We start from the raw sequence: 55,372 nt of genomic DNA on the forward strand, positions 1-55,372 counted from the left end.
CGAGCTCGCCAAGAAGAAGAAGGAAGTCCAGAGCAAGCTGGGCTCCGCGCAGAAGCTCCTCAACTCGCTGACGGCGCAGGAGAAGGCGGCCCTGGCCACGCAGGAGCAGGAGCGGGCCACTCGCGCCAGCGAGCGCGTCGACCTCGGCAACAGCAAGGGATCGGGTCGCGCCGGTGCCGCGTTCGCGGCCGCCCAGAGCGTGATCGGGGCACCGTACGTGTACACCCACGCCGGTCCCAGCTCGTTCGACTGCTCGGGCCTCACATCCTGGGCCTACGCCCAGGCCGACGTGACCATACCCCGGACCTCGGAGGCCCAGGCCAACGCCGGCACGCGCATCTACTCGCAGAGCGATCTGCAGATCGGTGACCTGGTCATCTTCTACGGCGACCAGCACCACGTCGGCCTCTACGCGGGCAACGGCCAGGTGCTGCACGCCCCGCACAGCGGCGCGGTCGTCCGCTACGAGTCGATCGCCAACATGCCCTACCAGTTCGGCGTCCGGATCTGATCCGTGCCTCGGGCCGGGGCAGCGGTGCGGTCGTGACGACGGCCACGCCTGCCGTCGCACACCATTGCCGCATCACTGGCGGGTCTCAACTACCTGGCTGTGCCTGGCCTCGAGCGTCTGGGAGCGGTCGCCGCCCGCGTCGTGGATGTCCCTCCCGTGCGGCGTGGAGCCCGTGACGGCAGGGTGAGTTGGGGTTCAAGCGACGGATGTCCGACGGACTCCGCGTCCCAGGTCCCGACCCTGCATCAGTGCTGTGGCCGGGCCGGTGCTCTTCACGTCGTCATGCCCAGCATGCCTCCCACAGCGAGGCGCCCGGCGCAGCCTTCCCGGCGATGCTGGGGCCGGGGCAGGCCGGAAGCCGGGGCCACTTCCAGCTAGCCGCGCCCTATCGCAAGATCTGCTCGTGCCGCTGAGTGGAGAACGTTCAGGGCTGTGACCAGTGGGACATCTTGGAGGATGTCCTCCCCGTTGGCGGGATTGCGTGTGAGTCGGAGCAGATCCCAGGCTCGCTGATTGACGGCGTGGGCAGCGTTGGCGGCAGCTTCGTCGCTCAGCAGGATGAAGCTCTCAAAAAGGATCGATCGTTTGGCCTCGATCGCCTCCATCTCCGCCAGCGCACTGGTTGTGTCCTCGCCCCGGTCACGAGCCCGCAGTGCTTCCCTGGCGGCTCTCATGATCTCTTTGACGCACGAGATGTACTCGATGTAGGTATCGAGCTTCCTCTCATCCCAACGGGTAGTCATCGTGCGTCGGAACTTTGCCCGCTCGGCTATCGCCGTTGCCAGGTAGGACGTCAGGGCGCCGATGAGGACGCCGACCAAGGTGACAATCTGGGTGGCCATGCCGATCAAGCTACTGGTCGCCGAAGCCGTGTGAGGCCGTTCCCGCCGGGATCTCCTGTGTACCTCAGCTACTCACCAGGAGTCTCCCACTGCCCCCTGGCCACCCCGTCCACGTCCGGTACGACGGCGCACCAGTCGCCCAGCGCCGCGTCGGCCAGCATGAGGGTGAAACCGTCGTCCGTGACCTCGGCGAGTGTGTCGGCCCCGCCGGGATAGGTGCGGTGGGTCAGTTCGCCGTGCGGCAGCGGGGCCACGAAGGCGGTGAAGCCGTCGTGCAGCAGTTCCGCTCGGGGCTTCAGTTCCGGCTCGGCGGCCACGCACACCAGCGAGCGCGGCCGCAGGAGTCGGGCCACTTCGGCTGTGCTCTCCGGCGTCACCCGGAACCATCTGCACCCGTGAGTGCCGTACGCCCAGCGCTCGCAGACCAGGGTCAGGTGCTCGGACGCCTCCGCCACCCTCGCCCAGAATCCCGCGTCCGCGACGGCGTCGACGGGGTCCGAGACCTCTAGGAGTTCAGGAGCCGCGTCTTGCCACCGGAACGTCACGCTCTCACCGTGGAATCCCGCCAGATCGGCGGCCACCGCTGGTGTGGTGAACAGGTGTAGCGCTCCGTCCCATCCCGACTCGATCTGCAATCTCCCGGGTGCGGTGAGCTGGCAGTACGGCCCGCGCCCGGCTGCCATTCCCACTGCGAGATCCATCGCTTGCGGCGGCCGGACCTCCGCACCGTTGCGCAGGCCGCGGTGCTCTGCGGGGAGGGGCTCGCTCACCAGCAGCCCGCCCACCTCCAGGACGTCTGCTCCGCTCTTCTCGATCGCGGCTGTGAGCACCTCGCGAAGGTCTGCCGCGTACGCGCTCCAGTCGACGGCTTCCGCCAACTGCTCACACACGCGCTCGCTGCGGGGGCTGATGATCAGCTCTTTGCTCATTTCGCCAGCCACTTGAGTCCTCGCAGCTCTTCGTTCGGCCCGATATGTCATCGTACGTTTCGTCTGCGGCCGGGCCCCCCCGACGACGGCCCGGCAGCGAAGACGAGGTCCATAGAACGCCACCTGTACGCAGCCAAGTGCACGTTCTCCAGCTGTGACGGTGAGGTCCGAGGCTTCGAACGAGGCTGTTCGCCTGTGTTCATGGATTGCTGGTCGTGAGAGCGGCTATCGGCTTCGTCCCGGCCGGCCCGATGGCGGCGAACCCGGGTGCCCGTCCGCCGGGTTGGATGAGCAGGACAGCCTCGCCGTCTTCCGGATCCGTCCCGCCGGTCTCGTAGTCGCCGTAAGACAGGAAGAGATACGCCAAGCGCCGCTCCTCACCCGGTTCCCTCGGTATGGGGAACTGTCCGATGAAGTCCAGCGGCTCTGCGGAACCGGGGTGCACCGGCCAGCAGGGCTCATCCAGCCATACAGGCTCACCGCCCAGTTTGCCGATGGGTTCGACGGCGGGCTCCTCGACAGGGCGGAACGTCATCTCCAACCGGGGAAGGTACGCGGCGTCGTACGGGCCTGCGACCCCCTCGACCGGGCGTGGTAGCAGCATGCCCGGACTGTAGTCGGACGGCGGGCGCTGCCATGCGAGGCGGGAACTCCGCCGTGGCCGCACCGCACAGTGATGCCTACGGTCACAGCAGTTCCTCCGGCGGGGGATCGGCCGGCAACGGCATGGAGGGGACACCGTTCCCGGCCGCGGGCACATCCTGGCGAGCGTCGGAGGCTCCCGTCCCGTCCGCCGTCGCCCCAGGCAGAGCCGAGGAGTCGCGGTCCAGGTCGTTCGTGCAGTGGCGCGCTCCACCTGGACGCCAGTAACCACGCTCGCTCCAGGGTGTGTGGGTCGGCGGCCGACGGGATGGGATCGGGGGGTGTGGTGGGTTGGGTACAGGTGGAAGCGCGCACCGCTGCTCCATCTCGAAGCCGACGTCCATCGCGGGGGTCTCGGCGGCTACGATCTCGCCCACACCAAGGGGGAGGAAGATCATCGTGGCTATGGGACTCGCAGGGCTGCCCGGCAGAGAGTGGATGATCAAAGACGCCAAGGGCAGGAAGTACAGCTACGACTCGCAAGAGGAAGCGTTCGGAGAACTCCACGAGTACGGGGAAGGTGCCACCGTGTGGACCCGCGAGGTCCATCGCGTTCTGTTCATGACCAAGTCGATCGACGGCTGGAAGCAGGTCCCCAACCCCCAGGGCTAGGGCCAGTTGTGAAAGTCCCCGTCGCGTGGGGTCCGGCGTCCGTCAGGGGTGTCGTTGTCAGTGGTGCTGTGCATGATCGGTGCGTCAGCTCTTCGCGGAGGTAGGAAGTGCCATGCCGATCACAAACCAGCAGGTAGCGGGACACGCGTTCCTGCGGCCGATGTACGACGACTCGTACTTCCCTGATCACGTAGTCGGTCAGGGAAAGGTGATCCTGCTGCGGCTGTGTGAACGCGTCGAGGCCGAGCGGCCGGCAGATCTGGAGAGCTTGTACGCATTTACTCAGGCTGCGACGGCTGGACAGGGAGTTCATGGCGGGCGGGAACGGGATCGAGACGGTGGCACGGGAGTGGATCTGCGACGACTTCCGCTTCGTCGCGTCGGCATACGGGTTCACGGACGCGGATGCGGAGGAGCTGACCGCTGGCCGGGACTGGTGAACGAGGACGGGAGCCCGCCACGCCCGGGGTCCTGTCCACCAGCCTCGCGCCGCTGCCCTCTCCGGTCCGAGTCGCCGTCGTGCACTGCCTGGTCGTAGAGGTACTGGAACGGCTGGAGGCAGGCGCACACCTCTACGCCGAGCTCCGTTTGCGCCGCCTCCGCCCGTGCCCTCGCCGTCGCATGGATGATGGCCGGGTCACGTTCGTGAAGATCGTGACTCGGTCGTCCGGCAGGGCCACGGATCTGTGCTCCTGCCCAACGACGGGGAGCTGTTACGTGTTCGGGTTGTCGACATAGGCACCCTTGAAGCAGGTGTCGGTGCCTGCGTCGTCGACACAGGCGATCACGCGGACTCCGTTGATGTTGTTCGAGGCTTCCCAATAACGCCCGTTACGGGTGATGGTGCTGTTGTATCCCTGGTCGTCTCGCAATGTCGCGATGTCGAGCCCGTCCGGGTTGTAGCTGTCGTACACCCGGAGGAAGGTGTAGACCGCGTGGCTGTCGCCCTTTGTGTCGGACACGGTCTGGCTGATGTTGTTGATGGTGCAGCAGCCGCTCCACGACCAGGAAGCGCTGGCTGACACCCCGGTGCCCGATGCGGAACCCGAGGCGGCGAATGCCATTGAGTTCGAACCGAGAACCAGAGCGGCAGCACTGCCGATGACGCCCACGATGTACGAGATCCGCTTTGCACGCATGTGTGTTGTTTTTCCTCTCGCGGGAAGTTGCACAGAGCATGGCTGGCGGAAGTTGAACCGTTCAAGCTTGAATCCGGTCTTGGGCAAGGCCGAAACAAGCGTTCCTGAAAGTGTTGGCGATCGAGTACGCAGAGGGGCTGTGACTCCAGATCCAGCGCCACCCCGATCTCGTCGACGGCCTTCTCACCGAAACCGGCCTGGCCATCAACCCCGGCTCCCGAAGTTGATCCGGCAAGGTCGGTAAGCGGCGGGGGAGCCGCTCCCCACGGTTGCGCGGCCCTGCTGAGAGCGTTTGTTCCGGCAGGTCGCAACACCGGGTGCGGCACTAACCTGCGGTGGTGACCGGAACCGAGCTGGATGAGTTGATCGTTGCTGACAGTGCGGCGCTGCGCGCGTGGCTGCTGGACAACCACACCGTCTCTCCTGGCGTGTGGCTCGCCCTGACCAGGAAGGGCGGCTCCGTCACCACGCTGACCTGGCAGCAAGCGGTCGACCAGGCGCTGTGCTTCGGCTGGATCGACGGGCAGGCCCGCAAGCGCGACGAGGGGAGTTCCTGGAGGCGGTTCACCCCGCGTCGGCCCCGCAGCGTCTGGTCCCAGCGCAACGTCGCCAATGTGGCCCGGTTGGAGGCGGCCGGCCTGATGCGCGCCGCCGGACGCGCCGCGGTGGACGCCGCGAAGGCCGACGGGCGGTGGACGGCCGCCTATGCGCCGTCATCGGAAGCGGAGGTGCCGGCCGACCTGCGAGCCGCGATCGCCGCCGACCCAGCGGCGCAGGCGATGTTCGAGGTGCTCACCAAGACCAACCTCTTCGCCCTCATCCACCGGGTCAATGCCGTCAAGCGGGCCGAGACGCGCACCCGGAAGATCGCCGAGTGCGTGGCGATGCTGGCCCGGCACGAGACGGTCCACCCGCAGCGAGCCAAGCCGGCAATTCCGCCGACGTCGTGACCGGGCGCCGGCCGGAACGGACAAACCCACGCGGGTAGAGGTCGTATTCACCTGATCCGCATCGCCACAGGTGTCACAGGATCGCACTCACGCCTCTTGCGTATAGGGGTCGACTGCGGCGCGACGAGGAGAACAGTCGACGGGCTCGCGTCGTGGTGGCCCCCCGCTTCAGTGCGAGTCTCGTCACCGGACCCCGCGTGGAGGGTCCAGCGTTTGATCTCGCCGGCGCTGGACGGGGAGCTGCCCCAGCTTCCCCGCCCGGACGGCTGCGGCGCGCGGAACGTTCGTCCCGACTCGACGGCTTCCTTGTTCCGGGCGAATTCCCGTTCAGCGGCGGCAGTGTTCCACTGCGGGGGCGCGGACTGCTGCTTTCCGGCGCCGGCGTGCTGAGCCTGCTTCAGGTAGGAGGCGTGACAGGTCTTGCCCGTCTTCGCCACCGCTGTGCCCGTCGGGAAAGTTGCCGGTGGCAGGGAAGAGGACCACCCTCTACCGACGGGCACGGGCGTCGGAACTACACGTGACCGTCTCCGAGTTTCCACTCACGGTTCAACGCGCCCAGCGGAATGGCGTGTTGGAACACGGGCGTGCCGAAGACGGACAGTTGCATCCGCAGGGTGCCGGTCAGATCGACACCGCCGTAGAGAGCCCAGGCGCCCGTGGCGGTGGCCTCCGTCTTCACCGCGGATCCCGTCGTGGTCGTGGTGCCGGCCGAGCCCGTGGCCTCGCCCCGCAGGTAGGGGGCCAGGTCGGCGGTGACGCCGACAGCGCCGTAGAGGCCGACACTGGCCTCCGCGCCGAGGGCCGCCTTCACCCGTCCGGCCGCACTGACGGAGGTTCGCACCGGACTGCTCGTCATGTGCGACTCGTCGACCGGCGTCCACCCCCGGGCGGGACCGAAGGCACCTCCGGCCTTGAAGTCACCCTTGAGGTGCTGTTCCACGTCGAGCGTGACGACTCCGTCGGCGCCGATCTGGAAGTAGCAGGTCAGATCGAGGTTCACTACGACGGGGATCGGGCCGACCTGGAGGACGGGGTCGGCGTGCAGCTTCGCGAACGGCACCCGCCGGGGCTGCGCGGAGGCGGCGGCGCGCCCCCTCACCGCCCACTGTGCGTCCCAGTCGCCGGAGACACCGAGGAAGGCGGTGCCGGGCCCCGAGTCGCCCGCGCCACCGCCGTAGGAGAAGTCGACATCCGGCGCGACCTGTACGAATCCGGAGACGGACGCCGACGCCGAGGCAGGCGCCCCGGGAGCCGTGGCGACCTTGGCGCCGACGTCGATGCGCAGGCTGCCGAGCGGAACCTTCGCCCCCTCGGGGCCGACGTGGACGTCTCCGGCCTTCGCCCACGAGACCTGCACGTCCGGCAGCAGTTTCTCGATGTCGAAGGAGGCCGGGTCGACGGGGACGGAGCCCTTGGCGTCGTCGCCACCGAGCAGCGTGTCCAGGGTCGTCGGCGCGGTCTGCACCTCGGTACCCTCACGGCTCTCGCCGATCACGTCGGTCACCCGGGCGAGGAGGCCGTCGGGGGCGCCGGGCGCCGGGGCACTGGCGATGACGTCGCCGACGGCCGTGCCGTGCGGCTCGGCCGAGGCCCCGGCGGACGGGGACGGGGGTTGCGTCTCCTGTCCGTCCGAACCGCCGTGGCCCACAGGGGATATGACGGCTCTTCTGGTTTTGCTGTCGTACGACGTCACCTTGAGGGCGGCCCGGTGTGCCCGGCCGCCCGGCTCACCCGGACGAGCGACGGCGGTCGAGGTGGCCGCCGCCTCGGGGGCCGCGGCGACGGCGAGCGGCCGCCCGGCGTCCTGGACGGCGGAGGCCGAGGCCGAGGCCGCCGCGGGACGTGCTCGGTCGGCACGGGAGGACGGCTCCGAGGGACTGGCGGAGCAGCCGGCGGCGAGGAAGAGGGCGGATGCGGCGAGCGCGGGCACGACGGCCCGCGAGGCCCGCTTGCGGATACGCAAGTTCAGTCCTTGAGGGGGGTGGGGGGTGACACGGGATTACCGACGGGTAACCAGAGGTGAGGGTGTCATGAACCCGTGAAGCCCCGCCCCGCGTTTCGGCACCCGCCGGGGTGATGTGTGCCACGCCCGCCCGGAACGCCCCGAAGAGTCGTCGACCGCTCAACCAACCTGCCTGCAAACAGACATGACGTGGCATCAGTGGACGCGGATAGGGCGAACAGACCGGCCCCGGGCCGTGCTGCCTTGTCGTCCCCAGCGGCCAGCCACCCGGCCGGTTCGTGGATTGGTGACCGCCTGGATGCAGTAGTCGTCATGGCGGTGCAACCGGAGACCCGCTTCGGCGCTGTTCAGCACCGCGGTCCGCCACTCATGGCGCAGCGTCACACGCACTCCGTCCGCCCATCCCGTGCGGATGCCGGACAGCGGATCGCCATGCCACAAGGAGAGCGCCTCGTCGTACAGGCGTAGCGCTTGTACATCCTCATCCCGGGAGACGGCTTCCCGGGCCTGCCGGACGAGAGCACGGAAGCGACAGGCGTCGACGCTCGCCGCGTCGATCACCAGGACGTAGCCTCCTCGCCGCCGGATCACCTCACCCGCCTCCTCACCGGTGCCTGGCATGCGGAGGGCTTTTCGCAGTCGGGTCACCGATGTGTAGAGCGCGTTGAGGGGGTAGGTCGGCGGCGCATCCTGCCAGACGCGCTCGATGACGTCCTCGTCGGACACGAAGGTGTTGGGCGACGACGCCAGCGCGGCCAGCAAGGCTCCGACCGTGGGAGAGACCGGGACCAGGTTCCCCTGGTCGGTGCGCAGCTCGATACAGCCGAGGAGTTGAACGTTCACGCAGATCCCCCGATGGTGTGTGCCGGTCATGTGCCCACTGTGCGGGAGCGGCGCTCGGATGCTGCATGGATCGTGCATGGCTGTCGGTGTGGACGTGCGGGCCTGGCCGGCCGGCGACGGGATCCAGCAGAACGGCGAGTATTTGTCCCGAATCTGTGAGATTCCCAGTAGCCGGACGACTTCCGAGCCCCACTTCCTGTCGTTCTCGGCACGCGCGCCCTGGCCTGGGCCGTGTGGGGCGTCCCCATCGACGCTCCAGGCTGGTACGACGCGCCCTTCGGCGTGCAGCTGATCTTGGGCGTCGCGCCGGTCACCTGCGCCCACAGGCGCCGCCGGGGGACCTCATGACTTTTGAGAACCGACGGGGATGATGCCGAGGGGTTGGGTGGTGGGCTGGTGGGAGCCACCGGCCGGTTCGACGGTGATGCCGACGGCCACCGTCCGGCCGAGCGGCCTGTCGAGGACGCGGGCGGAGTGGTCTCCGGTGCCCGGCAGGAGGCCGGCTGGGCGGAGGTCGCCGGAGGGGGCCGCGTACCAGAGTTCGTAGACCTTGTCGGCGCCGAGCGCGGGCAGGTCCGTGGCTACGAAGGCGGCTCGATCGGCGGCGCGGGAGACGATGACGGCGGCGGAGGCGCCGTTGGCCAGTTTCGTTGCGTGCAGCGTGGCATCGGGCGCGGTCAGAACGCTGGACAGTGCGTTCTTTGCCTTCTGCAGGGCGGTCGCCTGGTCGCGGGCGTCGTCGGCCCGGATGGACTGCCAGGCGGCGATTCCGCCGAACGTGGCAGCAGCCGCGAGGCTCGCGGCCAGGGCCCAGGACATGAGATGCCTCTTGCGTCGGCCGGTGGGCGGGCCGATGGGTGCGCGCTCCTGCGGGGTCTGGCTGATGTCGTCCAGAACGCGGCCGAGGAGGTCGACCGGTAGGGCGGCGGCGTCGACGGGGGCGGGCGCGAGGCGGGCTGCCGCCTCGGCGAGTTCGGCCACCTCGCGCCGACAGGCGTGGCAGTCGTCCAGGTGGCGTTCGAAGGCGGCTTCCTCGTTCGGGGGGAGAGCGTGCAGGACGTAGGCGCCGACCGGCTGGTGCGGGTCTTCCTCGGCTGTCATCACCGGGCCTCCAGACAGTCGCGCAGCAGGCGCAGGCCGGTGCGCATCCGGGACTTGACGGTGCCGGCCGGAGCGGACAGGGCGGCCGCCACTTCGACGTAGGTCAGCCCCTGGTAGTAGGCCAGTACGAGGGGGACCCGGTACATACGGGCGAGGCGGGCCATGCATTCCTGGGCACGCCTGCGTTCGTCGTCGTCCTCCACGGCCTCGGCCACCTCGTCATGCTCGCGGCCCGCGAGCACCACACCCGCACGGCGCTCACGCTGCGCTGCCGCTTGTGCGTGACGGACCCGGTCCACCGCCCGCCGATGGGCGAGGGTGAGCACCCAGCCCTTGGCACTCCCGCGTTCGGGCCGGTAGCGGCGGGCCGTGCGCCAGACCTCGACCATCACCTCCTGCGTGACCTCCTCCGCCTGCGCCGGGTCGCGCAGGATGCGGCAGGCCAGCCCCATGACCGGGCGCGCCAAGGCCTGGTACACGCCCGTGAACGCGTCCTTGTCGCCGTCAGCGGCCCGGACCAGCAGTGCCTCGACGCTGTGGGCGTCCCCTACTGCAGGCGGCTCGGGTGGCTCCTCGCGAGCTGTTCCGGGCATGGTTCTCACGTTCCGTCGACGTGCTGGTCCTCGGCCGATCGTGCGCCCTGCGGGGTGGGCCCGCAGCCCGGAGGTGTCATCCGGCTCAGGGCGCTCACCCGGCGAGGTCATGGGGTGCTTCACCGCCGAGGTCGAGAGTGGCCTCGACCGCCTTGCCCCACGGTGCCGGGGTGACGCTGAGCCGGGCTCCCATGCCGCACAGCAGAGCCAGACCACGCCCGCCGTCCTCGTTCGCGGCCGGATTTGACCGCATGCTCGGGATCCGGGTGCTGGTGTCGGTGACGGTGATGCCCACCGTGGTGGCGTGCACGGTGAGCGTGAGGGTGCAGGTGCCACTCGTGTGACGCAGCGTATTGGTGACCAGTTCCGAGACGACGAGCAGCACGTCGGACGCCGGGCCGGGCGGCACACCGCGTGCGGACAGCCATCGCGCTGCGATCCTGCGGGCGACCTCAGGAGCATGCCGGCTGCGGGCCAGCGTGACACGGTGACCGGTACCGGTGCTGTGGACGAGCGGTGTGGCGAGAGTGGTCATGACCGGCCCCTAGAGCGATGGGCAGTGACGCGGCTTCGACAGGGATTCGATGCCGCCCGGGCCGTGGATGACTCCGGTGAAGTTCCATGCTGCGTTTCCTGATGAGGGTTCGTTTTCTCGAGTGGTGAGTCATACGCGGGCCCGCCCGCCTCGAACCCCTTGTGCCAATGCAATCGACCTCGAAGGATGAGGTGAGCCTCCATGGCTGCATCCACGCGAGTCCGCCGTCTGCTGGCCGGGGCCACTGCCACCGGGCTGCTCTACGTCCAGGGGCACTGGCACCACTACTGGGTGAAGGGCTACTGGGACTGCCGCCACATGTGACCTCACGGCCCGGGAATCTCTGCGGTGCGTACCAGGCAACCGGTACGCACCGCAGAACGTCGGCCACAACCCGACGGGCTGTCCGGAGCCCACATCGCACCGCCGCCTGTCCCCGCCACGTCAAAGGGGGATCCGGGCGTGGAACACCAGGACGAACCACCATGGCAGTGCCTGCGCGCCCGCCTGGCGGAGGCGGTGAAGCAGGTGAGGGCCTTGGCCGCTCCCGAGGCGATCCAGGCACGCGGACGGCATGGCCGTGCATCGAAGCGACCCCGCCTGCGTGCCGCGAAGAAGTGCACGCCCACCTGGCCGGCCGCGCCGGTGGAACGGCATCGGGGTGCTGTTCTTCACGTGATCACCAGTCTTTACACTGCCTCCACAAACCCGAGGCCCGCCCATGCGGACGGGCCCACTCCTTTTGGGGGCTTCTTTGCGCACCATCGCTTTTGGCGCCGCGCTGGGCGGCGCGCTGGCACTGACTGCCCTCAGCGTGCCCGCCGCGCAGGCGGACACCGTCGTAGGTGACACCAACGTCTCGAACATCGTGGTGAACGGCGGCAAGGACGTCGTCATCGGCACGACCAACAAGGTGACCTTCAAGGTCACCTTCACCGCCTCGGACCCCTCCGGCATCGAGGACGGGGAAAGCTACCTGTACAAGGGCACCTGGAGTGACTCGATCGCTTTCTGGTCCGACGACAGGGACGAGGACACCACCTGCGCCACAGGCGCCAAGGTCACCTGCACCACGACGTACACCATCATTCCCGAGTACGACATGTACGGGGACGTCAGCGCCGGTGCCTGGCGCGCGGGCGCCTTCGCCAAGGCGACCGACGGCAACTCGGCCAGGAAGACCAACCTGGGAGGCTTCTCCCTCAAGCGCTACGCGAAGCTGACCGTCAACGCCTCACCGGAACCGGTCACCAAGGGCAAGGCGATCACTGTCACCGGCAAGCTCACCCGTGCCAGCTGGAACGACCACGCCTACCACGGCTACGCCGGTCAGTCCGTGAAACTGCAGTTCCGCAAGGCGGGCAGCAGCACCTACAGCACGGTCAAGACGATCTCCACCAACAGCACCGGCAATCTCAAGACCACCGTCACGGCCTCCACGGACGGCTACTGGCGGTACTACTTCCCGGGAAGCGGCACCACCGCCTCTGCCGCAGCGACCGGTGACTTCGTCGACGTGAAGTAGCCGACGCGCAGGGTGCCAGACCTGCGTTGGTGGCCTCGGTAGGTACCACGAAAGCGCCCGTGACGCCGCAGGCTTACCACCGCATGATCAGCCCAAGCGGTCTGCATCGGGTGGTCGTCGCCGCGCTGCACCGTTCGCGCGGCCGGCCGCAACGAGCCCGCCCCGGTGCCCGACCGGCACGCTCGCCGACGTGACGGCGGGGCGGGTGACGCCGCCCGCGGACGCGGACGCGGTCGCGGCCACGCTGGAACGGCTCGTCGACGGCCGCTGGTGTTCGCGCCGTTCGTCCTGGGAGTGCTGGACCTCGCCGTCGGCAGGTTCGTCTACGACGAGACTGTCCGTGCGGGCCGACTCCACGTGGTCGAGGGCTTCATGCACGACTTGAGCCGGCACGGCTGACGAGCCGTCCGATCCGGCGCAACTCCTCGCGACTGCGTTCGAACGCCGCCGAGTCCGGGTGATTCGGCCCGGATCTGTTGAAAGCGGAACCCTCGCAAGCGCTTGCTGACGTCATGATGTGATCGCCGCGTGGGGAGACGCGGCAGGCTTTTTTGGGGGGGGCACATGGAGTCTTTGCGCGCGCTGGGGGCGGGGGATCCGGATCAGGTCGGTCCGTACCGCGTGGTGGGCCGGCTGGGTGCCGGCGGCATGGGACGGGTCTACCTGGCCCGCTCCAAGGGCGGCCGGGCCGTCGCCGTGAAGGTCGTGCGGCCCGAACTCGCGGAGGACCGCGAGTTCCGGCAGCGGTTCGCGCGGGAGGTCGCCGCGGCCCGGAGGGTCAACGGCGTCTTCACGGCGGGCGTGGTGGACGCCGACCCGGACGCGGACCCGCCGTGGCTGGCCACCGCCTATGTGCCCGGCATCTCGCTGGACACCGCCGTCGCCCGGCACGGCGCCTGGCAGGCCGGCCCGGTGACCACGCTGGCCGCCGGGCTCGCCGAGGCGCTGGAGGCGATCCACGCCGCGGGGCTCGTCCACCGTGACCTCAAGCCGTCCAACGTGCTGCTCGCCGCCGACGGTCCGCGCGTCATCGACTTCGGCATCTCGACGGCGACCGAGGCGAGCGCGATCACCCGCACCGGGGTGGTGATCGGGACGCCGGGCTTCATGTCTCCGGAACAGCTCACGGGGGAGCCCGTCGGCCCGGCGAGCGACGTGTTCGCGCTGGGCGCGGTCCTCGCGTTCACCGCGTCGGGCTCCGGCCCCTTCGGCACGGGATCGGCCCAGGGGCTGATGTACCGCATCGTCCACGGCGACCCCGATCTCGACGCGGTGCCCGGGCCGATCCGCGGACTGGTCGGACGCTGTCTGGCCAAGCGGCCAGGCGACCGGCCGACGGTGGACGCGCTGCTGTCGGAACTGATCGACGCGGCGGGCGCGCCTCGCACGGCGCTCCTGTTCACGAACGCGACGTGGCTCCCCCCGATGGTGGCCGCGGAGGTGCGCGGCGCCCGGGACGGAGGCCCCGAGGCGACGGTGCCCGAGACGCCGCCCGGGGGAGGCCGTCCGCAGGGCGGCACGCCGCCGGCCCCGGACCCCGCCGGAAGGAATCACCAGGCGCCCACCGTGACCGGGCCGGTGCCGCCGACCCCGCCGCCCGCCTACACGCCGACCGCCGTGCTGCCGACCCCCGTTCCGCGGCCGCCCGGGACACCCTCCCGGGCGTCCACCGGCAGACGGCGAGCGGCCGTGATCGGCTCCGTTCTCGCCGGGGTGGTCGCGATCGGGCTCGTGGCGTGGCAGGCCGACGCCGTGCTCGGCGGCGGGTCCGGCTCGGGGGCCTCCTCGCCGGGGTCCTCGCCCTACGGCAGCCCGACGCCTCTGGACGGTCCCACCTCGCCCGCCGCCACGCCGACGCCGCTGGACAGCCCGTACACTCCGGCCGGCACGCCCGATGACACCCCGACCCCGCCTGCGAGCACCCCGCCCGAGGACAGCCCGTCCGCACCCGCCTCCGACGTCACCGACCTCTCCGGTCGGTGGAACGGGAGCTACGTCTGCAACCAGGGGATCACCGGGCTGGTGCTCACCATCGAGGACCACGGTGACGGCACCGTGGACGCCGTGTTCGCGTTCTACCCCGCGCCGTCCAACCCGCAGGTGCCGCGCGGCTCCTTCGCCATGGCGGGCACCCTCCAGAGCGGCGTGCTGACGCTGCGGGCCACACGGTGGATCCAGCAGCCGCCGAACTTCCTGGCCGTCAACCTTCAGGGCTCGTACGACACCCAGACACCGGATCACCTGGACGGCCGGGTCTACGGCCCCAACTGCACGACGTTCTCGGCGGACCGTTCCTGACCCGCCGTGCCGGTCCACCGGGGCGAGCCCGCGGGGGAGCCCGGTGGCCTGCGAAAGCCGTGGGCCGGCCGCCCGTGTCTACGCGCGCAACTCCCCTTGTGCATAGGAGGATTGACGAGCGGCTCGTGCGACTGCTTCACTGGTTCGGCAGTGGCTGAGCCACTCAACCACCGGCCGTTGTACCGGAGTTCACCGTCGTCATTGATGTGTCATGAGCACGGCAAGCAATGCGGCGGCTCGCGGTGATCCGACCCCGATCACGTCGAGCACCCGGACACGGACCGAAGTACTGCATCGGCGACATCTGACGCGGCGACACCGACCGACGGAGAAGACGATGAGCAGAGCAAGCAGCAGACGCAGAGCACTGGTCGGCGCGATCGTGTGCGCGGCAGTCCTGGGAATCGCCCAGCCCGCCGCCGCCTCCACGGCGGCCGACGGTGGCCGACGGCATACGGCCGCCCCGCACTCCTCGGTCCACGGCGTCGAGAAGGCGGTCGCACGCTCTCTCGCCTCGTCGCTGGCACGGTCCGACTGGCGAGCGAGGGTACGGGCGGCCACGCTCGCCACCGAGGACGCCGACCTGCAGGCGCTGACCGACAAGGCCAGAGGCCTCGCGGGCAGGACTCTGCCCGCGTCCGTGGCCGGCGCGAACCGCCGGGTTGCCGCGCTGAAGGGGCTGCCCGCCTCGACCGGTTCACTGCTTCGCGTGCGCCTTGGCGCGGCCTCCATGCGTGCCCGTCTGACCCCGGACATGACCCCCTGGGTCGCGGTCGCCGCCTCCGACGAGCACGCGAAGACGATCACGGCGTACGACAGCCGGGGCCGCGGCCACACCGTGGACGCGACACATGTACCCGAATTCCCCCTGTACGTCCTGGACATCGACGCGGCCAAGGCGCACAAGGCCGGACTCCGAGTGCTCCGCGAGCAACTCGCCGACAACGGCGTCAGCACACCCGCGCCCCAGGGCGCGCACGCCGCGGACACGGCGGGCTGGTGGGCCACCAAGGTCACCGCGGTTGAGGTGAACGACGACCAGGAACCCTGGTTCAAGGGCGCGGCCGAGATGTTCTCGCTGGTGACCGGCTTCGGACAGGACGGCAAGGCGCGCGTCGACTCGGTCGACATGCCCTACCTCGACCACGACGGGACGGTGTACTACCCCAACCAGATCCTGGTCAACTGGTCCAATTACAAGTACAACCTGGCCGACGTCGTCATGATGGAGGACGACGACGGCACCAACTACAAGTCGCTCGCCCAGGCCCTCACCACGGCCCTGCTGACCGTCACCGACCAGGGCACCTACATCCCGCTGGTGAACGCGGTGCTGTCGGCGATGCCCGACTCCTGGTTCACCGACGACCCCGACTACGTGGAGTCCTGGTACACCCTGGCCAGGAACTCCACGGGCCGGCTCAACGGAGCCTCCGGCAACGGCTGGATGACCGTCGAACCGTACTTCGTCGAGCAGTTCTGACCCTCGGGCCAGGGTTCACCCGAGGCCGACGAGCGGGGCGGACGGCTGCCAGGCGACGGGCATGACGACGTCGACGGCGTCACGACGGGCCAGCGGCAGCAGCCGGTCCGTCGTGACGCCGAGGTCGTCCATGACGTAGGGCATGGGCCGCAGGGGCCGGTGGAGGCCGAGGAAGAAGTCGTCCCAGTGCACGAGGACGACACGGCGGGCCCCGGTCGTGACCACGACCTCGTCCCAGTAGGCACGTACGAACCCGGCCGGTCGCCTGCCCAGGTCGCCGATACCCAGATAGACGACGTCGGCGTCCACACCACGCAGCGCGCCGGGCCGGAAGTTGGCACTGGCGTGCAGCAGCACACGGCCCCTGGGATGGGAGAGGACCACACTGTAGGCGGTGCCGGTCCGCCAGGCGCCCGCGCGGGCCGGTGGGACGAGGGGCTCGTCGACGGTGCCGGGGAAGCGGTCGCCGGGGCTGTGCACGGAGTCCAGGAAGGTCAGCCCGAAACGCCCGTACGACACCGTGTCCCCGTCCGCGACCACGCGCAGGGACGACTCCGGCACGCCCGAGCCCCGGCCGATGTTCGCGGTGGACCGTGAGCCGATCAGGTCCGCGCCGGTCTCCAGCGCCCACACCGGGGCGTCCAGGGCGTGGTCGTAGTGGGAGTGAGCGCAGAACACCGCCGCGAGGTCCCGCGCCCGGAGCCGGTCGATCGCGGCGCGTACGAGCGCGCGGTCGGGCGAGATCCTGCCCGCCGCCACCCGCAACAGCCCCGGCCGGCTGACGAATCCGTCGCTGAGCACCGAGGTCTCCCCGTCGGAGAACAGCACGGAACTGGTGCCCAGGAAGTACGCGACCACCCCGTCGTGGCCGGGCGCGGCGGGCTGCTTGTACGGAAGGAAGGGGCGCAGACTCGGACGGCCGAAGGGCGTTCTCATACGGGCATCCTGGCCCATCGCGACCCCGCCCGGGGGAGTGCGGCGTGACGTGAGGACCGGACGGCTCGCCTGGGAGCAGGAGAGGGTGGAGCGGCGCCGTGGACCGGCCGGGTCCACGGCGTCGGTGTCCTGTCATGTCCCTCAGACGGTGGAGTGCGCGCCCGGGAGTGCCTCTCCGAAGTCGATCTCGGTGTACTCGCGTGTGAGACCGGCGCCTGTTCCGCTGATCGTCGTCGATCCGCTGGTCACCGGTCCGGCGGCGGATCCGCGGGCCGTCCACAGCAGGCCGTCCAGGTTCTCGCCAGGGGCGCCCACGATCACCTCGGCCTTGCCGTCCTTGGTGACGTCGACCAGGTGCGTCGAAGTGGCGAACAGGTCGCCGCTCTCGGCTGTTCCGGGCACGCCGCTGGTGTCCTGTGTGTAGGCGAGCGAGCCGGTGGCGGTGAGCCCGGTGGCCGATCCGCGCAGCAGGGTCGCCTGTCCGGCGCCCTTGACGGATCCCAGGGCCTCCCAGGGTGCTCCTACCAGGACGTCGGCGAACTTGTCGCCGTTGGTGTCGCCGACGGCCAGCGACATGCCGAACTGGTCGCCGTTCTCTCCGCTGCCGGGTACACCGGGCGTGTCCTGGTGGATGATCTGCGGCTTCTGGCCGGGGGCGATGCCTTGGGCGCTTCCGTAGAGAACCTGGATCTCGCCGCCGCGGTGGGTGGAGGGGGACGAGCCGAGGGACGCGTCGTAGGGCGCTCCGGTGACGAGGTCGCCGTATCCGTCGCGGTTGATGTCGCCGATCTGGCCGGACAGTCCGTCGGCGAGGGGCAGTTCGGTGTACCTGCCGTCGTGTCCTTCTGCGTAGACGGGGCCGCTCTCGTCTCCGTCGGTCGGGCCCGGCAGCCAGAAGCGTTCGGCTCTCCCGTCGCCGTCGACGTCGCCCACGACGACTCCGCGGTTGGTGCCGAGGTCGTTGACGAAGTTCCGTGCCGCCGGGGTGCCGGTGCGGGTGAAGGGTCCGGTGTAGGTGGTGGCGCCGCACTCTCCCGTGACGGAGACGTCGGGGGCTCCGTCACCGCTGACGTCGCCGACGGCGAGACCGGCCGCGAAGCGACAACCTTCGTCCAGGCCGGTCGGCGTCGGGACGGAAGCTCCGCCCTTGAGGCCGGACGGGCCTCCCCACACCACGGTGAGCGAACCGATGCCCCCCCATCGTGCCCACGGACTCGTCGGGGGTGCCGACGAGCAGGTCGGCGTAGCCGTCGCGGTCGATGTCGGCGGAGGTGACGGCGGTGCCGAACCGGTCCCATTCCTCCGGTGTTCCGGGGATGCCGGAGGTGGCTTGCGTGATCACGGTGCGGTGGGAGGCGGCGAGACCGTTTGCCGAGCCGTACAGCACGACGACCGCGCCCGCCGCGTCGACGGAGCCGTTGGCGGCTCCGGGCGCGCCGACGGCCACGTCGCGGTATCCGTCGCCGTTGAAGTCGTCCTGGACCGCGGCGGTGTTGGCGCCCCGGTAGGGCGCGTCCGCGACGGCTGTGGCCGGCAGTGCGACGGCGGTCAGGGTGGCGGCGGTGCTGACGGCGATGGCGGAGGCCAGGATTCGGGAGGTGAAGGCGCCCGGGACGCGGACGCGGCCGGCGGTGCGGGAGGACATGGGGGCTCCGGGATCGAGGAAAGGTGGGAGGGAGCGGAGCGACGTCATGGGCCGGTCACCACGTTGCCGAGGTGCGCGCCACCGGCCGAGCCGAGGCCGGTACCTCCGGCGCCGGCGCTGACGGCTCCGGTCGCGGTGACGGAGGAGGCCGAGCCCCGCAGCCACCACACGGCACCCGCCCCGCCGTCCTCTCCGGGAGCGCCGATGACGAGGTCCGCGTAGCCGTCCTTGTTCAGGTCGACGACCCGTACGCCCGTACCGAAGGCGTCGCCCGTCTCCGAACCGCCGGGGACTCCGGTGCTGTTCTGTGTCCAGGTGACGGCGTGGGCCGTGTCGAGGAGGGTCGCGGTGCCGCGTATGACGGTGACCGCGCCGCTGCCTCCGTTCTCGCCCGGGGCGCCGATCACGAGGTCGGCGCGCCCGTCCTTGTCGGTGTCACCGATGGCGAGGGAGGCGCCGAAGCGGTCCTTCGCCTATCCGGATCCCGGCACGCCCGGGGTGTCCTGGGTGATGGTCTGGACCCGGTTCGGGGAGCCGGAGTATCCGGCGTCGTAGTAGATGGTCACCCGGCCGCCGAGCGAGGTGTCCGGGCTCTGCGTGGGGTCTTCGGGGTTGCCGATGACGAGATCGGGTGAGCCGTTGCCGTTCAGATCGCCCACGGCCGACGTGGTGCCGGCGGGCAGGTCGGCGCCCTCGAAGCCGGCCGGGTCGGCGAACGCGGTACGCGGGTCGTCGCCTGTGCCGTCGTAGCCCCAGCCTCCGTCACCCGTGCCCCGGCCGTGGACGATCAGACGGTCGTCGTCGGTGCCGGGAACGTCGATCGGCGTCAGCGCGACGATGCCGTGGGCCGGGTTGAACGCGAAGCCGCTGCCCGAGGTGTTGGACTGCGCGGACAAGTCAGCCGGTACGAAGGTGACTTCGGCGTCGTTGGCGCCGACGGCGATCGACAGCTTGCCGTCGTTGACCGGGTTCAGACCGTTGTAGGTTCCCACGGCGAGCGTGCGTCCGTATGCGTCGTGCGAGGCCGGCCACGGGTCCTGGACCGTCTTCGCTCTCGTCAGACCCGACGCGGTGCCGTAGACGACGGTGACCGAGCCGCCGCCGTCGTCTCCCGCGACGTCCTCGCCGGGGGCTCCCACGACCAGGTCGCTGTACCCGTCGCCGTTGAGGTCGTGCACAACGACGGCCGCGCCGAAGCGGTCACCGCCTTCCGCCGTTCCTGGGACACCGGTCGAGTTCTGGGTCAGCACGGTGCGTCTGGAGGGATCGATGCCGTGCGAGGTGCCGTACAGGACGACCACGGCACCGGCCTTGGCGTGACCGGCCACCGTGGCGTCGGGGGCGGACACGACGACATCGCGATAGCCGTCCTTGTTCACGTCGCCCGGCGTGCCACCGGCGGCCTCGGCGCTCACCACGATCAGAGGGGTGAGGCCGGAGGCCAGCAGCGTGGCGGACATCAGCAGGGTGCGTTTACGCACGGGTCCTCCAGAGAGGGGAACTCGGAACGGACGGCGGTGTACCGGCACACCCGGGCTGCGCCCGACATGACCCGGTCAAGATCGACGCACACAAGACTCCCGAAGGGGCACGACGGTTGCATGAGACCGGCGACTTTTTCATCCGGCCGCAAGGTCCCTTGCTGCCGACGAGCGCGAAGCCGCCGCGGGTCGTGTGCCCTGTGGCCGCGAGGGCGGCCGTGCCACTGCCGTTCATCAGGGGCAGCAGGGCCCCGATGACGAGGGGGCTGAGGAGGGTGGGGAGGAGGACGAGTCCCACCATCGTCGGCTGGTCGCCGTCGCCCGTACTCGTCCAGGCCGTCCCCCGGCGGCGACCGGCATGGCCACGATGAGGATCATGGCGGTGATCAGCCAGCAGAGCACCAGGGCCAGCAGGACGGAAGCGGGGGCAGCGGTACTTGCAGCACGGGGCCGAGCGGCACGCGGTGGGTGCACCGCAGCCATAGCCCCGGGGCGGGGAGCAGTGCCGCGGCTGCATAGGAAAGAACCACCGCCCGGTTCAGCCGGTGCTTCAGCCAGGCGCCGGCACGCTCATTCGGTGGGTGGGCTGGGGGGCGTGTTGTGCTCAAGGGGGCCTTCGTCCGTTGTATCGGCTGGTGAGGGACGGACGGCCGGTATGCGGCGGTGGTTCGAGCCATGGTTCATGGGGGCCATGCTGCTTCGAAGCGACCGGCGTGCGTGGTGCCGCGCGGTGGTCAGGATGTGTTCAGGTTCCTGGCGGCACGGTCGAGCACCATGACCTTTGAAAGCTCTGAGACGGCCGGGTTCCCAGTGGCGACTCCGCTTGCGGTTCCGCAGTTCGGCCCTCGGCAGGGCTGGAACAAAGTCCCCGAAGTCACGGTCTACTTCTGGACCATAAAGATCCTTTGCGCGACGGTCGGCGACACCGCGGCCGATCTGCTGAACCGGAAGGCCGGTCTCGGCCTGACCGGGGTGTCAGTGCTGATGAGTACGTTGCTGGCCGTCGTGCTGGCCGCCCAGTTCCGCAGCGCGCAGTACCGGGCGGGTCTGTACTGGCCGGTCGTCGCCCTGGTCAGCATCGTCGGCACCCTGGCCAGCGACATCCTCGTCGATGCCACGGGCGCCCCGCTCGAGATGACCACCACGGTCTTCGCGATCGGCCTCGCGATCGTGTTCGTGGTCTGGTACCGGCGCGAGCGCACCCTGTCGATCCACAGCATCGACGCAACCAGCCGCGAGTCCTTCTACTGGGTGGCCGTCCTGTTCGCCTTCGCCCTCGGCACCGCCGCCGGCGACCTTGTCTCGGAGCGGCTTCACCTCGGCTACTGGCTGTCCGCGGTGCTGTTCGGCCTCGCCATCGCCGCTGTGGGCCTGGCACACTTCCAGCTCGACCTGGACGCGGTGTGGAGCTTCTGGCTCGCCTACATCCTGACCCGTCCGCTCGGCGCCTCCATCGGGGACTACCTCTCCCGGCCGAGCGGGGACGGTGGTCTGGAGCTGGGTACGGTCGTGACCAGCGCACTGTTCCTGATGGTGGTAGTCGGACTGGTCGTGTACCTGGCCGCAACGCGTGTGGACGTCACCGACCCGGAGCGCAGCAGTCAGGACGTGGCTTGAGCGGCCCGGACGAAATGAAAAACATGAGTCGCGCGTGGCGGCCGAGACGCCGGCCGCCGGTCGCCGAGACGCCGGGCGCTGAACCGGATGGGGCCAGGCGCTGTGCCGCGCGACCGGACTTTCTGCCTGATATTCCGACAAGGTGTGAGCTTGCAAACAATTCCTGCTCTTCCACTACACCCTGTAGGGGCAGAGGGTACCGTGAGCCCCCATCGGGGCCACGGCGGCGTTCCGTCGAAGGCGGGGGCCTTCTCGGTCGCCTCGACTCGAGATGCGGGAGCCCCTCCCGGTGAGCGGTTAGAGTTCCTGATGACGTCTACAGGGCTGTAGTCATTCAGGCGTCTGATCTGCGCTCGTCGTTCCGAGGTGAACGGTGCGCGTAAGCACGGCAGCTCGCCGGGATCAGGACCGTCCATCCGGGCCGGAAGGGGACGCCGTCACGAGTCCCACGGGAGGCAAGCGTGGCGACCGCGAAGCACGAAGCATGAAGCATCCGGCTGGACGACCTAGGGGCAGCGCGTGGCTTTCATCATGGTGTGTGAGGATGACGCGGCAGTCCGCGACGTCCTCAAGCGCGCCCTCGAGCACGACGGTCACAGGATCGCCGTGACTCCCACGGCGGACAGCCTGCTGAGCAACCTCGAGCCGACCCCGAACCTGATCGTTCTGGACCTGGGGCTCCCCGACGCCGACGGCCGCGATGTCTGCCTGGCGCTGCGGGCACGTGGCGTCGATGCTCCGGTCCTGATGCTCACCGCGCTCGATGGCATGCACCACAAGGTGGGCGGCTTCGAGGCGGGAGCCGACGACTACATGACGAAACCGTTCGACATCCCGGAGCTCCTGGTGAGGGTCCGCGCCCTGCTCCGCAGAACAACCGCGGCGACCCCGCAGAGTGGCGTCGTTCTCGACCCGGCGAAGCACGTCGTGATCCACGGTTCGACGAGCGAGAGCCTGACGCCGACCGAATTCCGCTTGCTGGGCAGGCTGGTCGCTTCGCAGGGCGACGCAGTGCGCCGCCACGCCCTCGTTGCCGCCGGCTGGCCGCACGGCGCGCAGGTCAGCGACAACACCCTTGACTCCTTTGTCCGGCGGCTACGGACCAAACTCGGTGCGCTGGGCGTCGCCGAGCGCCTGGCGACGGTCCGCGGAGTGGGCTACCGATGGGAGTGACAGGCTTCCGTGGGCGAGTTGTCGCGCTCGCGGTTCTGATCGCAACTGCGGTGGTCGCCGTCCTGGTGGTGGTCTCACACGTGCTGCTGAGCCAGGTGACCGACGCCGACGCGAACACCCTGGCGCACACCCGTGCAGAGGCGGTGGCGCCGAACGTAGTCGTACGCGATCGCCACGTCGTGCTGATCGAGGGCGGCAACGAAGCGCTGGACACGGTCTCGTGGGTCTACGCCGATGGGCACCTCATCGACGGGATCGTGCCGGACAGTGTCGCCGACCGCGTCGACGGGCTGGTTCGTTCCGGGCGGTCCCAAACCACCACGGTCGGCAGTCACCTTCTTTACGCCCGGCCGATCAGACTCGAGGGCCACCACGTCATGGCGGTCGTGCGGGTCGACCTGACACCGTATGAGACGTCGGAGCAGCGCAGCCTGATGATGTCGCTCATGCTGGGCGGCATCGTGATCCTTCTCGCGGGCGTCGTCGCACACGTCGTGGTGGGTCGTGCGTTGCGGGTGGTCCGCGTCATGGCCGCTCTCGCCGACGACTGGGGCGATCACGAACCCGGGCGCCGATTCGACCTCGGCGTTCCGCGCGACGAGTTCGGGGAACTTGGGCGAACCCTCGATCGCCTGCTCGACCGTGTGGACAACGCGCTCGCCGACGAGCGCCGGCTCACCGATGAGATCGCCCACGAACTGCGGACCCCGTTGACGGCGCTGCGGGGTGAGGCCCAGCTGGCCCAGCTCTCCGGTCATCATCTGGCACCGGAGTCCGTGCTGACCGAGGTCGACCGTCTGAACGCGGCGATTGCGACGATTCTGGGCTCCGCCCGGTCACGGATCGACGGCGGTACCAGCTGCGATCTCACGGCAGCGGCGCGACAGGCGATCGCTGGTCGTGCCATTGATCTCGCCGTCCCGGCCGACGTCGATGTCGCCGTGGCCACGGAATTCGTCGTCGCTGTGCTGTCACCCCTGTTGGAGAACGGCCTGCGGCACGCAAAGTCGCGCGTTTGGGTCACGGGGCGCGTGCAGCCGCAGGGGATCGTGATCGATGTCCTCGACGACGGTCCGGGGTTCGATCCGGCGGAGGTCGACAGGGTCTTCGAAGCGGGTGTGACCAGTGGCGACGGGCACGGGCTGGGGCTGGCCGTGGTGAAGCGCCTTGCCGCGTCCGCGGGCGTGGCGGTTCGCGCGATCGCCGACGGTCATGGTCGCGTCGAGGTCATCTTCCCCACACCGGAGGCGATCGCGTAGTCAGGTTGAGTGCAGGTTGGCCGAGCCAGCCTTGCCGCATGACGACGACAAACGAAGTGGGCACCGGCCACCGCAGAGGGCGGCTGATGCTGAACAAGGTTCCCGAGGTCACCATCTGGTTCTGGGTGATCAAGGTCCTGTGCACGACCGTCGGTGAGAGCTTCGCCGACTGGATCAACATGAAGCTGGGCGTCGGCCTGGTGAACACGGCGTGGATCTTCACCGCGGTGTTCGTGTTGGTCCTGGGCGTCCAGCTGCGGCTGAAGCGGTACGTCCCGTTCCCGTACTGGCTGACCGTGGTCGTCGTCAGCGTCACGGGAACGCTCTACACCGACATCCTGACCGACCAGCTCAACGTGCCGCTGTGGATCAGCACCACGGTGTTCTCGGTCCTGCTCGCCGTGGTCTTCGGTGTGTGGTGGCTGCGCGAGCGCACCCTCTCCATCCATTCGGTCAACACGCTGCCGCGTGAGTCCTTCTACTGGCTCACCGTTCTCGTCACCTTCGCGCTCGGCACCGCGACCGGCGACTGGACCCTCGAGCTCACCGGCTGGAGCCCGGGAGTCTCGGTCCTCCTGCCTCTCGGCCTCATCGCGGCGATCACACTGCTGTGGAAGTTCGGCGCGAACCCGGTGCTGTCCTTCTGGCTCGCCTACATCCTGACCCGCCCCCTGGGCGCCAACATCGGCGACTGGCTCGCCTCCCCCAAGGTCGCTCAGCCCGGCGAGCCGACCGGTCTCGCGCTGGGCACCTTCACCACCAGCCTGATCTTCCTCGGTCTGATCCTGGCGACCGTCGTCTACCTGACGGTGACGCGCTCCGACGTGACCGAGACCTACGACGCCACGCACATCCCGCTGGTCGCCGCCGATCCGCGACGGGAGCGTGTCGCGCTGGCCGGCTTCGGCCTCCTCGCGGTCGCCACGGGGGCACTGCTGGGCTGGGCGCACAGCCAGCCGCACGTCGGACCGGCGCCGGAGGAAGACGCCACCTCCACCGTTCACCTCGCCCCCGGCCAGGCCGTGAAGAAGTTCCCGGCAGCGAAGGTCGACGCGCTGAAGGCACTGGCCTCGACCTCGCTCAAGGACGCGCGGACGGGGAACGCATCCGGTGCCCACAAGGCCGCCCAGTCCCTGCGAGATCTCTGGGATGCCGATCAGGCCACGTTGCAGCCGCTGGACAACACCGGCTGGACGTTTCTCGACGCCCAGATGGACCAGGTGCTGAAGACCTTCGGCATCGACCACTCGAACCCGCCGATGTCACCGGCACAGCAGGAGGCTGAGCTCAACACCCTGCTCACAGATATGCGCTGATGGACGTGATCGGCGGCGACTTCCCTGAAGCCACCGCCGATCACACTTCCCCGCGGTCCCCGCGCTATCTGGTACGACCTCTTCGTCCTGAACTCTTGGTAGGAGGGGCACCAACACCCGTCGTGTGCGACCGCGCTCAAGGGCGGTTGCATCCAGCCCCCGGTCCAGCCCTGGGGCCGCCCGCTGCACCGCCGGCATCGGCCGCGGTACCGCCAGCGGGCGCGACGACCTGATCGTCAACGAGGTCCAGGCCGACACCGGCCCCCGCACCCAGGAGCAGGCTGGGGGTATTGCCGCCGCAGCCGCCTCAGCAGTCGAACACGGACCAGCAGATGTCGTTGCGCAGTCGCTGGTCGTCAAGGACGAGCTCGCGAATCGCCTCCGGGAGCTGGTCGCGCTGCCATCGGCACTCGAGTCGCCCCGCGGCCTCACTCTCGTCTCTTGATGCGGCGGAGCGTGCGGCCTTGATCGCATAGGCAGCCGCACCGAGCTCGTGCGCGGCGACGTGTGCGACGACCGCGGCCTGGCCGGCGGCGTAAGCGGCGTGCCGTGCTGCCCCGCGCAGGTCCCGGGCCGCGCCCATGGCATGGCCGCCCGCCGCGCGGGCCTGCATCATCTTGACCTCGCCACGCACCCAGGCGCGGGCATGTTCGATGGCCTGGCGGGGTCGTGGGTCTGCGGGCTGGGCCGACTCGAAGAGGTCAAGGACGTGCTCCGCGCAGTCCGCCGCCCAGAGGGCGAGGAGATGGTGGTCCGCATCAGTGAGGGTCCCACCGCGGCGGATCGTCACGAAGCGAGGATCTCTGACCTTCGGGAGGATCATGGTTGGCCTTCCTTCGTGCTGGCGTCCGCACCACATCCGAGGATGCACAGCCGCGACCGTACTCGGCGCGAAGCCCGCGAACCCGGTGGCCGATCCGAACGAGGACCGCCTCGGAGCGTGCCCACCGGCTGTCGCTGTACCTGCGCTTGGCGACCTTGCTCCTGCCGTCCGCGTCGAGAGCGGCACGGGTTCCCGTGGTTCCTCGCTCGGTGGGCCCCCGAGAGGCGCGGCCGTGACGGTGGGCCGTCAGGCGGTGTGCGCCCCGGCCTCGAAGGGGGCGCTTACTCCCTGCCAGGGGGAGTTACTTCCTCGGGGCTCCGCCGGGCGGGGGTGCTGGGGGCGGTTCGGGTATCCCCGGTGCACGACCGATCACCGGGCGCTCCCGCCAGAGAGTGAGCCCGACGTCGACAAGCAGCACCCGGTCCAGTGCGGGTATCTGCTTCAACGGATGCCAGGCCGCCATGTCGGTGGAGCCGTTTGCTTCGTGGCGCAGTTCGCCGCCGGTGACTTTGGCCTCGTAGACGATCCGCAGGCTCTGGAAGTCGGCGGTGGCGCCGAGACGGCGCGGATAGGTGTGCCGTTGCGAGTCGACACCGAGCAGCACCGTCGGTTCGATCGCGAACCCGGTCTCCTCCTCGACCTCTCTGATCACGGTGTCGTACGGGTCCTCGCCGTGGTCGATTCCTCCACCGGGCAGCGTCCAGCGTTTGCTGCCGTCCCTCAACGTCAGGCGCGCGAGGAGGATCGCCTCGTCTCGTACACACACGGCGTAGGCCGCCACCCTCAACTCCTGCTTCATGCAACGACGTTAGAACAACGGCTCCCACCGCTGTGCGCCGGCTACCGCCGATCCGGTCGCGTTGTGCACCGATTACCAGCACGAACGCGACGATGTGGCCGAGGCTGTGGAGTCGGAGATCGGAGTCCGTGCATCGGTCACCGGCCCGCCGGCCCCGGTGTTCGCGGCGGGGGCCGCGACGGTCGGGATCGCGTCGGGTGTCTTCGCACTCGGCGCGCCGGGACTGCACGGCGCCGCTCGAGCCGTCGGCGGCGACTCCGTGGTCTCCAACCGGACCCTGGCCCAGGACGCCCTCGGCGCGCCGCCGTTCGGTGGCGCCCTCAAGGGCATCTCACGGGTCGTCGCGGCCGGCCGCGACGCGGACGCGGCCGCCAACTTCGGCCTGGTGGACACGGTCGCCGCCTTGATCGCGGACCCGACCGTCCTGGGATACCTCGCTCCCAAGAACGGCCGGCAGACCGTCGAGGCGGCGCCGCCGGGCGGCGATCTGCTCGTGGCGTTCGAGAACGCCTGGGAGACCGGCAGCGAGAAGGACAGAGCAGCCAGGCAGGGGAAGTGAGCCGCACCATGAAAGACCCGGAGATACTGTCCCGCTTCGACGGGCGAGGCCGGGCCGAGTTCCTGCTCGGCGGTCTCGAGGGCAGGCACTCCGACAGGATCACGGCGATCGGCTTCGAGTTCGGCTACGACCTCCAGGCGACCGAGATGCCGAGCAAGAGCACCATCCGCCTGGTCTTCGTCCGGAACGATTCACCGCCGGTTCGACAGCGTGCCCGGCAGACTCAGGAACGGCTGCGCGCCGGGGGCCCGCTTCTGCCGATGTGGGACGCTCCCACCGCGCGGCCGGGCACGACCCCGTCTGTCACGGCCGAAGAGCCGGCATCGGCGCGTCGGGGTGTCACCACCTACGAGGCGAACGGAGCGAAGAAGTTCGCCCTCTTCGCCGCGCTGCTCAGCGTCGGGTGCTTCGCCGTCGCGGGGGTGCTGCGGGACCGGCCGGGCGCGGCGCTCGCCGTGCTGGTGGTGTTCGCCGTCCCGTTGGCGGTGACCGCGGTGTTGATCCCTCGGTGGATGAAGCGCTGGTACGAGAAGAACCGACGGCTGGTGGAACTCCACGACCAGCAGCGGACCGGCCAGGGCGGACCCCCGCCGTCACCGCCGCCCGGGTCCCCCGACGGACACCCCCACGCCGGGGACGGACAGTGATGCGGGTCGACTTCTCGGCACCCGCCGAGTAAGCGAGTGCCCCACCCGTTCAGCCCGTGCGATCCCGTCGGTGCACGACACCAGTACGCCGCTGCGGTGCACTTAGCGGTCGACCGGGCTGTCCGTACGGAGCTCGTGCGAGGCTTCCGCCACCTGCGCCGCTGTGCCCCTATCGCTTCACTGACTGCGGTTTCCGCTGCGGCCTGGCCGCGTCCTCCTGGATGAATGGCCACGACAAGATCGTGGTTGAGAAAGGCAGATGGCCGCCTCGTACAACCGTCCGGTGGCCAAAGGGGTCTGATGTTCGGGGATCACCGTTCCCCTGTCGTTCGTCTGTACTTGTCCGCCGATTCGTTTCGAGGGATCCCCCCCACATGCACCGGACCTCTTTCCACCGTCGCCCGTCACGCAGGATCGCGGCCACGCTGACCTCAGCCGCGGTCGGTGTCGTCGGCCTGATCGGCCTCGCCTCCGTGCCCGCTTCCGCCGACGGGTCTTCGGCCGGGCTGGCGCTCGCCCCGCTGGCCTCCGTCGACGGGGTGAAGCCCGGCGGAAGCTTCCAGGTGCCCGGTACGTTCGCGAACAAGGGCACCACTGATCTCGACAAGGTCTACCTGTCCTACACCGTCAGTCGTGGCCTGGCCCCCCGGGATCTGCCGTCCAACTGCACCCGCTACGAGATCGGCTCCTTCGACGAAAACCCCAGCCACTCCACCGCGGTCTGCGAGTTCGACCAGACGGTGAAGGCCGGTTCGGTGTACGCGCCCGAGAAGGCACTGAAGGTGGACGTCCTCGACCACGCGCTGTACGAAACCCTCCGCATGACGGTGGCCACGCAGGACTCCGGCGGCGAGGACGGTACCGAGGAGACCGTCCGGGGCACCGGGCCCGCGGTGAAGCTGACCGAGCTGCCCTCGACCACGCCGGTGGGCGACGACGACGTGAACCACCCGGACTGGGACTCCGTCAGCCTGCCGGTCACCGCGGCGAACACGGCCGACTTCCAGGTGCCGGTCACCCGGTTGAAGGGCCGCGTCGGGGACACGGTCTCCCTGAACGCCAAGTTCACCAACGCGGGGCCGGGCTGGGTGCTGTCCGCCACGGGCCACCCCGTCGCCAAGGTCCTGATCAAGATGCCCGCCGGCACGACGGTGACCGAGCCGTCCGGCGCCTGCTCGAAGGTGGCCGCCGGGAGTTACAGCTGCGGCCTCGCCAACTACTGGATCGAGGAGAAGGGCTCCGTCACCTACTACTTCAAGCTTCGGATCGACAAGGTCGTCCCCGGGGCCGAGGGTTCGGTGAGGCTGGGCGTCGAGGAGCGCCCGTACGACAAGAACAAGAAGAACGACTCGGCCCCGATCCTGCTCGACGTGGACGGCGCCGGCGGTTCGACGGGCGGGTCCGGCTCCACGGGCGGCAACGGCTCCACGGGCGGCGGCTCGACCGGCGGGTCCGGCTCGACGTCCTCCACGGGCAACTCCGGTTCCAGCAGCGGCTCGACGGCGACCGGGGCCTCGGGCTCGTCGACGACCGGCGGCGGGATGGCGGACACCGGCTCCGGTGACGTCCTGCCCCTGACGGGCGCGGCCGCCGCGATCCTCGCCGTCGGCGCGGGAGCGGTCGTCGTCGTACGCCGTCGCGCGGCCCGGAACTGACGACAGGACCGGACCGGGCCGTCCGGACGGAACAACGGCCCGCGGGGGCGACGGGTACGACGTCACCGGCCTTGGGGCCTTGGTCGCGGCCCGGCCCTGGACGTGGTCGGGCGCTGCGCGAGCCTCGTCGTCGGTGGCAAGGAGGCCACCACAGCGGGTGGCCTGAATCGGTCCAGCGCTGGCATCAGTTCGGCCCGTCGGCTCCCATGTCGGGTGTCGTCGCCCCCAGCCGTTCGGCGAGGAAGGCGATGATCTCGTCACGGGCGCGCGCCGTGGGGTGACCCTGCTCGTCGACGAGATGGGCCGTGGTGACGCTGTGGGCGCAGCCGACGACGTCACGGAAGAAGGGCGGCGGGTTCGAGTTCGCCACTTCGTCCGTGAGCACCCGGCCGTCGAACGCGTCGCCGAGCAGAGTGCGGTAGGCCGCGAACCGTTGGCCGGTGCACCACCTGTCGTTCTCGAAGCGGTAGGCGAGCACCTTGAGGCCGTCGCGTCGGATGCGCTCGGCCACGCGGGCGGCGTCATCGGCTGCGAGCTCCAGGCCCCCTGGGTCGTCGAGGGGGAGTGAGGGATGGTTGACGACGGGGGCGACGACGGCGGGTTCGAGGGTCATGGTCAGGGCGAAGTTGCCGGTGAAGCACAGCCCGACCGCACCGACGCCCGGGCCGCCGCACTCCGCGTGCGCCACGCGTGCGAGTCCGCGCAGCCACGCCACGACGGGGCTGGTGCCGCCACCGGCGAATGCACGGAACTCGGCGCTGACGCAGGCACGCCGGACGACGGCTTGGCCCGCGTCGGCGGTCGGGTAGGCGCCGTCGACGCCGAACAAGGAGGGCAGATACACGCGGAAGCCGGCATCGCGCAGCCAGCGTGCCAGGCGTGCGACGTCAGGGCTGATCCCCGGCATCTCGGGCAGCAGGACGACGGCCGGTCCCGACCCGATGACGTGCACGGTCTTGGCGACCGTGTCGACGTCGATGACGCGGTGCGTGAAGTCGTCCAGGGGGTCGTCGAGTCGCGGGTGTGCGGTTGTCATGCGAGGCAGCGTGGCAGGAGACTGTCGCCCTCAGAAACGGCGGCATCGCCAGATACTGCGGTGATATCGCCACCCGTTCGTGCCAGGAGTACACATGAGTGCACTACGACTGGGAGTGCTGGCCTACCCCGGGTGTTTCGGCTCGGAGGTGTTCGGAGTTCCGGACCTGCTGGTGATGGCCCGTCATGTCGCCGAGGCGCAGGGGGCGGTACGACCCTCGTGCGAAGCGTTCGTGGTCTCGCCCAGGCGGCGCGTCATCACGTCCGGTGGTCTGACCGTCGGCGTCTCGGCCATGCGCCCGGTGGACGTGCTGATCGTGCCGGGCTTCGAGCTCTCGCCCGCGCTCGATCTCGACGCGGCCATGGCGAACCTGAGGCCCGAAGTGGCAGCCATTCGCTCGCAGGCAGTCGCCGGAGCCGCCGTGGTGTCGATCTGCGTCGGCGCCTTCCTCGTTGCCGAGGCCGGCCTGCTCGACGGGCGCGAGGCGACGACCTCCTGGCTGTTCGCGGATCGCCTCGCCCGCCGGTACCCCGACGTCAAGGTGTGCCCCGAGCGCCTGGTCGTCACGGACCGCGGGGTGACGACCACGGCCGCCTTCAGTGCCATGTACGACTTCGCACTCCAGCTCATCCGCGAACAGGACGGCCCCGGCGTCGCCCGCAGCACCGCGCGCGTGGCGCTCGTCGACGACGCCCGTACCACCCAGGCCCCGTACGTCGATCCGGCGCTGCTGCCCGTCGCGGGGCGCGAGTTCTCACATGGCGTGAAGCGGTGGCTCGACCGGAATCTGGGGTCCCGCTACGACCTCCCCGCCCTCGCCGCGGCGTTTCACGTGAGCACGCGGACGATGCTCCGTCGCTTCGGTGAGGAGGCGGGCCAGACCCCGCTCGCGTACCTGCAGTCCGCTCGGGTCGGCCGGGCCCGGCATCTGCTGGAGACGACCGACAGGACTGTCGCACGCATCGCGGCCGACGTCGGGTACGCCGACGCGAGTACGTTCAGCGCCGTCTTCGCCCGGCACACGGGCCGGCGACCGCGGGACTATCGCGCCACGTTCCGCCGCTCGCCCGCAGAGCCGGTCGACGACATCCCACACGAGCCCGGCACCCGCTGACGACACCTGAGCCCGGAGGCTGTCCTCTTCTGCGAAGTCAGCCTCAGCGGAGCAGGGCGGGTCAGGCGCACAAGTTCCACACTGTGACGCGGCGCTTGAATGGGACGCGTCGCTTGCACATTTGCCTCGGGGAGCGCCGCGCTCGCCCGGGGGACTTGCCCCCACCGGTCGGCAGGGGTCGCCCCGTCGACCGGCTCCTGTCCTGCCGGGCCCCTGACGTGACGGCGTAGCCTCTGTGGATGTCTCGAGTGATTCGTGTGGTGGTCGTGGACGACGAGGCGCTCGTCCGTTCCGGGTTCGAGTTGATCCTGAGTGTTTCCGACGACGTCCGCGTCGTCGCGACCGCGGCGGGTGCGGAGGCGGTCGAGGTGGTGCGCCGTGAGCGCCCGGACGTCTTGCTGCTCGACATCCGGATGCCGGACGTCGACGGGCTGACCGTGCTGCGTGCCGTGCGGGCGCTGCCCGAGCCGCCCGTGGTGGCCATGCTGACCACGTTCGACACCGACGAGTACGTGCTGACCGCCCTGCGCAGCGGTGCGGCCGGCTTCCTGCTGAAGGACACCGAGCCGGAACAGTTGGCGCAGTTGGTGCGCACCCTTGCCGCGGGCGGCGTGGTGCTGTCGCCCAAGGCGTCGCACGCGGTGCTTCGGGGGCACCCGGAGGCGGACGAGGGCGTGGCAAGGGTCGGGCACCTCACCGATCGGGAGCGTCAGGTGCTCGTCCTGGTCGCCGAGGGACTGTCCAACGCCGAGATCGGGGCCCGAATTCACCTGAGCCCGAGCACGGTGAAGGACCATGTCAGCACGATCCTCGGCAAACTTCGGGTGGGCAGCCGGGTGCAGGCCGCGCTGCTTGCCCAGCGAGCCGGCTTGCTCGTGGATCAGGGGGCGAAGCGGTGACCGTCGCGCGGTCGCGGGGTGTGGACGCGCTGGTGGTCGCAATTGCCGTCGCTGACGCCGTGGTGGCGCTGTGGGACGAGGGCCGCGCCTCACCGGTCGCGGTCGCTCTGGCCGTCCTGGCCTGTGGCGTGCTGGCGGTACGCCGCCGCTTCCCGCTCGGGGTCTTTCTGCTCACCCTCCCCGCCACCCTCGCGCTGGACCTCGTGTTCGCCCCGTTCGCCGCGCTGTTCACGCTCGCCGAGCGTGCTCGCGACCGCCGTCCGCTGACCCTGTGCGCGCTGCTCTTCGCGCTGGCCGCCGTCCTGCCCTGGCCGCCGGGTGACGCCTTCTCGGGGGAGCGGACCTGGACCGCCGTCAACTTCTTCTACACCCTGGCCACCGCCGCCTCACCCGTCCTGCTGGGCCGGCTCGTCCAGGCCCGCCGGGACCTGCGGCGCCGCCTCGCCGAGATCGAGGAAGCCCGCGAGCACGAGCGACTGCTGCACGCCCAGAGGGAACTTGCCCGCGAACGCGCCCAACTGGCACGCGAGATGCATGACGTCGTCTCGCACCAGGTCAGCCTGATCGCCGTACAGGCCGGTGCGCTCCAGATGGCGGCCGAGGATCCCGGCACCCGGGAGGGTGCCCGCACGATCCGGGCGCTGAGCGTGGACACCCTCGACGAACTGCGCCACATGGTCGCCCTGCTGCGCGTCTCCGGCGGTCGTACGACGGAGCTCACCCCTCAGCCCACCCTCACCGACCTCGACCGGCTCGTCGCGGCCGGCGGCATCGAGGCAGAGCTGACCGGCGACCTGCCCGCGGACCTCGGCGCCCCGGCACAGCGCGCGGTCTACCGCTGCGTCCAGGAAGCACTCACCAACATCCGTAAGCACGCACCCGGCGCCACCGCGGCCGTAAGGCTGTGGCAGGACCCCGACGCCTGTGGGGTGACCGTCACCAATGCGGCCGCCACCCGCTCCGTACTGTCGCTGCCCGGCTCGGGGCACGGCCTGATCGGACTGCGGGAACGCGCCGAGATGCTGGGCGGTGTCCTGGAGGCCGGACCGGCCGCGGACGGGGGATACCGGGTGCGGATGCGGATTCCCTACGACACCCGCCGGTCGGCGGGGGACTGACCGCGGCCCGGCGGATACCGGGCGCCCCGCCGGGACGGAGATCGTGGCGACAGACAGCCCGATCCCGACCTTCCGAGGAGAAGGACTTCATGCGACGCACGAAGCGCCTGGCCCTGGCCCTGACCCTGGCAGTCTCGACCTCGTTGCTGGCCGCCCCCGCGGTCTCCGCCACCACCGTCACCTCGCGGTGCGACACCCGGCCGCTCCAGTCGGCACTGAAGTCACTGCGCGGTGCCGGGGCCTCGGGCATCAGCATGGCGATCGAGAGCCGGCGCTGCGGCGCCTGGAAGGGCGGTGTCGGCATGGCCGACCTCCTCAACCATCGCCCGGTCACCGGCGACGAGCACAGCCGGATCGCCAGCGACACCAAGGCATGGGTGGCCACCGTCGTCCTGCAACTCACCGCCGAGTGCCGCATCCGGCTCGACGACAGCGTCGACCACTACCTGCCCGGCCTCATCCGCACCGAGCACTACGACGGCCGCCGCATCACCGTACGCCAGCTCCTGCAGCACACCAGCGGCCTGCCCGACTACCTGGACGCTCCCTACTGGAACGACGAAACGGCCCATCGCTGGGAGCACTTCGAGCCCCTGTGGACGGTCCGGCAGGCTCTCGAGCTCCCCCCGCCCACGGACCGGCCCGCCTCCGGTTTCTCGTACTCCAACACCAACTACAACCTGGCCGGCCTGATCGTCAGCAAAGTCACCGGGCACAGCATCGCCACCGAGATCCGACGGCGGATCATCCGCCCCCTCGGCCTACGGCACACCTCCTGGCCCGGCGACCGCACCACGCTCCCGTCCCCTGAGCTGCGGGCCTACGTCGAACGCGGCGGAAAGCTGCGTGACTGGACCGACTGGAACGTCTCCGGCTCCGACGCCTCCGGCGCGCTGATCTCCACCGCCTCGGATGTGACCGCCTTCTGGACCGCTCTGATGGGTGGCCGGCTGCTGCCCGCGGCCCAACTGGCCGAGATGAAGCGGACCGTGCCCGACGGCGAGGGCGGCCGATACGGCCTGGGTGTCGAGCGCTACGAACAGAAGGGGCTCGTGACCTGGGGCCACAGCGGCTTCATGGAGACCGGACACAAGCTGCGCAACGCCGTCACCGGGAACGGCTCGCGCTCCGTGACACTGCTGGTGGGCTCCGAGGAGTTCGACGAGAACAAGGTGGACGCGGCCCTGGCGAGGCTGATCCGGGATCTGCGGTGACCAGTGCCGAGGTGCGCCGGTAGATCAGGGGCATGCGGACACGGCCCGGTGGGAGTCCGTGATCTCTCAGAACACCCGCTTGTGGGAGTCGCGGACCATCGCCAAGCCGCCGACCCGGGTCGTGATCCCCGCCGGCCCGCGTCGGGCCGAAGCGAGCACGCTGGCCGGTCGGCCGAGCGTGTCGCCCTGCTCCACCTCGATCGAGATCGTCCGCGCCCCTGTCGTGTCGAGCAGGTGGGCGGCCAGACAGCCCGTGCTGTTGGCGTTGGCGACGTCCTCGTCGACACCGATCGCCGGCGCGAACATCCGCGCCGCACCCGGTCGGTCGCCCACCGGGGGTACGTACACGAAGCAGCCGAGGAGCCCGTACCGTCGGCACGCCTCTGCCAGCCTGCCGAGGTGTGGGCGGGCTCGGAGCAGCGCCGACCGGTCGTGGACCGGTACCAGCATGCGTGGTGCGCCGGGCGCGGCGATCCGTGGCGCGTCGGTCGGATGCGGATCGTCCGTGGTGAGCCCGAGCGCGGTGACGATCGCGGCGCGCTCATCCGGTGCCGGGTGGCGTAGCGCGACGAGGCCCTGGTCGAACCACACCTCGATTCCGGCGGCGCGGCGGATCGCGAAGGTGTCGAACGTGCGGCCGCCGGTGTGCTGGCGGTCGTTCAGCTCGGCCAGTGCGGTGCGGGTCAACCGGACGGCCTGCGCGGCAACGGTGCCGTGACCGCAGCCCGACAGTTCGGCGGTGGCGGTGAAGAACCGGACCGGCCGGCCACCGTCCGGTGTCCGCCCCGGGCCGAGGAACGCCGCGTGCGAGGCCCCGGCCGCGGCAGCGACCGCACGCCGGTCCGCGTCCGTCGCGGCCGGGTCGTCGTCGGTGACGGCCGTGGGGCTGCCGCCCCGGCCGTCACGCCGTACGCACGCATCGACCACCGTGACGTCAGGCCAGGACATCGGCCCACCTTCGACGATCGACGAACCGGCAACCGCGAACGGCGTCCGTCGGTGGCCGGACCTGGCCGAAAGGCCGGCCGAACGCGTCCCGGAGCGTACCGGCCTGCCTCAACGGGTGCCGTCCCGCATCGGACAGTGGATGACGACCGCACCGCCGGTGGCGTAGTCGGCGACATCGGCCGCCACCCGCCGGCCGCGTGCGACGCCCGCGCCGGGGCCAAGGCGGCGGCGTCGGCGAAGTCGCGCCTCGGAGTGCTCCCCGGCGGTGCTCATCGGTCGGTCCGGGGGGCGATGGGGAGGAAGTCGGCGAAGCCAGGCGCGCCGGGTTCGTTCGGCACACGTGCGGCGCGCGCGGCGAAGCTGACGGCGTGGTACCACCCGCACAGCAGAAGCAGATCGAGCAACTGGACCTCGTCGAAGACCGGCACGAGCCGTGTCCACAGCGCGTCGTCGATGTCGGAACGCTCGTGCAGCGCATCGACGGCGAGGATGAGCAGCCGTTCCCTCTCGGACGTCCAGCACTCGTCGGCGGGGCCGCCGTGCGCCAGGGATGCCGCCTGCTCGCGGGTGAGTCCGACCCGCTCGGCGAACGTCATCATGTGCACGCCCCACTCGTACTCGCAGCCGCACAGCGCGCACGTCCGGTCGATGACGATCTCGCGTTCCCGCATGGTCAGGGTCAGCTGTCTGCCCAACTCGTAGCGACCCCATCCGTGCATGGCCTCGGCCATGGGGATGTTCCTGGCGAACATCCGGAACAGCCCGATCGGCGGGGCCTCCCCGGGCATCATGCGCGCGAGCAGTGCGCCGGCCCGGTCGGTGTACGGCGGGTCCAGCGGGGCTATCCGCGACATCGGCTCTCCCGTCGGGTTCGTTTCGTTTCGAAATCAGAAACGCCGAGCAGGTCGGATGCTAGTGTTTCGAATAACGAAACACAAGGACGAGGAGAGGCATGCCGGCACCGCGCCCAGGAACACCGGTTCGTGGATCGACGACCGGCCGTCCCCTCATGGCCGCGATGGACCTGTTCGGCCGTCGGTGGGCGCTGCGCATCCTCTGGGAACTGCGGGCGGGTCCGCTCGGCGCCCGCGCCCTGCTGGCACGGTGCGAAGGGCTGTCGTCCAGCGTCCTCTACCAGCGGCTCCGTGAACTCACGGCGAGCGGGATCATCTCCCCCTCGGCCGACGGCTACGAGCTCACTCGGCTGGGGACGGCACTCGGGCACGCCCTGCGCCCGCTCGACGAATGGGCGACCACCTGGGCGCAGGAGCAGGAGCCGGAGCAGGAGCCGGAGCAGGAGCCGGAGCCGGAGCAGGAACTCGACGATCAGGAGCCCACGGAGACGTGAAGGTCGGCTCGCGTGCCTGCTGACTCCGGTGCGGTCAGGCTGGGTTCGCCGTGATGCCGGTCAGGGCGCCGGTACGGCGAAAATCCAGGAGGGTGGACGCCCGTGCGGTGCTACGGTCGGGCGCCATGAGCTGGCTTCCCGATGACTTCGTACACCCTGTCCTGGTACCGCTGTTGACCGGCCATCACCTGCGGCCGATCCGGGAGGCGGACACTCCGCTCGACTATCCGGCCGTGATGGGCTCGCGCGAGCGGCTGTGGACCATCTTCGGCCCGGCCTGGGGCTGGCCCGCAGCGACCATGACCTACGAGGCCGACCAGGCCGACCTGTTGCGGCACGAGAAGGAGATCGCCGCGCACCAGTCCTTCAACTACGCGCTGTTCGACGCGGCGGAGACCGCGCTCCTCGGCTGCGTCTACATCGACCCGCCGGAGAAGGCCGGCGCGGACGGTGAGATCTCCTGGTGGGTCGTGGACGAGCTGGTGGGCGGCAAGGTCGAACAGGCGCTGGACGCGCTGGTACCGCAATGGATCGCCGCGGATTGGCCGTTCGGGCAGCCGCGCTTCATCGGCCGCGACATCTCCTGGGCGGCCTGGCTCGCCCTGCCGCCGCACCCTGGTGCGTGAGAAGGCGTTCGCAGCCGAGCCGAGCCGAGCCGAGCCGAGCCGAGCCGGTCGACCGATCACGATCGACGGCCGGCGTGCTGAGCGGTGATTCCGGCGGCGCGGGCCAGTACGTCGGCGGTCCGTGAACCCGCCTCGAGGGCATGCGCGGCGGTGCTGGGAAGACAGCGATGCCGCTCGGGGACGTACTCGGTCATGATGACGCCGGCGTGGTCGGTCGCGACCTCGTCGAGTGACGTCGGCCGGCCCTGGTCCATGAGAGCCGAGTGCAGCTCACGTGAACGCTCGACGTCCACCACCGGATCGACGGTGCCATGCACCAGCCATACCGGAACGGGCGGAAGCGGACCGCCGCCCCGGCGGAGGTCCTCGATCGGGACGGTGCCCGTGCTCGGTGCCGTCGATGCGTACGAACCCGCGATTCCCACGACCGCCTGCGGCCTCCAGCCGCCGAACGCCACGGGATTGAGGGCGACACCCACCGCGGCCTTGCCGCCCAGCGACCAGCCGGCGAGCACGATCCGTTCGGGATCACCGCCGAAGTCGGCCACGTTCTGCCGGGCGAAGGCGGCCGACTTCCTCAGGTGCGTTCGTCCGCCGTCCGACGCGTCGGGACGCCAGTCCGGCACCAGAACGATGACGCCCAGCTCCGCCGCGGCGCGGGCGACCGGTGCGAGGACGTCCCGCTCGTCCGGGCCCCGGCCGTGCCAGAGCAGCACCGCGGGCACGGGGTTCGACGCGCCCGCGGGGCGATAGACGTCCATGAGCCGGCCGTCGGCCCCGTACCCGAGCCCGGTCCTGACGACAACTTCCGCGGCCACCGCGGCACCCCCCCGACTGATCACATCACGAACCCAGTATGTTGCATCGTTTCCTGAGGCGGCGGGATCAGCCGGCTGAGCCTGGAGCCGAAGCATTCGGCAGGCGCGGCGAGCAGGCGTTCCGCGCGAGAGACCCTGTGCGCACGGCGGACGTTGCGCGGCCCGAGGTCCGGTACGTCGGCGGGGCTACGCGTCTGCTTGAAGGGTCACGACCGGGAGCTGTTCCCTGCCATGTCCTGGAGGTGACGGTTCAGCCCGTGCAGCCCGCGACGGGTGTGGCTCTTGACCGTTCCGAGCGGCAAGCCGGTGACCTCGGCGATCTGGGTCTGTGTCAGGTCGTTGTAGTAGGCGAGGCTGAGCACGCGCCGCTGAGTCGCGGGGAGTTTGGACAGCTCCTGGCGGATCAGTACGCGGTCCAGTACCGCGTCGGGTTCGCCGGAACGATCCTGCGTGGATACGACGGCCCCGGCCGCCGCCACCAGGTCGGCCCGGCGTGTCCGGGCGTGCAGCGCGTCGGCGATCTTGCGTCGGGTGATGCCGACGAGCCACGCCGCCAGGGCGCCCCGCTCGGGCGCGAAGCCGGCCCGGCCCCGCCAGGCGGCGAGGAACACCACCTGGGTGACGTCCTCCGCCTCGGCCGCGTCGCCCAGGGAACGCAGGGCCAGGGCGTACACCAGTCGGCCCCATCGGTGATAGGCCCCGGACAGAGCCTGCTCGTCGCCTTCGGCGAAAGCGGCGGCCAGGTGCTCCTCGTCGAGGGACTCCCCAACGGGAGCCGTGTGCGGAGCATCCTTGAGAGGCTGCCCGGTCAGATGCTGTGCGGTCATGACGGCTGCTCCTCGAACAGGGCTGGACGTGCCGCGCCGTGTCGGCGAAGGGCACGACCACCGCAGGGCCGTCCCGTCCGCCATGTCTGGCGCATCGGTTTCACGCGGTGCGAATCCGGCTCTGTCACCCTCCGAAAAATCGATGCAGCGGGCAACTTGCATCGACTGTGCGTCGTATTGATGGCCGCTTCACGGGCGGTCCTCATGTCCTACGGCGGCGCCCTCCGCCCTTGCCGGACACGCCCGCGGCACGGGTCACCGAGCCGTCGGCAAGGCCCGTGAGCATGGGTACCGGGGGAGGTGCGCCCCGGCCCGTGGTCAGGGGGGAGCGGGCGCCCGGCACGCAGGCCTGACGGCCCCTGGTGCGCAGGGCATCAGGTGTCGGGCAGCGACATCGGCGTTCCGAACCGGACCGGCACGCCGGGCGCGTACAACACGCTGACCGGTGCCTCCCCAGGCCGGGACAGGCCCGCCGCCGCGATGAGCGAGTCGTCCCATCCCAGCAGGTTGCAGCGGCAGAAGGACCACTGCGGGTGAGTGTTGGGAAGGTAGTAGGAGCGCCCGAAGGCGTGCCCGTGCAGTCCCCATCGGTTCGTGAGGAACTCCTCGAGGGGGTCGGGAGCCAGGGGTGCGCCGGACACCTCGAGCCACACGTGGGCCGCGGCCTCCGGTGTTCCGCGCCGGCTGCTCCGGTACAGCAGGCGGTTGTCGAACCACTGGCTGTGGATACGGGACCACCGGTACGGAAGCCGGAAGGACGCGTCGGCGGCCAGGACGGGCACTAGCCGGTCGCATTCCAGCGAACGGAACACCACTCCGCGCCGCCCCAGTGCGTCCCGGCTGTAGAGACGCACGTTGACCTCGTCGAAGGACCCGAAGTACGGGATCGCCGGGGTACCGCCGATGGCGAGATCGCGCATACGGAAGAAGACCAGGCCGACGTACGTACGGCCGTTGTGGAGGTCGGGGACGGTTCCCGACGGCAGGAGCCCGGCCACCTGGAACGGGTCCGCGGGCCAGTGCAGGAACACCAGGTCGCGCCAGTTCTGCCGGAACAGCATCCGCCGCAACTCCCGCGGCGCGCGAGGGGTCACCGGCTCCACGGGATGCAGGATCCGGTGGGACCGGTGGGACCGGCGGGGCGCCTTGCCGTCGGGCACGGCGGTTCCTCGGCCGCCCGCCCTACCGCTCGGCGTCGAGCGGCGCGTCACGGCCCGGCTTCACCACGCGGGCGCCGGCCGAGAGCGCGGCGGCGATCGCGTCCACCGCCTCGGCGACGGACAGCCCCGCAGGCAGCGCGGGAGGTGTTCCCAGAACGGCTCGGCCGGTGAAGCCCGTCTCCACATGGGGCAGACGGATCTCCAGCACCGTGACTCCGGACGCCCGCTGCTCACGCCGGACCCCGCGCAGCCATGCCGCGAGTCCCGCCTTCGACGCGGAGTAGTCGGCCATGCCTGCCGGGGACGAGTCGGCGACGACGCCCGTGATCGCCGCGATCACGCCGCCCGGCTCGACGACGGCCAGGGCGGCTCGCAGGAACGCCAGGGGGGCCAGCGTATTGACCGTGAACAGGTGCTCGGCCACCGCGTCGCTCACCGACTCGGCCGGTCCGAAGGCGGCAACGCCGACGCAGACGACGACCGCGTCGAGGCGGCCGAGTTCCCCTGCGGCCCAGGTCACCGTGCGTGCGCACTGCTCTAGGTCGTAGGCGTCGAAAGCCTGGGCGGGGGCGTCTGCGCAGGCCCGGGACACGCGGGCGAGCCCTTCGCGGTCGCGGCCGGCCACGGCCACGGCGGCACCCTGCTCGTGCAACCGCAGAGCCAGGGCGGAGCCGAGTACTCCCGTTGCGCCGGGAACCAGGATCCCCGCACGGCTGATGACCATGCCACACCTCCCGTGTCCCCGAGGGCCGGGGCATCGGACGACTCACCCCCCTTTTCGGCAGGCGAACGATCCCTGGATGCGGCGGAGGGGCCGGCCGGGGCAACCCGGGCCGGCCCCTCCGCCCGGCCGCGAGTGCCGATCCGTGAGCTGTGCCCGCCGGCCACGGCGCCCGGCCGCCGTCACACGCCCGCCCCGCACCGCGCGTGGCCGCGGGGCTGCGGCAGGCGGCAGCGCGTCCGGTCCTCCGCGACGTCGCGGAGGACCGGACGCGGAGAAGAGCGCGGGCGCGAAGCCCTCGCATCCGAGGACGCCGCAGAACCGGAAAGGGTTGAAAGCACGCCAAAACGAATCAACAGTCCGAAGCGAGAGGGAAAGTGATGATCGTAAAGAAGTTGCACGATGCGGGCCTCCAGAGTGAACACGCCTACGCCGCGGCCTTCGGCTCCATCGGCCTTTCGCTCGTCTCCTGGCTGGCGTCCAACAAGCAGGAGAACCTCGAACGGGCCGACCGCTGGGGCATCTTCGTGGGGGAGTGGGCACCCACCTTCTTCGCCCTCGGGCTGGCACTGGCCAACTACGAGCGCAGCGACGTCGCGGCGGCCGACCACTGACCGACGGGGCCGCATCGCTCAATACCCCGTCCGGGCTGCGTCTGCGATCTGCGGAAGCGCGCCCCCCGACCGAGAAGGTGCTGACGCGGGACATGGTGACGATGGAGACGATCTCGGTGACCGAGCTGCTCGACAGTGGAATCGAGGACGCTTCGGCCGAGCGGGACATGGGACGGGGCGGGCCGCCGACATGGCGCGAGCTGGGGCTCCAGTCGATGTCGGCGGCGCTGGTCGAATCTCTGAGTCGACGGGGAAGCCGCTTCTTCGAAGCGCTGTGCCAGTGGCCTCGATGGCATGCTCTGAACGAGCGGGCACTCGCGGTGACGCACCATCCCCTGCTCATGGCCGAGTCCGCCCGCCAGATCGCTGCCGCCCTGGAGTTGCGGCATCTCACAAGGGCGGATGCCAACCGGCTCCAACCCGTCTCGGTGAGCCTGGGAGTGGACCCGAGAGCACAACCGGTCGAGCGCGGCGCCGCGTCGGACGTGCTGGTGCACGTCACGGTCAGCGATCTCGTCGTACGAGTGGGTACTGTCGTCGCGTACCGCCTGACGGCCGAGTTCTTTCACGCCGGCACGCGTTTCGGCGCCTGCGGCATGACGTTGGCCCACCCTTCAGGCCCTCGCCCGGAGGTGACCCCCACGCCGTGTCCGGGCCTGCTGCGTCCCGTCCCGGCCGCCGTCGGAGCGTCGGCCGAGCCGGACGTGCTGCTCGCCCGCGGACCACAAGGGCGACTCGTGATCGCCCCCTGCGACCCTGGGCACCCGGTGCTCCTCCCGGGCCGGCCCGCCCTGCTGCCGGCGCTCGCTGTCATGGAAGCCGGACGGCAGGCGACGCTGCTGTACCGAGGGGCGTTGCCGTCCGCCGTGGCCGGCATCGCAGTACGACTCGACGCGCCGGTGCCAAGCCGAGGGGCAGTCGTAGAGGTGGTGGCCGAGGGCGGCGCCTCGCGCTTCCTCGTCAAGGCCGGGGAACAGATCGCCGCCAGGGGCACGGTCACCGTGTTGCGATCCTGAACGCAGCGAACGACGACGGCCTGGCCGTCGTCGACCACCTGCGCGCGCACGTGGCGCTGTTGGGCACGGGCCGGTGGGCGCACCGGTGCAATTCCGGCGTGGACCAGGATGCGCGGCCGTCGTGCGCTCAAGGGCGTCGCCCGCGATGCGCCCGGCGGCATGCCCTGGAACCAGGTGGGGATCAGTCTGCGCCCTGCTGCGCGGGCGAGCCGACGTTCTGGGTGGCGGCCCAGGAGGCCAGGAGGCGTAGGCCTTCTTCGTGGGACGAGCCGGGTTCGGCGGTGTAGATCGTGAGGGTGAGACCGGGCGCGGCGGCCATCTCGAGGCCTTCGTAGGCGAGGGTGAGGTCGCCGACGCTGTGATGGTGGAAGCGTTTGGTGCCGGTGCCGTGCCGGCGGACGTTGTGGGCGCCCCAGCGGGTGCGGAAGTCGTCGCTGCGGGTGGACAGCTCGCCGACCAGGTCGTGCAGGCCCTTGTCGTGGGGGCTGCGGCCGGCTTCGGTGCGCAGGATGGCCACGGCGATGTCGGCGGCCTGGTCCCAGTCGGGATAGAAGCGCCGTGACGCGGGGTCGAGGAACTGGAAGCGGGCCAGGTTCGCCTGGTTGCCGCGGGTGGCGTAGACGTCGTCGTAGAAGGCGCGGGCGAGCTGGTTGGTGGCGAGCAGGTCCATACGGCCGTTGCGGACGAAGGCCGGTCCGGCGGTGACGGCGTCCAGAACCCACTGCAGGCTTGGGTGCGCCTTCCACTGCGCGGCGCGGCGCCGGGGGCGTGCGAGGGCGTCGGAGCCGTCGGCGGCCTGCGCCAGGTTCAGCAGGTGGGCGCGTTCGGCGTCGTCGAGCTGGAGGGCGCGGGCGACGGCTTCGAGGACGGCGGGGGACGCACCGGCGAGGTTGCCGCGCTCCAGCTTGGCGTAGTACTCCACGCTCACATCGGCGAGCGCGGCGACCTCACTGCGGCGCAGGCCCGGCACCCGCCGGCGATTCCCGGACGGCAGGCCGGCCCGCTCGGGGCTGATCTTCGCTCGCCGCGAGGTCAGGAACTCACGGACCTCTTCCTGGTTGTCCACGCCTTCGACGGTACGTCCCGCCCGCGCCCGGAGGGATGTACTGGCAGTACACCCCTTGATGGTGTCTCGCTGTCCGCGCGAGGAGCGGGTTACCTGGATGACGTGGTGCTCATCGCCCGGTCATGACGACGGGACGGTGCACCTGGCCCTGCACTCGGCGACGACCCCGGCACCCGGGACCGCACGCCTCGGCACGCGAAGGAAGCTTCTCTCATGCGCGGCGCAGTCATTCACGCCCCCGGCGACGTCCGCTTCGAGTCCCTGGACGACCCGAAGCTGCTCCACCCCACCGACGCGATCATCCGCACGGCAGTCACCTGCGTGTGCGGCTCCGACCTGTGGCCCTACCGCGGTGCCGAACCGATCGGCGACCCGCACCCCATGGGCCACGAATACGTCGGCTTCGTCGAGGAAGTCGGATCCGAGGTCACCTCGGTGAAGCCCGGCCAGTTCGTCGTCGGCTCCTTCGCGACCTCCGACAACACGTGCGCGAACTGCCGGAACGGCTTCCAGTCCAACTGCCTCCACCGCGAGTTCATGTCCACCTGCCAGGCCGACTACGTGCGCATCCCCAACGCCCAGGGCACCCTGGTCGCCACCGACGAGGTGCCGGGCGAGGAGTTGTGGCCGGGCCTGCTGGCCGTGTCCGACGTGATGGGCACCGGCTGGTGGGCCGCGGATGCCTCCGAGGTCACGCCCGGCTCCACCGCCGTGGTCGTGGGAGACGGCGCGGTCGGCCTGTGCGCGGTGATCGCGGCCAAGGAGATGGGCGCCGAGCGGATCATCGCCATGTCCCGGCACGAGCCCCGGCAGAAGCTCGCCCGCCAGTTCGGCGCCACCGACATCGTCACCGAACGCGGCGAGGAAGGAGTCGAGAAGATCAAGGAGCTGACCGGCGGGATCGGCGCCGACAGCGTCCTGGAGTGCGTCGGCACCGCCCAGGCCATGAGCCAGGCCCTTCACTCCGCCCGCCCCGGAGGCAACGTCGGCTTCGTCGGCGTCCCCCACGACGTCGCGGTCGACGGCCAGGAACTGTTCTTCTCCCACGTCGGCCTGCGCGGCGGCCCCGCCCCCGTGCGCCGCTACCTGCCCGACCTGATCGACCGCGTTCTGGCCCGCCGCATCGACCCGGGCAAGGTCTTCGACCTCACCCTGCCCCTGGACCAGGTCGCCGAGGGCTACCGGGCGATGGACGAGCGCCGCGCCATCAAGACCCTCCTCACGCCCTGACCCCCGCACCGGACAAGGAGCACCTCGTGCAGATCACCCGCAGCTCGATCGACACCGTCAAAGGCCCGGCCGACTGGTTCACCGGCGACGTCTACATCGACCCCGTCGCCGCCGCGCCGGCCCCCTCCCGCGTCACCGCCTCCCTGGTGCACTTCATGCCCGGCGCCCGCACCCACTGGCATCGCCACCCACTGGGCCAGACCGTCTTCGTCACCGAAGGCGTCGGCCTGTGCCAACGCCGGGGCGGACCGGTGGAGGTCATCCGCCCCGGCGACCGCGTCCTGTTCGAGGCCGACGAGGAGCACTGGCACGGCGCCGCCCCGAACCGGCTCATGGTCCACCTCGCCATCAACGAGGGCGACCACGACCACGACGTCGTGCACTGGCTGAACCCCGTGACCGACGACGAGTACACCGCCGCCCGCTGACGTACGCCGCGAGCGCGGAGTCCCATGTATGGCGCCGTTCAACGCGAGGTCAAGGAAAAGTCAATTCGGGGTGCACGGCGGCGGCGAACGGGGGTATCCGCTCGCCCATACGGACGAGCACACCGGGAGGGGTCGTGGCGGACAGCGGGGTTGCGGACGCGAGACCGGCGGCGAGGCAGGGGAAGGGCGCTGAACAGGCACAGCGGGAGGAGTCCGAGGCCGAGCGGGCCGACCGGCGGTGGAACGAGCTGATGCAGGAGATCCGGGTCGCGCAGACCGGCGTCCAGATCCTCTTCGGTTTCCTGCTGAGCGTGGCGTTCACCCCGGCTTTCGGGCACCTGTCGCACGCGGACCGGTTCATCTACATCACGACGGTCGTCCTGGGCGCGACGGCGACCGGCGCCCTCATCGCGCCCGTCCCGTTCCACCGGCTGATCTCCGGCCGCAGCATCAAGGCGCAGGCGGTGCGCTGGGCGGCGCGGCTCATCTTCATCGGGCTGGCGCTGCTGGTCGCCACGCTCACCTCCGCCCTGTTCCTGATCCTCAGGGTGGCCACGCACGACGGCTTCGTACCCTGGCTGGTGGGCACGGTGGTGGCCTGGTACCTCGCGTGCTGGGTCGCGCTGCCGCTGTGGGCACGGCACCGGTACACGACGGTGGCGGAGGAGCCCGCCGGCTGACGGAAGCCGGCCGCTGCCGACGGCCCGTCGTCATGTGACGCGGGCCGGCTCTGCCGGCAGGCACATCCCGGTCGTACCCGGCTGTCGGACGGATGGTCGGGCGGGTACGGCCGGCTCCAGCGCCGTCAGTTTCCGCTCGGCTCTCCATGACTGCGTACGATTTCCTTCACCTTGGCCAGGGCGAATCCCCAGCCCTGTTCGACGGTCGGTTTGGCCGGTACGGCGATCTCGTCGGGGTTGGTGAGCACGTCGAGCAGTGCCGGCCCCGGGCTGTCGAAGGCGCGTCGGACGGCGTCGTCCACATCGGCGGGATCCGTCACGCGGATGCCGGTGATGCCCATGGCCTCGGCGACGGCGGCGAAGTCGGGGTTGTCGAGCACCGTACCGAACTCGGGCAGGCCGGCCTGCTCCTGCTCGAGCTTCACCATGCCCAGCCGGCGGTTGTCGAACACGACGAGTTTGACGGGGAGCCGGTACGTCTTCAGGGTCATGAGGTCGCCGAGGAGCATGCTCAGTCCGCCGTCGCCGCAGAAGGCGACGACCTGTCGCTCGCGGTCCAGGGCCTGGGCGCCCAGGGCCTGGGGCATGGCGTTGGCCATCGAACCCAGGTTGTAGGAGCCGATGAGGCGCCGCTCGCCGCGCATCTCGACGAACCGTGAGAGCCACACCGTGGCCATGCCCGTGTCCGAGGTGAAGACGGCGTCGTCCGCAGCGGCGCGGTCGACGGCCGCGGCCAGCACCTCCGGGCGGATGTCGTGGTCACGGTTGTCCAGCGCGGAGCGGATGCGGCCCACCACACCCTTGTCGTGCGAGGGGTCGGCGAGCCGGGCCTGACCGGCGCGCCACTTCTCGAAGCGTTCGCGCGCCTTCTCCAGATGCGAGCGGTCGCGTGCGCCGCCGGACCCGGCGGGCGGGGCGGTGAGACGGGCGAGGAGGTCGCGTACGGTGGCGCCGGTGTCCCCTACCAGTCCCACCTCGACCGGCACCCGGCGTCCGATGTGGGTCGCCTCGGTGTCCACCTGGATCACGGTCCGGCCGTCGGGATACCAGTCCCGGTAGGGGAAGTCCGTGCCGAGGAGCAGCAGGGTGTCCGCGTCCTGTAGGGCCTCGGCCGCGGCGGGATTGCCGATCAGACCGGTCTGCCCGACCTGGAAGGGATTGGTGTCGCCCTCGAAACCGGCCTTGGCCTTCAGGGTGAGCACCATGGGCGCGGCCAGTCGGTCGGCGAGGGTGAGAACGTCCTGCCGGGCGGCCCGGGCCCCTGCCCCGACGAGCAGAGTGACGCGTTCGGACCGGTCGAGGATGTCCGCCGCGCGGCGGACGGCGGACTCCTCCGGGCGGCTCACCGGGGCGTTCAGGGAGAACCGGGCCGGCCGGTCGGCGGTCAGGTCACGCTCGCCCAGGTCGCCGGGCACGGTGAGGACGGCGACGCCCTTGCGGCCCAGCGCGTGGCGCACCGCCGTCTCCAGCATCTGCGGCAGTTGGTCGGGCGAGGTGACGGTCGCGCGGAAGACGGCCACGTCGCTGAACAGGGCGTCGTTGTCGACCTCCTGGAAATAGTCGCTGCCGAGTTCGGCGAGGGGCACCTGGCCGGCTATGGCCAGCACCGGGGTGTGGCTCTTGGCCGCGTCGTACAGCCCGTTGAGGAGGTGTACGGAGCCGGGGCCGACGGTGCCCATGCACACGCCGAGGGTGTCGGTGAGCTGCGACTGGGCGCTCGCGGCGAAGGCCGCCGCCTCCTCGTGCCGGCAGCCCACCCACTCCAGGCCGTCGGTGGTGCGGATCGCGTCCGTCAGCGGGTTGAGAGCGTCTCCCACGACGCCGAACACCTGGCGCACGCCCAGTTCGCTCAGGGCGTCGACGATGACTCGGGCAACGGTACGGGGCACGAAGATCCTCCTGGTCATACGGTGAAACGGTCGGGGTCGGCGGCCTTCCAGTCGGCCGCCCAGGCAGCCGGCGGCCCGGCGAGCAGCTGCCCTGGTTCGAGCCACTCGTACAGCTCCTCGTAGGAGCGTTCGGTGACGGGGTCGATGCGCCGGTGGAGCATGTGGGGGCGTAGCTCGGCGGGGTCGGTGACGCCCATGGACGCCATGATCTGCAGTGCGCCGGCCACGGTCGCCTCCTGGAAGCGCTGCACCCGGGGCGTCTTGTCCCGCACGTCCAGGGCGCGGGCCCGGCGCGAGTCCTGGGTGGTGACGCCGGTGGGGCAGGTGTTGGTGTGGCACCGCTGCGCCTGGATGCATCCGACGGCGAACATCATGGCCCGCGCCGCGTTGCCGTAGTCGGCGCCCTGCACCAGGCGTTTGACGAGGTCGCTACCGGTGGCGATCTTGCCGCTCGCCCCGATCTTGATCCGGTCGCGCAGGCCCGTGCCGACAAGGGCGTTGTGCACGGTGAGGAGGCCTTCGGTGAGAGGCGTGCCGACATGGTCGGCGAACTCCAGCGGGGCCGCGCCCGTTCCGCCCTCGGCGCCGTCCACCACGATGAAGTCGGGCGTCGTGCCTTCCTCCAGCATGGCCTTGCACACGGCCAGGAACTGCCGCCGGGAGCCCACGCACAGCTTGAACCCGGCAGGCTTGCCGCCGGACAGCTCCCGCATGCGGGCGATGAAGCGGACGAGTTCGCGCGGGGTGGAGAACACCCGGTGGTACGGCGGGGAGACGACGGTGCGTCCCTCGGGCACGTCCCGGACCCGGGCGATCTCGGCGTTCACCTTGGCTCCCGGCAACACACCGCCGATACCGGGCTTGGCACCCTGCGAGAGCTTCAGCGACACGCATTTGACGTGGTCGTGCGCGGCCTTGTCGGCGAACTCGGCCGGGTCGAAGTCGCCGTCCGGGGTCCGGCAGCCGAAGTACCCGGTGCCGACCTCCCACACGAGGTCGCCCCCCGGCCGCAGATGGTACTCCGACAGCCCGCCCTCGCCGGTGTCCTGGGCGAAACCGCCCGCCGCGGCACCGCCGTTGAGGGCCAGGACCGCGTTGGCCGACAGGGAGCCGAAGCTCATGGCCGACACGTTGAGCAGGGCCATGTCGTAGGGCCGCGTGCAGTCCGGGCCGCCGATCCGTACGCGGGGCGGGGACTTGGGCACCGGGCGGGGAGCCATGGACGGAATCAGGAACTCGTACCCGGTCTCGTACACGTCCCGTTCGGTGCCGTACGGCTCCTCGGCCTCGGTGCCCTTGGCGCGTTCGTAGACGATGCTGCGCACGTCCCGGTCGAAGGGGCGGCCGTCGTAGTTCCGCTCGATGAAGTACTGCTGCAGCTCCGGGCGGATGGCCTCCATCAGGAAGCGGGCGTGGCCGAGGACGGGATAGTTGCGCAACACCGAATGCCTGCGTTGCAACAGGTCCGCGGTGCCCAGCAGACCCAGCAGGACGAAAGGCACTGCGGCGAACAGCCACCAGGGCGAGAGGAGACCTGATGCCAGGGAGGCCAGAACGCCTGCGAAGAGGGTCAGGGCGACGATTGCTATGCGTGTCACCACCTGCTCATTGCCATGTCCTCGCTCCTCAGTCCTGCGGGCCGCGTCAAGAACCTGCCAAGCGCCGAGCGACGGTGCCGGTCCGGCAGGCGTGCTCGACCGCGGATGCCGCCCAGGTCGGCGTGGGCGGGCGTGCCGTCTCCAGGTCCGGGAACGGAGGCCGCCGCAGGGCTGTTCGGAGCAGTAGGCGCGTGGGTCGCACGCTCGGGGGTACCGGATCCACCGGAAGATCCAGGAAGGACCGTCGGCTGGAAGGACTCCCCGTGGAACTCGCCGACTGGCTGCTCACCCCCGCTCAGCGGGGGAATCCCGCGTCGCGGGTGGACTGCCGTCATGCCGACGGTGGGGCGTGGTCCACGGGCAACGACGTCCGCCCCCTGGTACACGGAGCGGTGTACTTCGCCGAGCTGCTCGCGGCCGTGCGGGCGCAGCGGGCCGGCGACCTGTTGATGTTCACGGACTGGCGGGGTGACCCTGACGAGCGGCTGGACGGCCCGGGGAGCGCCATCGGTGACGTGTTGTGCGACGCCGCACGCCGCGGTGTCGTCGTGAAGGGGCTGGTGTGGCGCTCGCACCTGGACCGGTTCCAGTTCAGTGAACAGGAGAACTACCACCTGGGTGAGGAGATCGAGGAGGCGGGAGGGGAGTGCCTGCTCGACATGCGGGTGCGGCCGGGTGGCTCGCACCATCAGAAGTTCGTGGTGCTGCGCCACCCGGGTCGCCCCGAGCGGGACGTCGCCTTCGTCGGCGGTATCGATCTGTGCCACAGCCGTCGGGACGACGCCGCTCATCAGGGTGACCCGCAGGCGCAGCGCATCGCCGACGCCTACGGTTCCCGTCCTCCCTGGCACGACATCCAGCTGGCGGTGCGCGGGCCCGCCGTCGGCGATGTCGAGGCCACCTTCCGTGAGCGGTGGACGGACCCGGCTCCGCTCAGTCGCAGTCCGCGCAGCCGGCTGCGGGCGGCACTGAGGGGCGAGGACACACAGGCGGATCCGCTCCCGGCGCAGCAACCCGACCCGGACCCCCGCGGCTCCCAGGTGGTCCAAGTCCTGCGCACCTACCCGAACCGCCTGAAGGGTTATCCGTTCGCTCCCGACGGCGAACGCAGCATCGCCCGCGCCTACATGAAGTCCCTGCGGCGGGCACGCCGGCTGATCTACCTGGAGGACCAGTACTTGTGGTCGGAGAGTGCCCTCCGGCCGTTCGCCCGGGCTCTCGGGGATCATCCGGACCTGCGGATGATCGCCGTCCTTCCGCCACTGCCGGACCAGCAAGGGCGGATCAGCACACCGATGAATCTGCTGGGCCGCATCCGCGCCCTGGAAGTCCTGCGGCGGGCCGGCGGTGACCGGGTGGCCGTCTACAGCCTGGAGAATCACGCCGGGACGCCCGTATACGTCCATGCCAAAGTCTGTGTCATCGACGACGTCTGGGCGGCGGTCGGTTCCGACAACGTCAACCGGCGCTCCTGGACGCACGATTCGGAGCTCGGCTGCGCTGTCCTCGACGAGACCCGTGACCTCCGTGAACCGTCGGACCCCGGGGGTCTGGGGGACGGCGCCCGCGTCTTCGCGCGCGAGCTGCGGTTGTCGTTGAATCTCGAACACCTTGACCGGAAAGGGGACGAGGAGGCGGCCGCACTCTGCGACCCGGGCCGCGCCTTCGCGGCCTACGCCGAAACGGCCGCCGCACTGGACGCCTGGCACGACGGCGGCCGTCACGGTCCGCGCCCGCCGGGACGGCTGCGCACCTATCACCCGCCGCATCTGTCCCGCCTCACGCGGGCCCTGACCGACCCCCTCTACCGGGTCGTCGTCGATCCCGACGGGCGCCCGCTCTCCCTGCGACGGCGGGGCGCCTACTGACGGAAAACCTGGGCCCCGTGTCAGTCGACCGCTTCACTGGTAGCGCTTCCATGATCCCCAGGGGCAAGTGGACACCGGTGCGCGTTCCGGTCCTGTCGTGGTGCTGGAGTGTATGAGCATCCGCCTGCCTCGCGCGGTCCGCCTGGCTTCAAATTTCGAATGCAAGTCAAGATGGGTCCCCCTCAGTCGATGCACTGCTCGACTCGTGGGCGCGCTGCACAAGAGACGCCCTTGAGCTGGCCATTTGAGCCAATGATCTCGCGTTGCGGGGTGCTGGGCGAGCCCGGGAGGGCAGACCGCTGTTCAACAAATGAAGCCTGGAGTGTTGACACGGCGTTACGGCGGTGTCATGTTCACGGTCATCGGCGTGGTGGTTGAGCGCGTTCGATCCACTGGTGCCGTCAGCTTCCGGATAGAGCTGGAAGCGCTACCAATTCTGGTGCTGAGCAAAGGAGCTCTCGTGCCTGTGTCAGTCGCAAGATCGTTCCGGATCCTCGTCGCGCTGATGGCGGTCTGCCTGTTCCTCCCCCTGGCCGCCCACCCGGCGCACGCGGCATCGTGGGGTTCCCCGCAAACGGTGAACTCCTGGAACACGATCAACCAGCGGTGGACCGCCAACAACGAGTTGGAGACCTACACGCCCAGCTGTGTGTGGTACGAAGGCAGCACTCTCGTGATCAAGACGTACAAGGGGAGTGACGGCAAGTACTACTCGGGCCGGGTGGAGTCCAAGGCCCTCTACGGCTACGGCACCTACAGCTTCACGGCGAGCATGCCGAACGGCCGGGGACTGCTCCCCGCCGTGTGGGCGGCCTACCTGAACCCCTGGCTGCCCGAGTTCGACGCCGCGGAGATCGTGGGCCAGAACCCGAACACCGTCTACCAGACGTTCCATGACCCGAACAACGCGCAGACGCAGTTCTCGAAGGCCAACTCCGCCGGTTGGACCAACGCGTTCCACACGTACTCCTTCTCGTGGTGGCCCGACCACATCGACTTCGCCGTGGACGGCACCATCACGGGTACGAAGTGGTACACCACCGCACCGGGTGTGGGCATGCACTTCATCGTGAACACCGCCGTGGGCGGCGACTGGCCCGGCAACCCGGACGCCTCGACGTGGGCGACGGCGGACGGTGCCCGTTACCTGAAGGTCTCGGCGATCACGTACACGCCGTACTACCCGTAGTCCGGGTGACGGTCGGCGGCGGCAGCATCTGGGCCGCCGCCGGCTGTCGCGTTGAGACCTGCCACCCGGGCCGCCGGCTTCCGAGAGGAAGGCGGCGGCCCGGGTCGTCTCCTGGGAGTTTGTGGCCTCGAAGGGCTGGATGAGTGGAGAATGGGAGGGCTTCCAAGATTCTTTCGAAAGGACCTGGGCCTCATGGGTAACGCTCTGCCGCCGCGACGGTTGACGCTCGACCAGGTGGCCGAGCGGGCCGGGGTCTCTCGATCCGTCGCCTCCAGGGTGCTGAACAACGCCCCCCACGTCAGTCGGGCCAAGCGAGACGCCGTCGAACGGGCCGTGCGCGACCTGGGATTCGTCGCCAACTCCAAGGCACGGGCCCTGGCGACCAGCCAGTCCGGGGTGGCCGCGCTCGTCATCTCACGCCAGGACCCTTCGATCCTGGCCGATCCGTTCTACGCCCAGGTCATCGTGGGGATATCGGCCGCTTTGGAGGAGGGGGACCTGCACCTGATGCTGTGCCTCGCCGAGTCCGAGCGGGGGCGGGCCAGGGTGGAGAAGCTGCTGCGGTCCGGAGCCGTGGACGGGGTGATGATGATGGCATTGCACGCCGACGATCCACTGATCAAGGTCGCCGACAAGGCGTCGACTCCCGTGGTCTTCGGCGGACGGCCCGGCGGTACGCCGCCACAGTGGTACGTCGACATCGACAACGTGGCCGGCGCCCGCGCGGCGACCGAACATCTGCTGTCGAGGGGGCGACGCAACGTCGTCACGATCACCGGCCCCTTGGACACCGAGGTGGGGCAGGCCCGGCACCGGGGTTACCGGGAGGCGCTGCTGTTGGCCGGACTCAAGGCCAGGGCCTCCGAGACCGGCGACTTCACGGAGGCGAGCGGCGCGGCCGCCATGAGCCGCCTGCTGGAGCATCAGCCCGATCTGGACGGCGTGTTCGCGGCGAACGACAACATGGCGGCCGGGGCGCTGAAGGTTCTGCGCGGCGCCGGCCGATCGGTGCCCGAGGACGTGTCCGTGGTGGGGTTCGACGATCTGGCCGTCGCGCAGAACGCCCAGCCCGCCCTGACCACGGTTCATCAGCCCATACGGGACTTGGGGACGGAGATGGCCCGCATGCTGGTCGCTCTGATCGGCGGCAAGAATCCCAGCCCGATCCTGCTGCCCTCGCACCTGGTGGTGCGATCCAGCACCTGACGAGCGCCCTCGTGAAGAGCAACGCCCTCGTGAACAGTGCTGCCCTGGGAACAGCGCTGCCCTCGTGTCCGCGGCACGCGGCAGGCAGCCGCCGATCGCATCGGCACGGTCTCGGCGCGGACGCCGCACCGGCGCGACCTCGGCGGGGAGGAGGCCGGGGGCCGCCTGCCGCGAGCAACGGACACGAGGACGCTCTGACGCCTCAGCCTTTGACGCCTCAGCCGTCTGGTGCCTCAGCTTTGACGGCTAAGCTTTGACGCCTCAGCCCTTGACGGCTCCGTGCATGATGCCTCCGACGATCTGACGCCCGAGCAGACCGAAGACGACCAGCACCGGAAGGGTGCCCAGCAGGGTGCCGGCCATGATGACGGACTGGTCCTGGACATAGCCGCCGCCGAGCTGGCGAAGGGCGACCTGCACGGTGGGTTCCTGGGAGGACAGGGCGATGATGGGCCAGAAGAAGTCGTTCCAGGCGGTCATGAACGTGAGCAGTCCGAGGACGGCCATGGCCGGACGGGCGACGGGAATGACGATCGTCCAGAAGATGCGTGAGGTCGAGGCTCCGTCGACCCGGGCGGCCTCGATCAGTTCGTCGGGCAGGGACTGCGCGATGTACTGGCGCATGAAGAACACGCCGAAGGCGGAGACGAGGCTGGGCAGGATGACGGCCTGAAGCTGATTCGCCCACTGCAGCTTGGCGATGACCATGAAGAGGGGGATGACCCCGAGCTGCGGCGGGATCATCATCGTGCCGACGGTGAAGGCCAGCAGTGCGTTGCGGCCGCGGAAACGCAGCTTGGCGAAGGCGAAGCCGGCCAGCGTCGAGCACAGCACGGTGCCCACCGTGATCGACGAGGACACGATCAGCGAGTTGAGCAGAGCC

56 protein-coding genes and 3 pseudogenes (1 of these 59 cut by a window edge) are annotated in these 55,372 nt (G+C 70.3%); 30 read left to right on the plus strand and 29 right to left on the minus strand.

Going from position 1 to position 55,372, the window contains the following annotated elements; translation table 11 throughout:
- The coding region (locus tag IO36_RS21080) for a C40 family peptidase (protein ID WP_037622079.1) at nucleotides 1–511 on the plus strand (511 nt) is incomplete at its 5' end.
- 374 nt (nucleotides 512–885) lie between these two features.
- Here IO36_RS21080 and IO36_RS21085 read toward each other — a convergent pair.
- The 3 genes from IO36_RS21085 to IO36_RS21095 form a co-directional block, all read right to left on the minus strand.
- Nucleotides 886–1,353 carry a hypothetical protein gene (locus IO36_RS21085; protein ID WP_037622213.1) on the minus strand — a complete coding sequence of 156 codons (468 nt, stop codon included), beginning with the start codon at nucleotides 1,351–1,353 and terminating at the stop codon, nucleotides 886–888.
- 68 nt (nucleotides 1,354–1,421) lie between these two features.
- Nucleotides 1,422–2,282: a hypothetical protein gene (locus IO36_RS21090; protein ID WP_037622081.1), complete on the minus strand. Its 861-nt coding sequence runs from the start codon at nucleotides 2,280–2,282 to the stop codon at nucleotides 1,422–1,424.
- Between the two features lie 199 nt (nucleotides 2,283–2,481).
- Nucleotides 2,482–2,886, minus strand: coding sequence for a hypothetical protein (locus IO36_RS21095; protein WP_245173381.1), 405 nt, complete (start codon nucleotides 2,884–2,886; stop codon nucleotides 2,482–2,484).
- Between the two features lie 443 nt (nucleotides 2,887–3,329).
- Between IO36_RS21095 and IO36_RS21100 the strand changes: the two genes are divergently transcribed.
- Both IO36_RS21100 and IO36_RS21105 read left to right on the plus strand, forming a co-directional pair.
- Nucleotides 3,330–3,536, plus strand: a complete 207-nt coding sequence (locus IO36_RS21100; RefSeq protein WP_037622083.1) for a hypothetical protein — start codon at nucleotides 3,330–3,332, stop codon at nucleotides 3,534–3,536.
- 160 nt (nucleotides 3,537–3,696) lie between these two features.
- Nucleotides 3,697–3,976: pseudogene (locus IO36_RS21105) on the plus strand (DUF5713 family protein).
- Between the two features lie 273 nt (nucleotides 3,977–4,249).
- Here IO36_RS21105 and IO36_RS21110 read toward each other — a convergent pair.
- Nucleotides 4,250–4,675, minus strand: a complete 426-nt coding sequence (locus IO36_RS21110) for a hypothetical protein (protein WP_037622085.1) — start codon at nucleotides 4,673–4,675, stop codon at nucleotides 4,250–4,252.
- Between the two features lie 335 nt (nucleotides 4,676–5,010).
- Between IO36_RS21110 and IO36_RS21115 the strand changes: the two genes are divergently transcribed.
- Nucleotides 5,011–5,625 (plus strand): YdeI/OmpD-associated family protein, encoded by a 615-nt coding sequence (locus IO36_RS21115; protein ID WP_037622087.1) that lies wholly within the window; start codon nucleotides 5,011–5,013, stop codon nucleotides 5,623–5,625.
- A gap of 511 nt (nucleotides 5,626–6,136) precedes the next feature.
- Here IO36_RS21115 and IO36_RS21120 read toward each other — a convergent pair.
- From IO36_RS21120 to IO36_RS43185, 5 genes are all read right to left on the minus strand, one after another.
- Nucleotides 6,137–7,582, minus strand: coding sequence for a hypothetical protein (locus tag IO36_RS21120; RefSeq protein WP_037622215.1), 1,446 nt, complete (start codon nucleotides 7,580–7,582; stop codon nucleotides 6,137–6,139).
- A gap of 201 nt (nucleotides 7,583–7,783) precedes the next feature.
- Nucleotides 7,784–8,461 carry an AfsR/SARP family transcriptional regulator gene (locus IO36_RS21125; RefSeq protein ID WP_158997416.1) on the minus strand — a complete coding sequence of 226 codons (678 nt, stop codon included), beginning with the start codon at nucleotides 8,459–8,461 and terminating at the stop codon, nucleotides 7,784–7,786.
- Between the two features lie 312 nt (nucleotides 8,462–8,773).
- The gene (locus IO36_RS21130) at nucleotides 8,774–9,532 is read right to left on the minus strand and encodes an anti-sigma factor (RefSeq protein ID WP_037622089.1); all 759 of its coding nucleotides are present in this window, start codon (nucleotides 9,530–9,532) and stop codon (nucleotides 8,774–8,776) included.
- Nucleotides 9,532–10,125 (minus strand): ECF RNA polymerase sigma factor SigK, encoded by a 594-nt coding sequence (sigK, locus tag IO36_RS21135; protein ID WP_037622091.1) that lies wholly within the window; start codon nucleotides 10,123–10,125, stop codon nucleotides 9,532–9,534. The genes IO36_RS21130 and sigK overlap by 1 nt, the downstream gene beginning before the upstream one ends.
- Nucleotides 10,126–10,219: 94 nt before the next feature.
- Entirely contained in the window at nucleotides 10,220–10,660 is a 441-nt protein-coding gene (locus tag IO36_RS43185; protein WP_063764889.1) for an ATP-binding protein, read from the minus strand.
- Nucleotides 10,661–10,861: 201 nt separating this feature from the next.
- On the opposite strand from IO36_RS43185, the gene IO36_RS48960 reads away from it, so the two are divergent.
- The 5 genes and pseudogenes from IO36_RS48960 to IO36_RS21155 all read left to right on the plus strand — a co-directional run bounded on the left by IO36_RS48960 (nucleotide 10,862) and on the right by IO36_RS21155 (nucleotide 15,966).
- On the plus strand, nucleotides 10,862–10,984 hold the full coding sequence (locus IO36_RS48960) for a hypothetical protein (protein ID WP_280923741.1): 123 nt from the start codon (nucleotides 10,862–10,864) through the stop codon (nucleotides 10,982–10,984).
- 430 nt (nucleotides 10,985–11,414) lie between these two features.
- Nucleotides 11,415–12,185: a hypothetical protein gene (locus IO36_RS21145; protein ID WP_037622092.1), complete on the plus strand. Its 771-nt coding sequence runs from the start codon at nucleotides 11,415–11,417 to the stop codon at nucleotides 12,183–12,185.
- Between the two features lie 175 nt (nucleotides 12,186–12,360).
- A pseudogene (locus IO36_RS47725) lies at nucleotides 12,361–12,584 on the plus strand (hypothetical protein); the annotation flags it as partial.
- 165 nt (nucleotides 12,585–12,749) lie between these two features.
- Complete coding sequence (locus IO36_RS43190; RefSeq protein ID WP_078943347.1) at nucleotides 12,750–14,483, plus strand: serine/threonine-protein kinase; 1,734 nt, start codon at nucleotides 12,750–12,752, stop codon at nucleotides 14,481–14,483.
- A gap of 337 nt (nucleotides 14,484–14,820) precedes the next feature.
- Nucleotides 14,821–15,966: a DUF3103 family protein gene (locus tag IO36_RS21155; RefSeq protein ID WP_037622093.1), complete on the plus strand. Its 1,146-nt coding sequence runs from the start codon at nucleotides 14,821–14,823 to the stop codon at nucleotides 15,964–15,966.
- Nucleotides 15,967–15,981: 15 nt separating this feature from the next.
- Here IO36_RS21155 and IO36_RS21160 read toward each other — a convergent pair whose 3' ends face one another.
- The 6 genes and pseudogenes from IO36_RS21160 to IO36_RS21170 all read right to left on the minus strand — a co-directional run bounded on the left by IO36_RS21160 (nucleotide 15,982) and on the right by IO36_RS21170 (nucleotide 20,028).
- Entirely contained in the window at nucleotides 15,982–16,902 is a 921-nt protein-coding gene (locus IO36_RS21160) for an MBL fold metallo-hydrolase (RefSeq protein WP_037622094.1), read from the minus strand.
- A 141-nt stretch (nucleotides 16,903–17,043) separates the two neighbouring features.
- Entirely contained in the window at nucleotides 17,044–18,078 is a 1,035-nt protein-coding gene (locus tag IO36_RS21165; protein ID WP_245173382.1) for an integrin alpha, read from the minus strand.
- Complete coding sequence (locus tag IO36_RS48245) at nucleotides 17,963–18,547, minus strand: FG-GAP-like repeat-containing protein (protein WP_245173384.1); 585 nt, start codon at nucleotides 18,545–18,547, stop codon at nucleotides 17,963–17,965. Before IO36_RS48245 ends, IO36_RS21165 begins: the two co-directional genes overlap by 116 nt.
- 44 nt (nucleotides 18,548–18,591) lie before the next feature.
- On the minus strand, nucleotides 18,592–18,906 hold the full coding sequence (locus tag IO36_RS44700) for an FG-GAP repeat protein (RefSeq protein ID WP_342455126.1): 315 nt from the start codon (nucleotides 18,904–18,906) through the stop codon (nucleotides 18,592–18,594).
- A 9-nt stretch (nucleotides 18,907–18,915) separates the two neighbouring features.
- Nucleotides 18,916–18,996: pseudogene (locus IO36_RS49210) on the minus strand (hypothetical protein); the annotation flags it as partial.
- A 24-nt stretch (nucleotides 18,997–19,020) separates the two neighbouring features.
- Entirely contained in the window at nucleotides 19,021–20,028 is a 1,008-nt protein-coding gene (locus IO36_RS21170) for an integrin alpha (RefSeq protein ID WP_051900762.1), read from the minus strand.
- A 774-nt stretch (nucleotides 20,029–20,802) separates the two neighbouring features.
- On the opposite strand from IO36_RS21170, the gene IO36_RS21175 reads away from it, so the two are divergent.
- The 4 genes from IO36_RS21175 to IO36_RS21190 all read left to right on the plus strand — a co-directional run bounded on the left by IO36_RS21175 (nucleotide 20,803) and on the right by IO36_RS21190 (nucleotide 25,393).
- Complete coding sequence (locus tag IO36_RS21175; RefSeq protein WP_037622222.1) at nucleotides 20,803–21,645, plus strand: COG4705 family protein; 843 nt, start codon at nucleotides 20,803–20,805, stop codon at nucleotides 21,643–21,645.
- A gap of 519 nt (nucleotides 21,646–22,164) precedes the next feature.
- The gene (locus IO36_RS21180) at nucleotides 22,165–22,818 is read left to right on the plus strand and encodes a response regulator transcription factor (RefSeq protein ID WP_037622095.1); all 654 of its coding nucleotides are present in this window, start codon (nucleotides 22,165–22,167) and stop codon (nucleotides 22,816–22,818) included.
- A 50-nt stretch (nucleotides 22,819–22,868) separates the two neighbouring features.
- Nucleotides 22,869–24,077 (plus strand): sensor histidine kinase, encoded by a 1,209-nt coding sequence (locus IO36_RS21185; RefSeq protein ID WP_245173386.1) that lies wholly within the window; start codon nucleotides 22,869–22,871, stop codon nucleotides 24,075–24,077.
- Nucleotides 24,078–24,115: 38 nt separating this feature from the next.
- Entirely contained in the window at nucleotides 24,116–25,393 is a 1,278-nt protein-coding gene (locus IO36_RS21190) for a COG4705 family protein (protein WP_037622097.1), read from the plus strand.
- A 307-nt stretch (nucleotides 25,394–25,700) separates the two neighbouring features.
- On the opposite strand, the gene IO36_RS21195 is transcribed toward IO36_RS21190, so the two are convergent.
- Nucleotides 25,701–26,216 carry a putative immunity protein gene (locus IO36_RS21195; protein WP_037622098.1) on the minus strand — a complete coding sequence of 172 codons (516 nt, stop codon included), beginning with the start codon at nucleotides 26,214–26,216 and terminating at the stop codon, nucleotides 25,701–25,703.
- A gap of 301 nt (nucleotides 26,217–26,517) precedes the next feature.
- Nucleotides 26,518–27,015 carry an NUDIX hydrolase gene (locus IO36_RS21200; RefSeq protein ID WP_051900764.1) on the minus strand — a complete coding sequence of 166 codons (498 nt, stop codon included), beginning with the start codon at nucleotides 27,013–27,015 and terminating at the stop codon, nucleotides 26,518–26,520.
- Nucleotides 27,016–27,076: 61 nt separating this feature from the next.
- On the opposite strand from IO36_RS21200, the gene IO36_RS21205 reads away from it, so the two are divergent.
- From IO36_RS21205 to IO36_RS21215, 3 genes are all read left to right on the plus strand, one after another.
- Nucleotides 27,077–27,574 (plus strand): hypothetical protein, encoded by a 498-nt coding sequence (locus IO36_RS21205; protein ID WP_158997418.1) that lies wholly within the window; start codon nucleotides 27,077–27,079, stop codon nucleotides 27,572–27,574.
- Nucleotides 27,571–28,221: a hypothetical protein gene (locus IO36_RS46025; RefSeq protein ID WP_051900767.1), complete on the plus strand. Its 651-nt coding sequence runs from the start codon at nucleotides 27,571–27,573 to the stop codon at nucleotides 28,219–28,221. Before IO36_RS21205 ends, IO36_RS46025 begins: the two co-directional genes overlap by 4 nt.
- Nucleotides 28,222–28,595: 374 nt before the next feature.
- The gene (locus tag IO36_RS21215) at nucleotides 28,596–29,876 is read left to right on the plus strand and encodes a hypothetical protein (RefSeq protein ID WP_037622100.1); all 1,281 of its coding nucleotides are present in this window, start codon (nucleotides 28,596–28,598) and stop codon (nucleotides 29,874–29,876) included.
- A gap of 184 nt (nucleotides 29,877–30,060) precedes the next feature.
- Here the strand turns inward: IO36_RS21215 and IO36_RS21220 are convergent, their stop codons facing one another.
- A complete protein-coding gene (locus tag IO36_RS21220) occupies nucleotides 30,061–30,912 on the minus strand; it encodes a dienelactone hydrolase family protein (protein WP_037622101.1) in 852 nt (283 codons plus the stop codon).
- Between the two features lie 94 nt (nucleotides 30,913–31,006).
- Between IO36_RS21220 and IO36_RS21225 the strand changes: the two genes are divergently transcribed.
- The 4 genes from IO36_RS21225 (at nucleotide 31,007) to IO36_RS21240 (ending at nucleotide 35,257) form a co-directional block, all read left to right on the plus strand.
- Nucleotides 31,007–32,026: a GlxA family transcriptional regulator gene (locus IO36_RS21225; RefSeq protein ID WP_051900769.1), complete on the plus strand. Its 1,020-nt coding sequence runs from the start codon at nucleotides 31,007–31,009 to the stop codon at nucleotides 32,024–32,026.
- A 239-nt stretch (nucleotides 32,027–32,265) separates the two neighbouring features.
- The gene (locus IO36_RS21230) at nucleotides 32,266–32,925 is read left to right on the plus strand and encodes a response regulator (protein WP_078943351.1); all 660 of its coding nucleotides are present in this window, start codon (nucleotides 32,266–32,268) and stop codon (nucleotides 32,923–32,925) included.
- Entirely contained in the window at nucleotides 32,922–34,043 is a 1,122-nt protein-coding gene (locus tag IO36_RS21235) for a sensor histidine kinase (RefSeq protein ID WP_037622103.1), read from the plus strand. Before IO36_RS21230 ends, IO36_RS21235 begins: the two co-directional genes overlap by 4 nt.
- Nucleotides 34,044–34,132: 89 nt before the next feature.
- Entirely contained in the window at nucleotides 34,133–35,257 is a 1,125-nt protein-coding gene (locus IO36_RS21240; protein ID WP_245173387.1) for a serine hydrolase domain-containing protein, read from the plus strand.
- Nucleotides 35,258–35,323: 66 nt separating this feature from the next.
- On the opposite strand, the gene IO36_RS21245 is transcribed toward IO36_RS21240, so the two are convergent.
- From IO36_RS21245 to IO36_RS21250, 3 genes are all read right to left on the minus strand, one after another.
- Nucleotides 35,324–36,205 carry a PhzF family phenazine biosynthesis protein gene (locus IO36_RS21245; protein ID WP_037622104.1) on the minus strand — a complete coding sequence of 294 codons (882 nt, stop codon included), beginning with the start codon at nucleotides 36,203–36,205 and terminating at the stop codon, nucleotides 35,324–35,326.
- Between the two features lie 108 nt (nucleotides 36,206–36,313).
- On the minus strand, nucleotides 36,314–36,478 hold the full coding sequence (locus IO36_RS46030) for a hypothetical protein (RefSeq protein ID WP_209441239.1): 165 nt from the start codon (nucleotides 36,476–36,478) through the stop codon (nucleotides 36,314–36,316).
- The gene (locus tag IO36_RS21250; protein ID WP_037622105.1) at nucleotides 36,475–37,059 is read right to left on the minus strand and encodes a carboxymuconolactone decarboxylase family protein; all 585 of its coding nucleotides are present in this window, start codon (nucleotides 37,057–37,059) and stop codon (nucleotides 36,475–36,477) included. Before IO36_RS21250 ends, IO36_RS46030 begins: the two co-directional genes overlap by 4 nt.
- Nucleotides 37,060–37,214: 155 nt before the next feature.
- On the opposite strand from IO36_RS21250, the gene IO36_RS21255 reads away from it, so the two are divergent.
- Together IO36_RS21255 and IO36_RS21260 are read left to right on the plus strand one after the other, a co-directional pair.
- Nucleotides 37,215–37,553: a winged helix-turn-helix transcriptional regulator gene (locus IO36_RS21255; protein ID WP_245173388.1), complete on the plus strand. Its 339-nt coding sequence runs from the start codon at nucleotides 37,215–37,217 to the stop codon at nucleotides 37,551–37,553.
- Between the two features lie 125 nt (nucleotides 37,554–37,678).
- Nucleotides 37,679–38,179, plus strand: coding sequence for a GNAT family N-acetyltransferase (locus tag IO36_RS21260; RefSeq protein WP_037622106.1), 501 nt, complete (start codon nucleotides 37,679–37,681; stop codon nucleotides 38,177–38,179).
- A 56-nt stretch (nucleotides 38,180–38,235) separates the two neighbouring features.
- Here the strand turns inward: IO36_RS21260 and IO36_RS21265 are convergent, their stop codons facing one another.
- From IO36_RS21265 to IO36_RS21280, 4 genes are all read right to left on the minus strand, one after another.
- Complete coding sequence (locus IO36_RS21265; protein ID WP_037622230.1) at nucleotides 38,236–38,997, minus strand: alpha/beta hydrolase; 762 nt, start codon at nucleotides 38,995–38,997, stop codon at nucleotides 38,236–38,238.
- 206 nt (nucleotides 38,998–39,203) lie between these two features.
- The gene (locus tag IO36_RS21270; protein WP_037622107.1) at nucleotides 39,204–39,824 is read right to left on the minus strand and encodes a sigma-70 family RNA polymerase sigma factor; all 621 of its coding nucleotides are present in this window, start codon (nucleotides 39,822–39,824) and stop codon (nucleotides 39,204–39,206) included.
- Between the two features lie 374 nt (nucleotides 39,825–40,198).
- Nucleotides 40,199–40,885, minus strand: coding sequence for a YqjF family protein (locus IO36_RS21275; RefSeq protein WP_051900799.1), 687 nt, complete (start codon nucleotides 40,883–40,885; stop codon nucleotides 40,199–40,201).
- Between the two features lie 121 nt (nucleotides 40,886–41,006).
- Nucleotides 41,007–41,708, minus strand: a complete 702-nt coding sequence (locus IO36_RS21280; protein WP_037622108.1) for an SDR family NAD(P)-dependent oxidoreductase — start codon at nucleotides 41,706–41,708, stop codon at nucleotides 41,007–41,009.
- Between the two features lie 377 nt (nucleotides 41,709–42,085).
- Here IO36_RS21280 and IO36_RS21285 point away from each other — a divergent pair, with 377 nt between their 5' ends.
- Nucleotides 42,086–42,319 (plus strand): hypothetical protein, encoded by a 234-nt coding sequence (locus IO36_RS21285; protein ID WP_037622109.1) that lies wholly within the window; start codon nucleotides 42,086–42,088, stop codon nucleotides 42,317–42,319.
- A 92-nt stretch (nucleotides 42,320–42,411) separates the two neighbouring features.
- The gene (locus IO36_RS21290; protein WP_051900800.1) at nucleotides 42,412–43,335 is read left to right on the plus strand and encodes a hypothetical protein; all 924 of its coding nucleotides are present in this window, start codon (nucleotides 42,412–42,414) and stop codon (nucleotides 43,333–43,335) included.
- 181 nt (nucleotides 43,336–43,516) lie between these two features.
- On the opposite strand, the gene IO36_RS21295 is transcribed toward IO36_RS21290, so the two are convergent.
- Entirely contained in the window at nucleotides 43,517–44,401 is an 885-nt protein-coding gene (locus IO36_RS21295) for a helix-turn-helix transcriptional regulator (protein ID WP_037622110.1), read from the minus strand.
- 213 nt (nucleotides 44,402–44,614) lie between these two features.
- Between IO36_RS21295 and IO36_RS21300 the strand changes: the two genes are divergently transcribed.
- From IO36_RS21300 to IO36_RS21310, 3 genes are all read left to right on the plus strand, one after another.
- Complete coding sequence (locus IO36_RS21300; protein ID WP_037622111.1) at nucleotides 44,615–45,631, plus strand: zinc-dependent alcohol dehydrogenase family protein; 1,017 nt, start codon at nucleotides 44,615–44,617, stop codon at nucleotides 45,629–45,631.
- 26 nt (nucleotides 45,632–45,657) lie between these two features.
- Nucleotides 45,658–46,059 carry a (R)-mandelonitrile lyase gene (locus tag IO36_RS21305; protein ID WP_037622112.1) on the plus strand — a complete coding sequence of 134 codons (402 nt, stop codon included), beginning with the start codon at nucleotides 45,658–45,660 and terminating at the stop codon, nucleotides 46,057–46,059.
- A 134-nt stretch (nucleotides 46,060–46,193) separates the two neighbouring features.
- Nucleotides 46,194–46,739: a DUF6328 family protein gene (locus IO36_RS21310; RefSeq protein WP_037622113.1), complete on the plus strand. Its 546-nt coding sequence runs from the start codon at nucleotides 46,194–46,196 to the stop codon at nucleotides 46,737–46,739.
- 125 nt (nucleotides 46,740–46,864) lie between these two features.
- On the opposite strand, the gene IO36_RS21315 is transcribed toward IO36_RS21310, so the two are convergent.
- Together IO36_RS21315 and IO36_RS21320 are read right to left on the minus strand one after the other, a co-directional pair.
- The gene (locus IO36_RS21315) at nucleotides 46,865–48,628 is read right to left on the minus strand and encodes a thiamine pyrophosphate-dependent enzyme (protein ID WP_037622233.1); all 1,764 of its coding nucleotides are present in this window, start codon (nucleotides 48,626–48,628) and stop codon (nucleotides 46,865–46,867) included.
- A 14-nt stretch (nucleotides 48,629–48,642) separates the two neighbouring features.
- Nucleotides 48,643–50,226 carry an FMN-binding glutamate synthase family protein gene (locus IO36_RS21320; RefSeq protein ID WP_037622114.1) on the minus strand — a complete coding sequence of 528 codons (1,584 nt, stop codon included), beginning with the start codon at nucleotides 50,224–50,226 and terminating at the stop codon, nucleotides 48,643–48,645.
- 263 nt (nucleotides 50,227–50,489) lie between these two features.
- On the opposite strand from IO36_RS21320, the gene IO36_RS21325 reads away from it, so the two are divergent.
- The 3 genes from IO36_RS21325 (at nucleotide 50,490) to IO36_RS21335 (ending at nucleotide 54,489) form a co-directional block, all read left to right on the plus strand.
- Entirely contained in the window at nucleotides 50,490–52,094 is a 1,605-nt protein-coding gene (locus IO36_RS21325) for a phospholipase D family protein (RefSeq protein ID WP_037622115.1), read from the plus strand.
- Nucleotides 52,095–52,560: 466 nt separating this feature from the next.
- On the plus strand, nucleotides 52,561–53,283 hold the full coding sequence (locus IO36_RS21330) for a glycoside hydrolase family 16 protein (RefSeq protein WP_245173389.1): 723 nt from the start codon (nucleotides 52,561–52,563) through the stop codon (nucleotides 53,281–53,283).
- 192 nt (nucleotides 53,284–53,475) lie between these two features.
- On the plus strand, nucleotides 53,476–54,489 hold the full coding sequence (locus IO36_RS21335; RefSeq protein ID WP_051900770.1) for a LacI family DNA-binding transcriptional regulator: 1,014 nt from the start codon (nucleotides 53,476–53,478) through the stop codon (nucleotides 54,487–54,489).
- Between the two features lie 261 nt (nucleotides 54,490–54,750).
- Here the strand turns inward: IO36_RS21335 and IO36_RS21340 are convergent, their stop codons facing one another.
- Nucleotides 54,751–55,372, minus strand: the 3' portion of a protein-coding gene (locus IO36_RS21340; protein ID WP_078943361.1) for a carbohydrate ABC transporter permease. The gene runs 191 nt beyond the window's last position; 622 of the gene's 813 nt are visible here — the last part of the coding sequence; its start codon lies beyond the right edge, outside the window; it ends in the stop codon at nucleotides 54,751–54,753.

The sequence above is a fragment of the Streptomyces aureus genome, from assembly GCF_000725495.1.
In the GTDB taxonomy this organism is placed as follows: Bacteria; Actinomycetota; Actinomycetes; order Streptomycetales; family Streptomycetaceae; genus Streptomyces; species Streptomyces aureus_B.

What these genes read in the sequence shown, in the direction of transcription:
- IO36_RS21130 (WP_037622089.1), bottom strand. Translation starts at nt 9,532, where the DNA reads ATGACAGCCGAGGAAGACCCGCACCAGCCGGTCGGCGCCTACGTCCTG.
- IO36_RS21215 (WP_037622100.1), top strand. Translation starts at nt 28,596, where the DNA reads ATGCACCGGACCTCTTTCCACCGTCGCCCGTCACGCAGGATCGCGGCC.
- IO36_RS21270 (WP_037622107.1), bottom strand. Translation starts at nt 39,824, where the DNA reads ATGACCGCACAGCATCTGACCGGGCAGCCTCTCAAGGATGCTCCGCAC.
- IO36_RS21190 (WP_037622097.1), top strand. Translation starts at nt 24,116, where the DNA reads ATGACGACGACAAACGAAGTGGGCACCGGCCACCGCAGAGGGCGGCTG.
- IO36_RS21095 (WP_245173381.1), bottom strand. Translation starts at nt 2,886, where the DNA reads ATGCTGCTACCACGCCCGGTCGAGGGGGTCGCAGGCCCGTACGACGCC.
- IO36_RS21100 (WP_037622083.1), top strand. Translation starts at nt 3,330, where the DNA reads ATGGGACTCGCAGGGCTGCCCGGCAGAGAGTGGATGATCAAAGACGCC.
- IO36_RS48245 (WP_245173384.1), bottom strand. Translation starts at nt 18,547, where the DNA reads ATGTCCTCCCGCACCGCCGGCCGCGTCCGCGTCCCGGGCGCCTTCACC.
- IO36_RS21125 (WP_158997416.1), bottom strand. Translation starts at nt 8,461, where the DNA reads ATGACCGGCACACACCATCGGGGGATCTGCGTGAACGTTCAACTCCTC.
- IO36_RS21290 (WP_051900800.1), top strand. Translation starts at nt 42,412, where the DNA reads ATGGTGACGATGGAGACGATCTCGGTGACCGAGCTGCTCGACAGTGGA.
- IO36_RS21200 (WP_051900764.1), bottom strand. Translation starts at nt 27,015, where the DNA reads ATGAAGCAGGAGTTGAGGGTGGCGGCCTACGCCGTGTGTGTACGAGAC.
- IO36_RS46030 (WP_209441239.1), bottom strand. Translation starts at nt 36,478, where the DNA reads ATGAGCACCGCCGGGGAGCACTCCGAGGCGCGACTTCGCCGACGCCGC.
- IO36_RS21090 (WP_037622081.1), bottom strand. Translation starts at nt 2,282, where the DNA reads ATGAGCAAAGAGCTGATCATCAGCCCCCGCAGCGAGCGCGTGTGTGAG.
- IO36_RS21160 (WP_037622094.1), bottom strand. Translation starts at nt 16,902, where the DNA reads ATGAGAACGCCCTTCGGCCGTCCGAGTCTGCGCCCCTTCCTTCCGTAC.
- IO36_RS21110 (WP_037622085.1), bottom strand. Translation starts at nt 4,675, where the DNA reads ATGCGTGCAAAGCGGATCTCGTACATCGTGGGCGTCATCGGCAGTGCT.
- IO36_RS21245 (WP_037622104.1), bottom strand. Translation starts at nt 36,205, where the DNA reads ATGTCCTGGCCTGACGTCACGGTGGTCGATGCGTGCGTACGGCGTGAC.
- IO36_RS21275 (WP_051900799.1), bottom strand. Translation starts at nt 40,885, where the DNA reads ATGCTGTTCCGGCAGAACTGGCGCGACCTGGTGTTCCTGCACTGGCCC.
- IO36_RS21300 (WP_037622111.1), top strand. Translation starts at nt 44,615, where the DNA reads ATGCGCGGCGCAGTCATTCACGCCCCCGGCGACGTCCGCTTCGAGTCC.
- IO36_RS21260 (WP_037622106.1), top strand. Translation starts at nt 37,679, where the DNA reads ATGAGCTGGCTTCCCGATGACTTCGTACACCCTGTCCTGGTACCGCTG.
- IO36_RS43190 (WP_078943347.1), top strand. Translation starts at nt 12,750, where the DNA reads ATGGAGTCTTTGCGCGCGCTGGGGGCGGGGGATCCGGATCAGGTCGGT.
- sigK (WP_037622091.1), bottom strand. Translation starts at nt 10,125, where the DNA reads ATGCCCGGAACAGCTCGCGAGGAGCCACCCGAGCCGCCTGCAGTAGGG.
- IO36_RS21085 (WP_037622213.1), bottom strand. Translation starts at nt 1,353, where the DNA reads ATGGCCACCCAGATTGTCACCTTGGTCGGCGTCCTCATCGGCGCCCTG.
- IO36_RS21155 (WP_037622093.1), top strand. Translation starts at nt 14,821, where the DNA reads ATGAGCAGAGCAAGCAGCAGACGCAGAGCACTGGTCGGCGCGATCGTG.
- IO36_RS21255 (WP_245173388.1), top strand. Translation starts at nt 37,215, where the DNA reads ATGGCCGCGATGGACCTGTTCGGCCGTCGGTGGGCGCTGCGCATCCTC.
- IO36_RS21250 (WP_037622105.1), bottom strand. Translation starts at nt 37,059, where the DNA reads ATGTCGCGGATAGCCCCGCTGGACCCGCCGTACACCGACCGGGCCGGC.
- IO36_RS21335 (WP_051900770.1), top strand. Translation starts at nt 53,476, where the DNA reads ATGGGTAACGCTCTGCCGCCGCGACGGTTGACGCTCGACCAGGTGGCC.
- IO36_RS21285 (WP_037622109.1), top strand. Translation starts at nt 42,086, where the DNA reads ATGATCGTAAAGAAGTTGCACGATGCGGGCCTCCAGAGTGAACACGCC.
- IO36_RS21230 (WP_078943351.1), top strand. Translation starts at nt 32,266, where the DNA reads ATGTCTCGAGTGATTCGTGTGGTGGTCGTGGACGACGAGGCGCTCGTC.
- IO36_RS21225 (WP_051900769.1), top strand. Translation starts at nt 31,007, where the DNA reads ATGAGTGCACTACGACTGGGAGTGCTGGCCTACCCCGGGTGTTTCGGC.
- IO36_RS43185 (WP_063764889.1), bottom strand. Translation starts at nt 10,660, where the DNA reads ATGACCACTCTCGCCACACCGCTCGTCCACAGCACCGGTACCGGTCAC.
- IO36_RS21220 (WP_037622101.1), bottom strand. Translation starts at nt 30,912, where the DNA reads ATGACAACCGCACACCCGCGACTCGACGACCCCCTGGACGACTTCACG.
- IO36_RS21175 (WP_037622222.1), top strand. Translation starts at nt 20,803, where the DNA reads ATGACCTTTGAAAGCTCTGAGACGGCCGGGTTCCCAGTGGCGACTCCG.
- IO36_RS21240 (WP_245173387.1), top strand. Translation starts at nt 34,133, where the DNA reads ATGCGACGCACGAAGCGCCTGGCCCTGGCCCTGACCCTGGCAGTCTCG.
- IO36_RS21195 (WP_037622098.1), bottom strand. Translation starts at nt 26,216, where the DNA reads ATGATCCTCCCGAAGGTCAGAGATCCTCGCTTCGTGACGATCCGCCGC.
- IO36_RS48960 (WP_280923741.1), top strand. Translation starts at nt 10,862, where the DNA reads ATGGCTGCATCCACGCGAGTCCGCCGTCTGCTGGCCGGGGCCACTGCC.
- IO36_RS21280 (WP_037622108.1), bottom strand. Translation starts at nt 41,708, where the DNA reads ATGGTCATCAGCCGTGCGGGGATCCTGGTTCCCGGCGCAACGGGAGTA.